52 protein-coding genes (2 of these 52 cut by a window edge) are annotated in these 57671 nt (G+C 53.2%); 40 read left to right on the forward strand and 12 right to left on the reverse strand.

The window, feature by feature from the left end:
• Both gabT and ATG98_RS07635 read left to right on the forward strand, forming a co-directional pair.
• On the forward strand, nucleotides 1-972 hold the 3' portion of the coding sequence (gene gabT / locus ATG98_RS07630) for a 4-aminobutyrate--2-oxoglutarate transaminase (protein ID WP_098422548.1). The gene continues 306 nt to the left of window position 1, outside the view; the window shows 972 of its 1278 coding nt (coding positions 307-1278); the start codon falls outside the window, past its left edge; its stop codon occupies nucleotides 970-972.
• A 198-nt stretch (nucleotides 973-1170) separates the two neighbouring features.
• A complete protein-coding gene (locus tag ATG98_RS07635; protein ID WP_098422549.1) occupies nucleotides 1171-1893 on the forward strand; it encodes a VC0807 family protein in 723 nt (240 codons plus the stop codon).
• A 75-nt stretch (nucleotides 1894-1968) separates the two neighbouring features.
• Here ATG98_RS07635 and gyrB read toward each other — a convergent pair whose 3' ends face one another.
• From gyrB to dnaA, 5 genes are all read right to left on the reverse strand, one after another.
• Nucleotides 1969-4383, reverse strand: coding sequence for a DNA topoisomerase (ATP-hydrolyzing) subunit B (gene gyrB, locus ATG98_RS07640; protein WP_098420397.1), 2415 nt, complete (start codon nucleotides 4381-4383; stop codon nucleotides 1969-1971).
• Between the two features lie 52 nt (nucleotides 4384-4435).
• On the reverse strand, nucleotides 4436-5611 hold the full coding sequence (gene recF, locus ATG98_RS07645) for a DNA replication/repair protein RecF (protein WP_098422550.1): 1176 nt from the start codon (nucleotides 5609-5611) through the stop codon (nucleotides 4436-4438).
• A 23-nt stretch (nucleotides 5612-5634) separates the two neighbouring features.
• Nucleotides 5635-6909: an ABC1 kinase family protein gene (locus tag ATG98_RS07650; protein WP_098420401.1), complete on the reverse strand. Its 1275-nt coding sequence runs from the start codon at nucleotides 6907-6909 to the stop codon at nucleotides 5635-5637.
• Nucleotides 6910-7020: 111 nt separating this feature from the next.
• Nucleotides 7021-8124: a DNA polymerase III subunit beta gene (gene dnaN, locus ATG98_RS07655; RefSeq protein ID WP_098420403.1), complete on the reverse strand. Its 1104-nt coding sequence runs from the start codon at nucleotides 8122-8124 to the stop codon at nucleotides 7021-7023.
• A 71-nt stretch (nucleotides 8125-8195) separates the two neighbouring features.
• Nucleotides 8196-9635 carry a chromosomal replication initiator protein DnaA gene (dnaA, locus tag ATG98_RS07660; RefSeq protein ID WP_098420405.1) on the reverse strand — a complete coding sequence of 480 codons (1440 nt, stop codon included), beginning with the start codon at nucleotides 9633-9635 and terminating at the stop codon, nucleotides 8196-8198.
• A gap of 712 nt (nucleotides 9636-10347) precedes the next feature.
• On the opposite strand from dnaA, the gene rpmH reads away from it, so the two are divergent.
• The 7 genes from rpmH to ATG98_RS07695 all read left to right on the forward strand — a co-directional run bounded on the left by rpmH (nucleotide 10348) and on the right by ATG98_RS07695 (nucleotide 16331).
• Nucleotides 10348-10482, forward strand: coding sequence for a 50S ribosomal protein L34 (gene rpmH / locus ATG98_RS07665; RefSeq protein WP_026224022.1), 135 nt, complete (start codon nucleotides 10348-10350; stop codon nucleotides 10480-10482).
• A gap of 15 nt (nucleotides 10483-10497) precedes the next feature.
• The gene (gene rnpA / locus ATG98_RS07670) at nucleotides 10498-10914 is read left to right on the forward strand and encodes a ribonuclease P protein component (RefSeq protein ID WP_098420407.1); all 417 of its coding nucleotides are present in this window, start codon (nucleotides 10498-10500) and stop codon (nucleotides 10912-10914) included.
• Nucleotides 10914-11177 carry a membrane protein insertion efficiency factor YidD gene (gene yidD, locus ATG98_RS07675; protein ID WP_218925847.1) on the forward strand — a complete coding sequence of 88 codons (264 nt, stop codon included), beginning with the start codon at nucleotides 10914-10916 and terminating at the stop codon, nucleotides 11175-11177. Before rnpA ends, yidD begins: the two co-directional genes overlap by 1 nt.
• 4 nt (nucleotides 11178-11181) lie before the next feature.
• Nucleotides 11182-12885 carry a membrane protein insertase YidC gene (yidC, locus tag ATG98_RS07680; protein ID WP_098420410.1) on the forward strand — a complete coding sequence of 568 codons (1704 nt, stop codon included), beginning with the start codon at nucleotides 11182-11184 and terminating at the stop codon, nucleotides 12883-12885.
• A gap of 123 nt (nucleotides 12886-13008) precedes the next feature.
• Nucleotides 13009-14379 (forward strand): tRNA uridine-5-carboxymethylaminomethyl(34) synthesis GTPase MnmE, encoded by a 1371-nt coding sequence (mnmE, locus tag ATG98_RS07685; protein WP_098422552.1) that lies wholly within the window; start codon nucleotides 13009-13011, stop codon nucleotides 14377-14379.
• A gap of 152 nt (nucleotides 14380-14531) precedes the next feature.
• A complete protein-coding gene (locus ATG98_RS07690; RefSeq protein ID WP_098420414.1) occupies nucleotides 14532-14765 on the forward strand; it encodes a DUF2789 domain-containing protein in 234 nt (77 codons plus the stop codon).
• Between the two features lie 99 nt (nucleotides 14766-14864).
• On the forward strand, nucleotides 14865-16331 hold the full coding sequence (locus tag ATG98_RS07695; protein ID WP_098420416.1) for an aldehyde dehydrogenase family protein: 1467 nt from the start codon (nucleotides 14865-14867) through the stop codon (nucleotides 16329-16331).
• Between the two features lie 6 nt (nucleotides 16332-16337).
• On the opposite strand, the gene ATG98_RS07700 is transcribed toward ATG98_RS07695, so the two are convergent.
• On the reverse strand, nucleotides 16338-16796 hold the full coding sequence (locus ATG98_RS07700) for a YchJ family protein (RefSeq protein WP_228706055.1): 459 nt from the start codon (nucleotides 16794-16796) through the stop codon (nucleotides 16338-16340).
• Nucleotides 16797-16910: 114 nt separating this feature from the next.
• Between ATG98_RS07700 and ATG98_RS07705 the strand changes: the two genes are divergently transcribed.
• The 25 genes from ATG98_RS07705 to ATG98_RS07825 all read left to right on the forward strand — a co-directional run bounded on the left by ATG98_RS07705 (nucleotide 16911) and on the right by ATG98_RS07825 (nucleotide 47424).
• Entirely contained in the window at nucleotides 16911-17576 is a 666-nt protein-coding gene (locus ATG98_RS07705; protein WP_098421780.1) for a DUF2959 domain-containing protein, read from the forward strand.
• A gap of 228 nt (nucleotides 17577-17804) precedes the next feature.
• Nucleotides 17805-19496 carry a dihydroxy-acid dehydratase gene (gene ilvD, locus ATG98_RS07710; protein ID WP_098420419.1) on the forward strand — a complete coding sequence of 564 codons (1692 nt, stop codon included), beginning with the start codon at nucleotides 17805-17807 and terminating at the stop codon, nucleotides 19494-19496.
• Nucleotides 19497-19697: 201 nt separating this feature from the next.
• A complete protein-coding gene (gene nhaD, locus ATG98_RS07715; RefSeq protein WP_228706056.1) occupies nucleotides 19698-21173 on the forward strand; it encodes a sodium:proton antiporter NhaD in 1476 nt (491 codons plus the stop codon).
• Between the two features lie 130 nt (nucleotides 21174-21303).
• A complete protein-coding gene (locus ATG98_RS07720; RefSeq protein ID WP_098422553.1) occupies nucleotides 21304-21864 on the forward strand; it encodes a DUF3833 domain-containing protein in 561 nt (186 codons plus the stop codon).
• Between the two features lie 57 nt (nucleotides 21865-21921).
• The gene (locus tag ATG98_RS07725; RefSeq protein WP_098422554.1) at nucleotides 21922-23034 is read left to right on the forward strand and encodes an efflux RND transporter periplasmic adaptor subunit; all 1113 of its coding nucleotides are present in this window, start codon (nucleotides 21922-21924) and stop codon (nucleotides 23032-23034) included.
• A gap of 3 nt (nucleotides 23035-23037) precedes the next feature.
• Complete coding sequence (locus tag ATG98_RS07730; RefSeq protein ID WP_098422555.1) at nucleotides 23038-26133, forward strand: efflux RND transporter permease subunit; 3096 nt, start codon at nucleotides 23038-23040, stop codon at nucleotides 26131-26133.
• A complete protein-coding gene (locus tag ATG98_RS07735; protein WP_098422556.1) occupies nucleotides 26120-27451 on the forward strand; it encodes an MFS transporter in 1332 nt (443 codons plus the stop codon). The genes ATG98_RS07730 and ATG98_RS07735 overlap by 14 nt, the downstream gene beginning before the upstream one ends.
• 313 nt (nucleotides 27452-27764) lie before the next feature.
• Nucleotides 27765-29651, forward strand: coding sequence for a tRNA uridine-5-carboxymethylaminomethyl(34) synthesis enzyme MnmG (mnmG, locus tag ATG98_RS07740; protein WP_098422557.1), 1887 nt, complete (start codon nucleotides 27765-27767; stop codon nucleotides 29649-29651).
• Nucleotides 29652-30299, forward strand: coding sequence for a 16S rRNA (guanine(527)-N(7))-methyltransferase RsmG (gene rsmG, locus ATG98_RS07745; RefSeq protein ID WP_098422558.1), 648 nt, complete (start codon nucleotides 29652-29654; stop codon nucleotides 30297-30299). It abuts the gene before it with no gap.
• A gap of 58 nt (nucleotides 30300-30357) precedes the next feature.
• On the forward strand, nucleotides 30358-31152 hold the full coding sequence (locus ATG98_RS07750) for a ParA family protein (protein WP_098420436.1): 795 nt from the start codon (nucleotides 30358-30360) through the stop codon (nucleotides 31150-31152).
• A gap of 58 nt (nucleotides 31153-31210) precedes the next feature.
• Complete coding sequence (locus tag ATG98_RS07755; RefSeq protein ID WP_098422559.1) at nucleotides 31211-32086, forward strand: ParB/RepB/Spo0J family partition protein; 876 nt, start codon at nucleotides 31211-31213, stop codon at nucleotides 32084-32086.
• 204 nt (nucleotides 32087-32290) lie between these two features.
• A complete protein-coding gene (locus ATG98_RS07760) occupies nucleotides 32291-32683 on the forward strand; it encodes an ATP synthase subunit I (protein ID WP_098420440.1) in 393 nt (130 codons plus the stop codon).
• A 15-nt stretch (nucleotides 32684-32698) separates the two neighbouring features.
• Nucleotides 32699-33565 carry a F0F1 ATP synthase subunit A gene (gene atpB / locus ATG98_RS07765; RefSeq protein WP_098420442.1) on the forward strand — a complete coding sequence of 289 codons (867 nt, stop codon included), beginning with the start codon at nucleotides 32699-32701 and terminating at the stop codon, nucleotides 33563-33565.
• Nucleotides 33566-33618: 53 nt separating this feature from the next.
• On the forward strand, nucleotides 33619-33846 hold the full coding sequence (atpE, locus tag ATG98_RS07770; protein WP_014873137.1) for a F0F1 ATP synthase subunit C: 228 nt from the start codon (nucleotides 33619-33621) through the stop codon (nucleotides 33844-33846).
• A 97-nt stretch (nucleotides 33847-33943) separates the two neighbouring features.
• Nucleotides 33944-34414 carry a F0F1 ATP synthase subunit B gene (locus tag ATG98_RS07775; protein ID WP_098420444.1) on the forward strand — a complete coding sequence of 157 codons (471 nt, stop codon included), beginning with the start codon at nucleotides 33944-33946 and terminating at the stop codon, nucleotides 34412-34414.
• An 11-nt stretch (nucleotides 34415-34425) separates the two neighbouring features.
• Nucleotides 34426-34962: a F0F1 ATP synthase subunit delta gene (locus ATG98_RS07780; RefSeq protein ID WP_098420446.1), complete on the forward strand. Its 537-nt coding sequence runs from the start codon at nucleotides 34426-34428 to the stop codon at nucleotides 34960-34962.
• A gap of 28 nt (nucleotides 34963-34990) precedes the next feature.
• Nucleotides 34991-36535 (forward strand): F0F1 ATP synthase subunit alpha, encoded by a 1545-nt coding sequence (gene atpA / locus ATG98_RS07785; RefSeq protein ID WP_098422560.1) that lies wholly within the window; start codon nucleotides 34991-34993, stop codon nucleotides 36533-36535.
• 67 nt (nucleotides 36536-36602) lie between these two features.
• Nucleotides 36603-37463, forward strand: coding sequence for a F0F1 ATP synthase subunit gamma (gene atpG / locus ATG98_RS07790; RefSeq protein WP_098422561.1), 861 nt, complete (start codon nucleotides 36603-36605; stop codon nucleotides 37461-37463).
• A gap of 53 nt (nucleotides 37464-37516) precedes the next feature.
• Nucleotides 37517-38911, forward strand: a complete 1395-nt coding sequence (atpD, locus tag ATG98_RS07795) for a F0F1 ATP synthase subunit beta (protein ID WP_098422562.1) — start codon at nucleotides 37517-37519, stop codon at nucleotides 38909-38911.
• Between the two features lie 35 nt (nucleotides 38912-38946).
• Nucleotides 38947-39369, forward strand: coding sequence for a F0F1 ATP synthase subunit epsilon (locus ATG98_RS07800; RefSeq protein WP_098422563.1), 423 nt, complete (start codon nucleotides 38947-38949; stop codon nucleotides 39367-39369).
• Nucleotides 39370-39537: 168 nt separating this feature from the next.
• Nucleotides 39538-40902 carry a bifunctional UDP-N-acetylglucosamine diphosphorylase/glucosamine-1-phosphate N-acetyltransferase GlmU gene (glmU, locus tag ATG98_RS07805; protein ID WP_098422564.1) on the forward strand — a complete coding sequence of 455 codons (1365 nt, stop codon included), beginning with the start codon at nucleotides 39538-39540 and terminating at the stop codon, nucleotides 40900-40902.
• 79 nt (nucleotides 40903-40981) lie between these two features.
• Nucleotides 40982-42814 carry a glutamine--fructose-6-phosphate transaminase (isomerizing) gene (glmS, locus tag ATG98_RS07810; protein WP_098422565.1) on the forward strand — a complete coding sequence of 611 codons (1833 nt, stop codon included), beginning with the start codon at nucleotides 40982-40984 and terminating at the stop codon, nucleotides 42812-42814.
• Between the two features lie 135 nt (nucleotides 42815-42949).
• Nucleotides 42950-43765 carry a TnsA endonuclease N-terminal domain-containing protein gene (locus ATG98_RS07815; protein WP_098420458.1) on the forward strand — a complete coding sequence of 272 codons (816 nt, stop codon included), beginning with the start codon at nucleotides 42950-42952 and terminating at the stop codon, nucleotides 43763-43765.
• Entirely contained in the window at nucleotides 43755-45836 is a 2082-nt protein-coding gene (locus ATG98_RS07820) for a Mu transposase C-terminal domain-containing protein (protein WP_098420460.1), read from the forward strand. The genes ATG98_RS07815 and ATG98_RS07820 overlap by 11 nt, the downstream gene beginning before the upstream one ends.
• Complete coding sequence (locus ATG98_RS07825) at nucleotides 45826-47424, forward strand: ATP-binding protein (RefSeq protein ID WP_228706057.1); 1599 nt, start codon at nucleotides 45826-45828, stop codon at nucleotides 47422-47424. Before ATG98_RS07820 ends, ATG98_RS07825 begins: the two co-directional genes overlap by 11 nt.
• A gap of 132 nt (nucleotides 47425-47556) precedes the next feature.
• Here ATG98_RS07825 and ATG98_RS07830 read toward each other — a convergent pair whose 3' ends face one another.
• Genes ATG98_RS07830 through ATG98_RS21820 form a run of 3 tightly spaced genes read right to left on the reverse strand, consistent with a single transcriptional unit; the run spans nucleotide 47557 to nucleotide 49769 of the window.
• The gene (locus ATG98_RS07830; RefSeq protein ID WP_098420462.1) at nucleotides 47557-49305 is read right to left on the reverse strand and encodes an isocitrate/isopropylmalate family dehydrogenase; all 1749 of its coding nucleotides are present in this window, start codon (nucleotides 49303-49305) and stop codon (nucleotides 47557-47559) included.
• Nucleotides 49295-49576, reverse strand: a complete 282-nt coding sequence (locus tag ATG98_RS21815) for a hypothetical protein (protein ID WP_155903126.1) — start codon at nucleotides 49574-49576, stop codon at nucleotides 49295-49297. Before ATG98_RS21815 ends, ATG98_RS07830 begins: the two co-directional genes overlap by 11 nt.
• Nucleotides 49560-49769 carry a hypothetical protein gene (locus ATG98_RS21820; protein ID WP_155903124.1) on the reverse strand — a complete coding sequence of 70 codons (210 nt, stop codon included), beginning with the start codon at nucleotides 49767-49769 and terminating at the stop codon, nucleotides 49560-49562. Before ATG98_RS21820 ends, ATG98_RS21815 begins: the two co-directional genes overlap by 17 nt.
• 152 nt (nucleotides 49770-49921) lie before the next feature.
• Between ATG98_RS21820 and ATG98_RS07840 the strand changes: the two genes are divergently transcribed.
• The 3 genes from ATG98_RS07840 to ATG98_RS07850 all read left to right on the forward strand — a co-directional run bounded on the left by ATG98_RS07840 (nucleotide 49922) and on the right by ATG98_RS07850 (nucleotide 51779).
• Entirely contained in the window at nucleotides 49922-51166 is a 1245-nt protein-coding gene (locus tag ATG98_RS07840; RefSeq protein WP_098420464.1) for a malic enzyme-like NAD(P)-binding protein, read from the forward strand.
• A gap of 127 nt (nucleotides 51167-51293) precedes the next feature.
• Nucleotides 51294-51479 carry a DUF2970 domain-containing protein gene (locus ATG98_RS22935; protein ID WP_416376592.1) on the forward strand — a complete coding sequence of 62 codons (186 nt, stop codon included), beginning with the start codon at nucleotides 51294-51296 and terminating at the stop codon, nucleotides 51477-51479.
• 105 nt (nucleotides 51480-51584) lie between these two features.
• Nucleotides 51585-51779: a ribbon-helix-helix protein, CopG family gene (locus ATG98_RS07850; protein ID WP_007350135.1), complete on the forward strand. Its 195-nt coding sequence runs from the start codon at nucleotides 51585-51587 to the stop codon at nucleotides 51777-51779.
• 28 nt (nucleotides 51780-51807) lie between these two features.
• Here the strand turns inward: ATG98_RS07850 and ATG98_RS07855 are convergent, their stop codons facing one another.
• Both ATG98_RS07855 and ATG98_RS07860 read right to left on the reverse strand, forming a co-directional pair.
• Nucleotides 51808-52617 carry a spermidine synthase gene (locus tag ATG98_RS07855; protein ID WP_098420468.1) on the reverse strand — a complete coding sequence of 270 codons (810 nt, stop codon included), beginning with the start codon at nucleotides 52615-52617 and terminating at the stop codon, nucleotides 51808-51810.
• A 62-nt stretch (nucleotides 52618-52679) separates the two neighbouring features.
• Complete coding sequence (locus ATG98_RS07860) at nucleotides 52680-52913, reverse strand: hypothetical protein (RefSeq protein ID WP_007350133.1); 234 nt, start codon at nucleotides 52911-52913, stop codon at nucleotides 52680-52682.
• A 154-nt stretch (nucleotides 52914-53067) separates the two neighbouring features.
• Between ATG98_RS07860 and pckA the strand changes: the two genes are divergently transcribed.
• Both pckA and dauA read left to right on the forward strand, forming a co-directional pair.
• Nucleotides 53068-54624 carry a phosphoenolpyruvate carboxykinase (ATP) gene (gene pckA, locus ATG98_RS07865; RefSeq protein ID WP_098420470.1) on the forward strand — a complete coding sequence of 519 codons (1557 nt, stop codon included), beginning with the start codon at nucleotides 53068-53070 and terminating at the stop codon, nucleotides 54622-54624.
• 86 nt (nucleotides 54625-54710) lie between these two features.
• A complete protein-coding gene (gene dauA, locus ATG98_RS07870) occupies nucleotides 54711-56459 on the forward strand; it encodes a C4-dicarboxylic acid transporter DauA (RefSeq protein ID WP_098420472.1) in 1749 nt (582 codons plus the stop codon).
• A gap of 382 nt (nucleotides 56460-56841) precedes the next feature.
• Here the strand turns inward: dauA and ATG98_RS07875 are convergent, their stop codons facing one another.
• Nucleotides 56842-57345 carry a hypothetical protein gene (locus ATG98_RS07875; RefSeq protein ID WP_143751168.1) on the reverse strand — a complete coding sequence of 168 codons (504 nt, stop codon included), beginning with the start codon at nucleotides 57343-57345 and terminating at the stop codon, nucleotides 56842-56844.
• Between the two features lie 47 nt (nucleotides 57346-57392).
• On the opposite strand from ATG98_RS07875, the gene ATG98_RS07880 reads away from it, so the two are divergent.
• Nucleotides 57393-57671, forward strand: partial view of a TnsD family Tn7-like transposition protein gene (locus ATG98_RS07880; RefSeq protein ID WP_098420476.1) — the 5' end (the start) only. 1287 nt of this gene lie beyond the right edge of the window; 279 of the gene's 1566 nt are visible here — the first part of the coding sequence; the start codon lies at nucleotides 57393-57395; its stop codon lies off the right edge, out of view.

Below are 57671 nucleotides of genomic sequence, written 5' to 3' on the forward strand. Positions count from 1 at the left end.
AAAGTTATGTTGGCCAATTCCGGAGCCGAAGCCCTGGAAAACGCGGTGAAGATCGCCCGCTCAGCCACCGGTCGCACCAACGTGATTTGTTTTGATGGCGGTTATCACGGCCGTACCTTTATGACCATGGCGATGAACGGCAAAGCGGCGCCTTACCAGACCGACTTTGGCCCCATGCCGGGCATGGTATATCGTGCTCCCTATCCGGTGGCTTATCACGGCGTCAGCGAAGACGAAGCCCTGCGTGGCCTGGCCATGACCATGAAAGCGGATTCACCGGCCCACAATACCGCCGCCATTGTTATTGAACCCGTATTGGGCGAGGGCGGCTTCTACCAGGCACCTACCAGCTTTATGAAAGCCCTGCGCAAAATCTGCGATGACAACGGCATCGTGTTGATTGTGGATGAGGTACAAAGCGGGTTTGGCCGTACCGGCAAGATGTTTGCAATTGAGCACACAGGCGTTGAACCCGACATGATGACCATGGCCAAGAGCATGGCCGACGGTATGCCGATTTCTGCCATTGTAGGAACCGACAAAATCATGGATTCGTGTGGCCCTAATTCTCTGGGCGGCACTTACACCGGCAGCCCGACTGCCTGCGCAGCTGCGCTAGCGGTGTTTGAAGTATTTGAGACCGAGGATATTCTGGGCAAAAGCCAGCGCTTGGGCGATAAGCTGAACCAACGTTTCAGCCAGTGGCAGGAGCAGTTTGCCCACGTTGACAACGTGCGTAGCCTGGGTTCCATGGCCGCGTTTGAATTGGTAGACAGTAAAGATACCCACAAACCCATGCCAGAGCTGGTCGGAGCCATTACCAAACTCGCCAAAGCCAAAGGGTTGATTGTGCTGGGTTGTGGTTTATACGGCAACACGCTGCGCTTCCTGATGCCGGTTACTATTGAAGACGAAGTACTGGAAGAAGGTTTGGCCATTTTGGAAGAGTGTTTGAAAGAAGCTGGCGCCTGATCAGGACTCGCTTGCTCTGATAAGCCGGGCCAAGTGCCCGGCTTTTTTGTGTCCGTTAGTCACCAAAATTTGAATCGACCGTGCCAGGCTTGGCGTACTTACCTAGGCGCCCGTATTTCTCGTATACTGCGCTCAGTGTCCCGTGAGGCTCGCGTAACTTTGCCCGCCTCGTCGCCGTTTCATCAACCAGGCAGAATCATGACGTTACCGAAGACTGCATCTGTATCCGATCACAAGCCCAGGCCCTGGATAGACCTGCTGGTCAGTATTATTATCCCCTCCGTTATTCTGATGAAGTTCAGTGGCGATGAATACCTGGGTAGCGTGAACGCCCTGATTATTGGACTGGCGTTTCCCTTGGGATGGGGTCTGTTTGAATTAATTCGCTATGGAAAAAAGAATTTTATCGCCCTGTTGGGGATAATCAGCGTGACCCTCACCGGCGGAATTGGCTTGCTGGAGCTAGACGCCGGCTGGCTTGCTATCAAAGAAGCGGCGGTGCCTGCGGTGATTGGCCTGGCGGTGCTTGTATCTACACGCACCCGTTACCCATTGGTGCGTACTTTGCTTTACAACCCCAACGTGCTGGATGTGAAAAAAATTCATCAAACATTGGCAGAGAAGGGCAAAGTGGCGGAATTTGAAGCCCGGTTGCTTAACGCCAGTTATTTTTTTGCGGCTACTTTTCTGTTCTCATCCATCATGAATTACGTACTTGCTCGCTGGATTGTGACCAGTGACGCCGGCACTCAAGCGTTCAACGAGGAACTGGGGAGAATGACGCTGGTCAGCTATCCGATGATTGCCATTCCTTCTATGGTGATGATGTTGCTGATTTTCTGGTATTTGTGGCGCACCATTAGCCGCCTGACCGGGTACAAACTGGAACAGGTAATGGCGCCTCACCTGGCTGATAAATAACGTAAATTCCAAGTATAAAAAAACGGCGAAGATTTACATCTTCGCCGTTTTTTTTGATCCCGAATTTTAGAAAAATCAGATATCCAGGTTGGTCACTTCCAAAGCATGTGTCTGAATGAAGTTACGACGCGGCTCGACATCGTCGCCCATCAGCGTGGTGAACATCTGGTCAGCGGCAAAAGCGTCTTCAATGTTCACTTTCATCATACGGCGGGATTCCGGGTCCATGGTGGTTTCCCACAGCTGTTCCGGGTTCATCTCACCGAGGCCCTTATAACGCTGGAGGGTCAAACCGCGCTGGGCTTCTTTCATCAGCCAGGCGAGGGCGCCTTCAAACGACAAAACAGCCTGCTTACGCTCACCACGCTGAACAAAGGCTCCTTCTTCAACCAAAGTGTCCAGGGTTTCACCCAGGCGGGCGATGGCTTTGTACGACGGCGCCTCGAAGAACGTATGGCTGAACACGTGCTCGTGAGCCATGCCGTGTAAATGCACAGTTACCATGGGCAGATACAGATTGCGCTCAGTGTCGTGGTGTACCGAGAACACATACTTGGTGCCGGTACGGGTATCCAGTTCCAGGTTATTACCCAGGTGGCCTACCCAAGCCGAAACGGCGTTTTCGTCTTTCAGTTGCTCAGATGTGAGGGTGTTGTTGTGCAACATCTGCTCCAGCACCTTAGACGGATAGGCCCGTGACAGTCGGTCAATCATGGCCATTACCGCCTGATAATCCTTCACCATGGTTTCCAAAGCAGAATCTTTGATGGCTGGCGCATCGGCGTTAACAAACAGCTGTGCGCCTTCCAATGCAGTCTGGGTCAGGTAGCTTTCGCGTGCGTTTTCATCCTTCAGATACTGCTCCTGCTTGCCACGCTTTACTTTGTAAAGCGGTGGCATGGCAATGAACACGTGGCCGCGCTCAATCACTTCGCGCATTTGACGGAACAGGAAGGTCAGCAGCAGGGTGCGGATATGCGAACCATCCACGTCAGCGTCAGTCATGATGATAATAGAATGATAACGCAGTTTTTCAACGTTAAACTCTTCGCGCCCAATACCACAGCCCAGAGCCGTAATCAAGTTACCGACTTCTGCAGATGACAGCATCTTGTCAAAGCGGGCTTTTTCAACGTTCAGGATTTTACCCTTCAGCGGTAGAATCGCCTGGTTTCGCCGCTCCCGCCCTTGCTTTGCACTACCACCCGCAGAATCACCCTCCACGATGAACAGTTCGGAAAGAGCGGGATCTTTTTCCTGACAGTCGGCCAGTTTGCCGGGCAGACCGGCAATATCCAGAGCGCCTTTACGGCGCGTCATATCACGGGCTTTACGCGCCGCTTCGCGGGCACGGGCGGCTTCAATCATCTTGTTGACGATCAGCCGCGCTTCATTGGGCTGCTCCTGAAGATAGGCCGCAAAGCTCTGATAGAGCTCCTGCTCAACAGCAGTCTTCACCTCAGAGGACACCAGCTTGTCTTTAGTCTGGGAAGAGAACTTCGGGTCTGGCACTTTCACACTGATGATGGCCGTCAGACCTTCACGAGCGTCGTCGCCGGAGGTGCTTACCTTGGCCTTCTTGCCCAGGCCTTCGTGCTCAATGTAGCTGTTCAACGAGCGAGTCAGTGCTGTGCGAAACCCAACCAGGTGCGTACCGCCGTCGCGCTGTGGGATATTATTGGTAAAACAGTAGATGTTTTCCTGGAACGCATCGTTCCACTGCATAGCCACTTCTACTTCGATACCGTCTTCACGCTGTTGGGTAAAATGGAACACCCGGTTGATGGGGGTTTTGTTAGTATTCAAGTGTTCTACAAACGCCCGCAAACCACCTTCGTATTCAAAGATTTCTTCTTTCCCGCTGCGCTCATCGGTCAGGCGAATGCGTACACCGTTGTTCAAAAATGCCAGTTCCCGTACCCGTTTGGCCAAAATCTCATAGTGAAACTTGATATTCGTGAACGTATCTTCTGACGGAATGAAGTGTACCTTGGTGCCACTGGCGTCAGTACTGCCGACCTCGTGCAGAGGTGCCGCCGGAACACCGTGGTTATAGGTCTGCTCGTAAACTTTGCCGTTGCGGCGAATGGTTAGCGTCAACACCGATGACAGGGCGTTAACAACCGACACGCCCACACCGTGAAGGCCACCCGACACTTTATAAGTGTTGTCGTCAAATTTACCGCCGGCGTGGAGTACGGTCATAATAACTTCGGCAGCAGAAACGCCTTCGCCTTCGTGCAGATCAACCGGAATACCGCGGCCATTGTCGTGCACGCTGACGGATTCGTCCGGATGGATACGAATTCCGATTTCTGTGCAGTGGCCTGCCAGCGCTTCGTCAATGGAGTTGTCTACCAGTTCGAACACCATGTGGTGCAGGCCGGTGCCGTCGTCCGTATCGCCAATGTACATGCCAGGCCGCTTACGCACGGCGTCCAGACCTTTCAGTACTTTGATACTGGAGGAATTGTAGGTTGATTCACTCATTAAAAAACTCCTGAAGGCTGATGACCGCAGCGTGATTAAAAAGTGCGGCCAGCTAATGTTCTTCCGTTACCTGACCATGTTCCACGTGGAACATTCTTAAATCCGGTGTTGTTGTACCCGGCCATAAGGCGTCGGGCGTCTGCTGTTCGATGGAGGTGATGAACACCTGACACTGCAGCGATCGTAATTTTTCGGCCAGCATTTGCCGATGTCGACTGTCCAGTTCGGCGTTTATGTCGTCCAACAAAAACGTGACCTGTTTACCCAACGGACGTAAAACCATGCCCTGGGCAATCTTCATTAAAATAACCAATGTCTTTTGCTGACCCCGGGACAGTATTTCCGCCACCGGCCGGCCTTGTATTTTTAAACGAATGTCGGCTCGGTTAGGGCCATACAGAGTGTGACCCATACGACGCTCCTGATCCCGATGGCTGACCAGCACTTCTGACAACGGTTGGGAGTGATCCCAGCCAGGATAAAACTCCAGTTTTAGTTGATTAGCCCAGGTTGCATCGGTTTCCCCGAGAAGCAACCAGAAGGCCTCTTTAAACAGGGCAAACGCCGCTAGACGGGCATCCGTCACTCGATTGCTTAACAGGTCGTACTGGGCATCCCAAGCCCGCATCAACGATTCATCTATTCTACCATTTCTCAGCGTTTGGTTCCGCTGTGATATTACTCGCTGACATTGCTGCCAGGCGCCGCCAAAAGAAGGTTCCACGTGGAACACTAACCAATCCAGGAACTGCCGTCGCTTACCCGGGCCGCCGGCCACGATGTCGAATACTCCCGGGTCAATCACCAATACCGGAAGATGTCGCGCTAACGACGACAAATTCCGCACGGCTTCACCGTCTACTCTGAGAACTGTCTCCTTAAGGCCTACATTTCTGGAAATACCCAAGCGATGCGCATAACTTGAAGCGCCTGCTTCAGGTGCTGTCTTTAATTCAGAATTCGGCATGCCAGAATTGGAACCACCACAATTAAGAGTGCCGGCATCCAAGCCGCCAAACACCGTAAATCGCTGCTGTTGATGTTGAACCACAGCCTGATGGCGACTGACGCGAAACGAACGGCCCAGGCCCAGGTAGCCGATGGCTTCCAGCAAACTGGTTTTACCACTGCCGTTGACGCCGTATATCAGATTAAACGCAGGGGAGAAGGTGACAGGCTTTGCCGCCAGGTTACGGAAGTGTTCGGTTTGCAGTGTAATCAGTGCCATAAAAAACTAGGGGCCTTAGGCCCCTAGTGCAACATCTTTAGGCGGTCGTCCATGAACATATCCATTTCCGGCGCCAATATATGAACGTAACGGTCAAAGTACAAAAATTGCTTCAACAACAGCGCAAATTCCCGTGGAAAGTGCAGTCCGTGGCTTTCGCCCACTTTGACCATATCCATCAGCAGATGATTTACGTCGTCTTCGGCCTGGTCCGCCGTATAGGCAACGGTATCCGGCACCATCTGGTCCATTTTCGAGTATAGCTTACGTAAATCATTAGCAAGCAAACTGGCTTCTACCGTGTGTCGGGTAATCCCAATACGGATCATCGCATCGGCCATACCGTCGAAATTACCCACCATCACAGTCTGAATAAAATCGTTCACCGCCTGCCAGGTGTCGGGCGCAATACGCCCAACTATCCCAAAGTCGATAAACCCGACCCGACCATCGCGCAGCACCATCAGGTTACCGGCGTGTACGTCCGCGTGAAAAAACTCGCATTGAGTCAGGCTGGAAAACCAGGTGTTCATGGCCGTAATCAGGGTTCCTTCCGGATCGTCCGTGTATCCGCGAATACTGTCCAGATCGGTCAAAGGAACACCGTGAAAACGTTCCATTACCAAAATGCGGCGGGAACTGCACTGCTCATACACCTTTGGCACGGCGGCACCGGTGTTATGAGTGTCGTGTAAAAACTGCCTGAAAACCTCAAGGTTATTGGCTTCCTTGATAAAATCGCACTCTTCCATCATGGTTCGTTGAATTTCATCAACAATATCGGATAGCGATGTCCACGACAGTTTTGGAGCCAGAGTTTCAAGGATTCGGGCAGATACGTACAAAAAGTTCAAATCCGTGAGTAGAATATTGCGCACGCCGGGTTTTTGCACCTTGATAACCACTTCTTCACCGCTGATCAACCGCGCCACATGCACTTGGGCGATAGAGGCCGATGCCAGGGCTACAGGGTCTATGTCGGTAAACACTTCTTCCACCGGGCGGCCTAACTCGTCTTCAATGATTTTGCGAATCACCCGATACGGCAAATTTGGTGTGCTATCCAGGCAGCCCTGAAACTCTTCCACATACTCTTTCGGGAAAAATGTCGGTGAACTGGCAATGAACTGTCCCAACTTTATATAGGTGGCACCGAGGGATTCAAAGGTCTGCCGCAACAAACGCGGAGCAGGGGGGCGGTCGCCGCGCACCCAGTTAAACCCGGTACGCCCGAGCACGCTCATGGTCTGGCCGATACGAAACGCACCTTTTATACCGTCCTTTAAACGTGTCACCATGCCCCGGAACTCCTGTTATTAAAACCTTGCAGAATTTCTTATCCGTGAGTTGCCTACACCGACTACGCGCGAAGTGCTCACGCCGGCTGTTTGTGGGGTGCCTGCGGCAACCTACAAACGCATTGGCATAACCACATAGAGGCAACGAGCGTCCGTCTGGGATTCGATTAACGCGCTGCTGTTAGGATTCGACAGAGTAACCTTTACCTGGTCATCATCCAACGCGTTCATGACGTCTATCAGGTAGCCGACGTTGAAGCCGATTTGCAGAGTTTCACCCTGATAATCTACCGGCAACGCGTCTTCCGCCTGTTCCTGGTCCGGGTTATTGGCAAACACCTGGAGTTCATTGGGGGCCAGATTCAAACGCACACCGCGAATGTTTTCATGAGACAGAATACCTGCCCGCTGCAGAGTATTCTTCAGGGTAATGCGATCAGCCAACACCACTTTGTCGCCACCGCGGGGAATAACCCGGTTGTAATCGGGGAATTTGCCCTCAATCAGCTTGGACGTGAACGTATAACTGCCCACGGTTGCGCGCAAGTGGTTATCGCCAATTACCAGGGTGACCGGTGTGTCCACGTCATCCAGCAAGCGCGCAAGCTCTAGAACACCTTTACGCGGCACAATCACTTGACGCGCCTCTGGACAACCGGTTTCAACATCCTGATGGGCCATCGCCAAGCGGTGACCATCGGTGGCTACGGTACGAACGTGATCTGCCGCAACTTCCAGCAGCAAACCGTTCAAATAATAACGAACATCCTGCTGAGCCATTGCAAACGCGGTGCTGTCGAACATACGTCGCAGCTCTTTTTGCGGCAGCTCCAAACGGAAACTCTCGGCTTCGTCTTCCACATTGGGAAAATGCTCGGCGGGCAAGGTCGCCAACGTAAAGTGACTTTTGCCACAGCGCAAGTGCAGGCGGTCGCCCTGCTGATCCAGCTCGATGGGCGATTCTTCACCCAAAGCGCGGCAAATGTCCGCAAGCTTGCGTGCCGGCACGGTTATGCGCCCGGGCTGATCTATGTGCACCGGGGTGATGCGCGCCACCAGCTCCACTTCCATATTGGTGCCGGTCAGGGTCAGGGTGTTGTCCTCGGCCACCAGCAACACGTTGGAAAGCACGGGCATGGTCTGTTTCTTTTCCACCACGCCGGCAATGCTTTGCAGCGGGGTGAGCAGGGATTCACGGCTGATCGTCAGTTTCATGGCACTCAACATTCTTGTGGTGAAATTTATCAGGGTTCAAAGCCGGCAAACAGAGCGCAATAGCGCAGCTGTCAGCTGGTCAATAATCGCATAAAGTTCTGGTAGTCTTCCCGTATACCCGGGTCACTCTCCTGCAACTCTATGATTTTCTTGCAGGCGTGAAGCACTGTGGTGTGGTCTCTGCCACCAAAAGCACCACCAATCTCCGGCAAACTGTGATTTGTCAGCTCTTTCGACAGCGACATAGCCACCTGACGCGGACGGGTCACATTACGTGTGCGACGCTTGGAATGCAGGTCCGACACTTTGATTTTGTAATATTCCGCCACCGTGCGTTGAATATTATCAATACTGACCTGTTTTTCATGCAGTGCCAGTAAATCTTTCAAGCTCTCGCGAATGAACGGCGGCGTAATTTCCGAGCCGGTAAAGTGAGCGTTAGCGATTACCAGGCGCAAAGCTCCTTCCAGTTCGCGCACGTTGGACCGAATTTTCTGAGCAATAAAAAACGCCGCTTCGCTGCTGAGCTTCACGTTCACCTGCTCGGCTTTTTTCATCAGGATAGCCACCCGGGTTTCCAGCTCCGGCGGCTCAACCATCACCGTCAAACCCCAGCCAAAGCGGGACTTCAGTCGTTCTTCCAGATCCACAATTTCTTTCGGGAATCGGTCGCTGGTCACAATGACTTGCTGGCCGCCCTCGAGCAGCGCGTTAAACGTGTGGAAAAATTCTTCCTGGGAGCGCTCTTTACGGGCAAAAAACTGAATGTCATCGATCAGTAGTGCATCGACCGAGCGGTAATAACGTTTAAATTCGTTGATGGCGTTCAACTGCAGCGCTTTAACCATATCTGCCACAAAACGTTCTGAACGAAGATAGGCGACCTTTGCGTTCGGATTGCGACGCACAATTTCATTGCCCACCGCGTGCATCAGGTGGGTTTTACCCAAGCCAACGCCACCGTATAAAAACAGTGGGTTGTAGGCACCGCCGGGGTTTTCCGCAACCTGCATAGATGCAGCACGGGCCAACTGGTTGGACTTACCCTCAACAAACGTCTGAAATGTGAATGTCTCGTTCAAAAAGCTCTGGTGCTTTACATCGCCTTCAACCTGCGCGCCGGGCCGGGTACCGGATGTTCTTGGGCGCGAAGCTGCTGGCGCGGTTACAGGCGCGGCCGGCCTGGTCTGCTGGCTTGCCGGTTCACCGCGATCGTCTTTTGCCAAGGGCCTGTTATTGGCTACTGTTGGCTCAAGACGGTCTGAATCACCGGCTTTGGGCGCAGAACCCACCTTCATACCCACTCTGGGGGCGTGGCCACCGTTCAAATCTTTCAGTATTTCTTCGATACGGCGAAGGTATTTTTCATTCACCCAGTCCATTACAAACCGGTTCGGAGCAAAAAGAACCAACTGGCCATCACGCAAATCTGGCTGCAAAGGTCGCAACCAGGTATTGAACTGCTGTGCCGGAAACTCGTCCCGGAGTACTTCAAGACATTGCTGCCACATACCGTATCGGCACCACCTGATAACAAAACACCGCGTTTTTCTGAGGCCTTGCGATTTTTTAACCACCGGCCTTTGAAGAGAACTCGCGATTCTACCCTGCCGAGGCCATCAGTAAAAGCGCTCCAAGCAATTCATAAACAGCCTGTGGAAAAAAATAATCATATATTTTAATATCTTAGAGACTTACTGACAGCCTTGTGTACAGAAAATAAAAACATAAAAGTTACCCACAGAGGTGTGTGCACATCCACCGCTGGCCCCTGTGGAAAACCTGAGTACACAAGGTGCATAACTAATCCGATATTCCCAATCTTAAGTTATCCACAATTCACATTGCCCTTATCCACAACCCCCACCGGCACTTGTCATCACCTTCGCCAACTGGATAATTATATGATTTAGATCGTTTTAAACTGCTTATCCACAGAAAAACGCCTGTGTAATAACAGTAGTATTCAATCTTTAAAGAGAATTATAAAAGAACAATTACTACAGTTAGCGGAGCCTGTTTTCAGTTTTTTTGCTTGGACGAAGCACCAGCTGAAAAAGAAGATTTGCTGAGTCAATTGAGCTTATTCCAGCATCTGTAAAAACAACCCGTTTATTAGCGTTGAATTCCCGCTCGGATTTGCATAGAATGCCGCTCCTGTTTTGGTTGTTCATTTTCCAACCACAGACTGAATTCCTAATCCAGAATTGTGAGATCATTCCCATGAAAAGAACGTTTCAACCAAGCGTACTGAAGCGTAAGCGCGTACACGGCTTTCGTGCTCGTATGGCCACCGCAAACGGCCGTAAAGTCCTGGCTCGCCGTCGTGCAAAAGGTCGCGCACGTCTGTCTGCGTAATTTTTGGTCTGCCTCATGAAGGCTTTGAACTTCCCGAAATCGCATCGCCTGCTCAAACCAGCTGATTACGGCAAAGTCTTCGATGACGTGCAACTGAAAGTTCCGCACCGGAATTTTCTGATTCTGGCAACGCCCAATTCTCTGGGACATGCCAGGATCGGTCTCATATTTGCCAAAAAGAACCTGAAGCTGGCTGTACAGCGCAACCGTATTAAACGCCGAATTCGTGAAACGTTCAGGTTGAAGCAGCAGCTCCCGGCACTGGATATTATCGTTCTTGGCCGCCAGGGTTTAGCTCAGTTAGACAATAATCAGGTTAATCTCGCCCTGCTGGATCTCTGGCAGCGACTGGAACGCAAATACAGCAAACTGCAATCTACTCCGGTATCCGTAGCCTCTGTCCTATCTGGCGAAGCAAAAGGAACGGACTAATGCGCCAACTTCTGCTACTGCCCATTCGTTTTTATCAGTATTGTCTCAGCCCGATGTTGCCCAGCCGTTGCCGTTATTATCCCACTTGTTCAGATTATGCTGCCCAAGCTATCACCCAGCACGGCGCCGCTAAAGGTTCTTTGCTAGCGCTAAAACGATTGCTGCGGTGTCATCCATGGGGGAGTTCCGGTTATGATCCGGTTCCGGGCGCCTGTTCTGCCAAGCACCCTCAAGTTCCAACAACTCACGAAACCAGACAGTAAATCTATGGATATTAAACGCATCGTACTTTTTGCCGGCCTGGCAGTTGTCAGTTATTTGATGGTACTCGCCTGGAACGAGGACTATCACCAGCCTACGCCAGTAGCTCAAACCAGCGAACCAGTGGACTTTTCTGCCACTGGCGACAGCGACAACATGACGCTGCCCGAAGCAGGCGGCGTCACCACCGATAGCTCCGATGAGTTCACTACGCCGGAAAGCGGAACATCGCTAAGTAGTACAAATAACGCCGGCAACGTCAGCAATCAGTACGTTCACGTTATAACCGATGTGTTTGATATCACCATAGACCGAGTCAGCGGTAATCTTGTCAGTAGCTCACTGCTGCAGTATGACAAAGAACTGAACGGCGACGAGCCGCTAAAACTGCTGTCGAATACGCAAAACCGGCTGTACGTGCTGGAAAGTGGATTGATAGGTCGTGACGGTCCAGATAACAGCCGCAATGGCAGCGCACCGGTGTACAGCTCAACCCAGAATAGCTACCAGATGGCGGAAGGCGAAAACCAGCTTGCAGTGGACTTAAACTACACCACTGACAGCGGTGTAAGTATCATCAAACGCTTCACTTTCAATCGCGATGATTACCAGATTGGTATCCGCTACGTAATCGATAACCAGTCAGAAAGTGAGTGGCAAGCGAACTTTACCGGCAAAATTGTGCGTGACCAGGCCGGTGATCAAACGTCACAGAACAGCATGGGTATCAAAGCTTTTTTAGGATTAGTCGTCAGCACGCCTGAGGATCGTTATGAAAAATATGACTTTGACGATCTTAAAGACAAACCGATCAATAAGTCTGTCACCAACGGCTGGATGGCGTTTCTACAGCATTATTTCCTGACAGCCTGGATACCAGAGCCAGACCAACAGGCCCAGTTCCAGACCACCAGCCGCGGCGTTTTGGCCGTTATGGGTTTTGTCTATCCAGCAACTAACGTACCTGCTGGCGAAACCGTTGAGGTAGGCGCATCGGCCTACGTTGGTCCAAAAATTATTGACCGGCTGGAAGCGGTAGCTCCAAATCTGGACCGTACCGTGGACTTTGGCTGGCTGTTCTTCATCTCCCTACCGTTGTTTGTTGTGCTCAATTGGTTCCACGGCATCATCGGTAACTGGGGTGTCTCGATAATACTGCTGACTGTGTGCGTTAAAGCCCTGTTCTTCCATCTGTCGGCAACCAGCTACCGCTCTATGGCACGAATGCGCGCCGTCGCACCGAAGTTAGCCCGTATGAAAGAATTGTACGGTGATGACCGCCAGCGTATGTCGACGGAAATGATGGCGCTGTACAAGCGTGAAAAAATCAACCCGTTGGGCGGTTGCCTGCCCATATTGGTGCAAATGCCCGTGTTTATTTCCCTATACTGGGTTTTGTTTGAAAGCGTACAACTGCGCCACGCACCTTTCGCGCTGTGGATTCACGATTTGTCGGTGATGGACCCGTACTTCATTCTGCCGATTATCATGGGTGCCAGCATGATGTTGCAGATGCACCTGAACCCCACACCGCCAGACCCCATGCAGGCGAAAATCATGAAGTTGATGCCGGTTGTATTCACCATCTTCTTCCTCTGGTTCCCGGCAGGCTTGGTACTGTACTGGGTAGTCAACAACATTCTGTCCATCAGTCAGCAGTGGTACATTACTCGCAAGATTGAAGCCCAAATGGCAGAAAAAAAGCACTGATCATTTAATCAGTCAGATTATCCAGCAAAGGCTCCGTTTCGGGGCCTTTGCTGTTTCAGTACTCTGGAAAAACCAGGCGTTATAACCCAACTTATCTCTTTCACGTTACCCGGAGTCGCGGCCATGAATTATCCCACAGAAACCATTGCAGCCATCGCCACTGCACCCGGCCAGGCCGGCGTTGGCATAGTGCGGGTTTCTGGCCCTCAGGCGACTGCTATTGCCCATAGCCTGCTGGGTTACGCGCCCAAGCCACGAAATGCCCACTACGGCCCGTTTAAGGACCGCCAGGGCGAACTGATCGACGAAGGTATTGGGCTGTTTTTCCCAAACCCCCACTCGTTCACCGGCGAAGACGTGTTCGAACTCCAGGGCCATGGCGGAACCGTGATTCTGGACCTGCTGCTACGGGAGGTATGTGCTCTGGGCGCAAGACTGGCGAGGCCTGGAGAATTCTCCGAGCGGGCCTTTCTTAATGACAAGCTCGACCTGGCCCAGGCAGAAGCCATTGCTGATCTGATTGAAAGCAGCTCGGAACAGGCTGCCAGATGCGCGGTGCGCTCTATGCAAGGCGTGTTCTCGCGGCGCATTGAAACGCTGGTGGAAGCTGTTACCCATCTGCGCATTTATGTGGAAGCCGCTATCGACTTTCCAGAAGAAGAAATCGATTTTCTAGCCGATGGCAAAGTCGCCACCGATCTTCAGAGTCTGCGAGACCAGCTTCGGGGCATCATGCTGGAAGCCCAGCAAGGCACTATTTTGCGGGATGGCATGAAAGTGGTGATTGCCGGCAGGCCCAACGCCGGTAAATCCAGTCTGTTAAACGCTCTTGCTGGCCGTGAGGCGGCTATTGTGACCGCCGTTGAAGGCACTACCCGCGACGTTTTGCGGGAACACATTCACATTGACGGCATGCCGTTGCACATTATTGATACCGCCGGCCTGCGCGATAGCCCAGACGAAGTCGAACAGATTGGCATTGCTCGCGCCTGGGATGAAATCCGCCAAGCCGACCGCATACTGCTCATGGTGGATGCCACCACCACTGATAAAACCAGCCCCTATGAAATCTGGCCAGACTTTATTGATAAGCTGCCAGCCGCCGCACCGATTACGGTCATCCGCAATAAGGTGGATTTATCGGGTGAAAGTGTTGGTTTGTCTGAATTATCATCGCAGCAGGCCCCGGTGGTGCGCTTGGCGGCCAAGTCCAGCGCGGGTTTGGACACACTGAGGGAGCATCTTAAGCAATGTATGGGCTTCGCCAGCACCACTGAGGGCGGTTTCCTGGCTCGTCGCCGCCATTTGGACGCCTTGGAGCGCGCTGCGGACTTTCTGGTTCAGGGCCAGGCTCAACTGGAAGGCTACGGCGCCGGTGAACTGCTGGCGGAAGATCTTCGCGCAGCGCAGGATGCATTGGGAGAAATCACCGGACAGATAACGCCGGATGAGCTTTTGGGTAAGATTTTTGGCTCGTTTTGTATTGGAAAGTAATATATAAATCGAAAATTACCTTTCAGTAAGCTGCTTTCAGATGCGTTATTAGCCAGATAAAGTAATGGCCCAAGCACCATCGCCACTGGATAGATTCAGAAATTCGGCTAAAGTCTGGTGTAAATCTGATTTTTTTAGGGAAGCGAGCGCTTATGGATACCAGCAAACACACCCTTTCCACCCTTTTTCAGCAGTTGGGCCTGGCAGCCGACGATGCCAGCATGGAACAGTTTGTACGCCAGCATTCCCCACTGCCACCTGAAGTTGTGCTGGCAGACGCAGATTTCTGGAGCCTGGGCCAGTCTCAGTTTTTACGGGAAGGTCTGGAAGACGACAGTGACTGGGCCGAAGCCATTGATGAGCTCAACGCTCTGTTACGACACTGATTTTTCGGATCGACTGTTTCGGTAGTAAGCTTTTTACGAATAGCTACACTGTAGCCGGGTGCTCACAAAATTCTTATTGCTAAACGTGAGGACGAATTCATGACTGAACGTTATCGAGATTTTCATTTACAACTGCTAGCAGGAGAGTGGCGCGAAGGCTGCGGCGAAGAATCGCGCCCTGTTCAAAACCCATACTCTGGCGAGACTCTGACTACAATTCGCTCTGCCACTTCCGCCGATCTGGATGCGGCTTATCAAAAGGCCGCAGAGGCACAGATAGCATGGGCAGACACGCCGCCGGCGGAGCGGTCAGCACTGATGCTAGGGGTTTTGTCGATCTTCGACGAGCGCAAAGACGAAATCATTGACTGGCTAATTTACGAGTCTGGTAGCACGCGCTTAAAAGCCAATATTGAGTGGGGCAGCGCCCGCGCCATTACCCAGGAAGCCGCCAGTATGCCGGCCCGCGCTCACGGCGCGACCATGGCCAGCAACATTCCGGGTAAAGATAACCTGGTGTTTCGCCGGCCACTGGGTGTAGTGGGTGTAATCAGCCCCTGGAACTTCCCGCTGCATTTGTCGCAGCGTTCCGTGGCACCGGCGTTGGCTTTGGGTAACGCGGTGGTGATCAAGCCCGCTAGCGATACACCCATCACTGGCGGCTTATTGCTGGCCCACATCTTCGCCGAGGCCGGCTTACCTGCGGGTTTGCTTAGCGTGGTGGTTGGCCCGGGTTCTGAAATTGGTGATGATTTTGTTGCCCACCCCATACCCGCTCTGATTTCCTTCACCGGCTCCACCCCTGTGGGCAAGAACATCGGCAAACTAGCCACGGGCGGTTCTTACCTGAAAAAAGTGGCTCTGGAACTGGGCGGCAACAGCCCGTTTGTGGTGTTGGAAGATGCAGACGTCGGGCAGGCTGTAAAAGCAGCGATTTTTGGCAAGTTTTTGCACCAAGGCCAGATCTGCATGGCCATTAACCGGATTATTGTGGACCAGCGGGTGTATGACCGTTTTGTGGAAGAATTCGTGGCCCATGCCGGGGCGTTGAACGTGGGTGACCCATCGGCCATGGACACCGCTATTGGTCCCGTCATTAACAAATCTCAGCTTGAAGGGTTACAGCAAAAAATTGCCAAAGCCAAAGAGCAGGGCGCCAAGGTGCTCCTCGAGGGTGACATTCACGGGCAGATGGTACCGCCACACGTGTTTGGCGATGTAACCCCTGATATGGAAATCAGCCGCGAGGAAATTTTCGGCCCCTTGATTGGTATTCAGAAAGCCAGGAACGAAGAGCACGCCCTGGAACTGGCTAACAACACGGAGTTCGGCCTGTCCAGCGCGGTATTCTGTGGCGATTTGTACCGGGGCCTGCAATTTGCCCGCAAGGTCAGGGCCGGCATGACCCACGTCAACGATATGCCCGTAAACGACGAAGCGCACACGCCTTTTGGTGGCGATAAAAACTCGGGACTGGGCCGCTTTAATGGCGATTGGGCCATTGATGAGTTCACCAGCGTGCAATGGGTGAGCGTGCAGCGAGAACCAAGGCAGTATCCGTTCTGATTCCGTTTATTGGCAACAAACCTTGAATTTCCTGCCGCTGCCACAGGGGCAAGGTTCATTACGACCGGGTTTCAGAACGCCTTCATGGAGCTTACCCTGCAGGTAATACCAGCGGCCATCTTCCCGCACAAACTGGGAGTGTTCCTGTAAATAGCCCCAACCCGAGTGTAGGCGGTAAATGGCCTGAAAATGTACTTGGCCCGTGTCGCCGGTTTGGCTGCTGTTTAGAATGCGCAGAGCCGTCCAGTCTGTTGTATCGTCCAGATTCAGCGTTGGAGGACGGGTGCTTGGGTGCCAGCTTGCACGCATATAGTCGCCAAGCTTGAGCGAAAACCCACTAAAACGTGAGCGCATCAAGGCTTCAGGCGTGGGGGCAGGAGTGCCCTGGTGGTAGCGCTGACAGCATTCGGCGTAGGTGTTCTGGCCGTCACAGGGGCAGTGTGGAATAGTAGGCGAATCAGTCATTTTGATGGCGTGTTTACCAGAGTGATTAGGCTACAAAGTACAAAGAGTATAACAGCCCGTTAAACACAAGCGCGTTAACCAATGTATTCAGCGATTAAAGGACCCATTTACAGCATGTTTATACTCATAAAGCGTTTTTCCGCACTTACCCGCGTAACCGGCCTGTTGTGTCTGCTGCTGCTATTCAGCGGCTGCAGCTCCGTGTATTACAGCGCCATGGAACAAATAGGCGTAGAAAAACGCGATATTCTGGTGGATAGGGTTGGGGAAGCCCGTGATGCCCAAAGCGACGCCCGTGAAACCTTCCGCTCATCACTGGAGCGGTTCCAGAGCGTGGTAGACACGCCTAATACCAGCTTGCAGAAAAAATACGACGCAATCAGCGACGCTTATAACAACAGCGAGAACGCAGCAAAACGTGTTCGCGACCGCATTGACTCGGTAGAGAACGTATCGGTCGCATTGTTTGATGAGTGGGAAGACGAGCTGAAGCTGTATAAGAGTGCGGCTTTGCGCGAGAACAGCGAGCGGCAGCTGGATGAAACCCGCGAACGTTACAGCAGCCTGATGAGCAGTATGCGTCAGGTCGAAAAACGAATGAACCCGGTGCTGCAAGCATTTGAAGATCAGGTATTGTTCCTGAAACACAATTTGAATGCCCAGGCGATTGGCGCTCTGGAAGGCGAGCTAGGGCAGATTCGCCAGAATGTAGACAGCCTGATTCGCGATATGGAAGCGTCCATTGCTGAATCTGAGGCGTTTATAAAACAGTTTCGCTAAGGCGCCCGTTAATCGGGAGCAATGCGCGGTGCGGCTGAGTTCAGCCTGCGCCGGGCAAGAAGCCAGAAACGGCACTTGGATGATTGATAAAAGTGTGACCCATTTTGTGCCGTCAGCCGCGGTAATATTTCAGCGCTGTGAAGTCCTGGTGTAAACTTGCGGCCCAACCCTCTTTAAGCCGCCTGTTACCCGCAAACGACAGGACGACAAAAATAAGGATATAGCGCCATGAGTGATACCCCCCAAGACCCTCGCCGCCGTTTCTCCGCTCCGGTTGTGGACGGTGTAGCTAAATCCGCCAGCCGCTCTATGCTGAGGGCCGTCGGTTTTAACGACGAGGATTTTAGCAAACCGCAGATCGGCATTGCCTCCACCTGGAGCATGGTTACCCCGTGTAACAGCCACATTAACGAGCTGGCTGACATTGCTTGTAAGGGTGCGGACCAGGCCGGTGGCAAAGGCGTTATTTTCAACACCATTACGATCTCTGATGGCATCGCCAACGGCACCGAAGGCATGAAGTATTCCCTGGTGTCGCGGGAAGTGATCGCGGACTCCATTGAAACCGTGGCCGGCTGTGAAGGTTTTGACGGCCTGGTAGCCATTGGCGGCTGTGACAAAAACATGCCCGGCTGCATCATGGGCCTGGCGCGGCTTAACCGGCCCAGCGTGTTTGTTTACGGCGGTACTATTTTGCCCGGCGAAGGCCACACCGACATTATTTCCGTGTTTGAAGCCGTGGGTGCCCATGCCAAGGGCGAACTGTCGCTGATTGAAGTGAAGCAGATTGAAGAAACCGCCATTCCCGGCCCCGGTTCCTGTGGCGGTATGTACACCGCCAACACCATGGCCTCGGCCATTGAAGCGCTGGGCATGAGCCTGCCCGGCAGTTCGGCGCAGAATGCGGTGTCGAATGACAAAAAAGCCGACTGCGAAGCCGCCGGCGCCGCGGTTATGAATCTGTTGGATCGGGATATCAAACCCTCCGACATCATGACCCAACCCGCCTTTGAAAACGCCATCACTGTGATCATCACCCTGGGCGGTTCCACCAACGCCGTACTGCACCTGATTGGCATGGCCAACACGGTCGGCGTAGAGCTAACCCTGGATGACTTCACCCGCATTGGTAAAAAAGTGCCATTGCTGGCAGACCTGCGCCCTAGCGGCCACTACATGATGAGCGAATTGGTGGCCATTGGCGGCATTCAGCCACTGATGAAAATGTTGCTAGACGCCGGCATGCTGCACGGCGATTGTATGACCGTAACCGGCAAAACTTTGGCTGAAAACCTCGCCATGGTAGAGCCTTACGCCGACGGCCAGAAAATCATTATGCCTCTGGACCAGCCCATCAAAGCGGAAAGTCACCTGCGCATTCTGTTTGGTAATCTGGCGCCGGAAGGCTCTGTGGCAAAAATCACCGGTAAGGAAGGCACCCACTTTAAAGGTCGGGCGCGGGTGTTTGGTTCGGAAGAAGAAGCCCAGGCGCGAATTCTGGATGGCACCGTGGTGGCTGGCGACGTGCTGGTCATCCGTTACGAAGGCCCCCGTGGCGGCCCTGGAATGCGCGAAATGCTGTCACCCACCTCGGCGATTATGGGCCGTGGGTTGGGCAACGATGTGGCTTTGATAACCGACGGTCGCTTCTCCGGCGGCAGCCACGGCTTCGTAGTGGGCCACGTTACCCCGGAAGCGTTTGATGGCGGCCCTATTGCCTTGGTTCAGGACGGCGACGAAATCGTGATTGATGCGGTGGCCGACAGTATTGAACTGAGCGTTAATGAAGACGAACTGCAGCGCCGCCGCGAAGCCTGGCAGCGTCCGCAACCGCGTTACACCCGCGGTGTGCTGGCCAAGTACGCGCGCACCGTGAGTTCAGCGTCCACCGGTGCGGTCACCGACCTTCCCGAGCCCTGAGGGATAAGCCCGGCGCCGTTACCGCAGACAGCGGTAAGGCGCCGAGTTTAAATTGTCGACATCTTCACTCTGCAAATTAATGGGTAGTTAACGAAAAAGCGGCTTTAAACGACATCAGTCAAGCTCTTTGCAACCGCTTTGCGCTCTAATAGAGCCTACCTTAAATTACCGAAACTCAAGAACACGTTCAGGTGCCTAACAATGTCACTCTCAATGTCACTCTCCCTAGCTGTGGCTGCCCGGCGCTGGCCGGTATTCCTTCTCAGTGTATTTTTTGCCCTATTTGCGTTTAGTAGTTCTGCTTTGGCTGCACCGGCCGAGAGCATGGACCTGACCAACCATCCGGTAGGCTACATCGCCATTCTGCTGTTTGTGATTGCCTATATTTTCGTCATGATGGAAGAAAAGCTGCATCTGCGAAAATCCAAGCCGGTGTTGATAGCCGCGGGTTTAATCTGGTTTTCGATAGCCGCGGTTTACGTTGCCAATGGTGATACCGAAAGCACTGCGGTGGCACTACGCCACAACTTGCTGGAATTTTCCGAGCTAATGCTGTTTTTGTTGGTCGCGATGACCTACATAAACGCTATGGAAGAGCGCCAGCTGTTTGATGCCTTGCGGGCCTGGTTGGTGAGCAAAGGTTTCAGTTACCGGAGCCTGTTCTGGATTACCGGCGTGTTGGCATTTTGTATATCGCCGGTGGCCGACAACCTTACCACCGCGTTGCTGATGTGCGCGGTATTGCTAAAAGTGGGCGAAAACAGCCCGAAATTTATCAGTCTGGGCTGTATTAACATCGTTGTTGCGGCCAACGCCGGTGGTGCATTTTCGCCGTTTGGCGACATCACCACGCTGATGGTGTGGCAAAAAGGTGTGGTTAATTTCGCCGAGTTTTTTGACTTATTTATACCAGCGCTTGTCAGTTTCACGGTGCCGGCGATTATCATGAGTTTCTTCATTCCCAATGACATGCCAAACCCGGCAACGGAAGCGGTTATTATGAAACGCGGTGCTCGCCGCTGCGTTGCCCTGTTTCTATTGACCATTATCACCGCTGTTTGCGGCAGCAACTTCCTGCACTTGCCGCCAGTGGTGGGCATGATGATGGGTCTAGGATACCTTCAGATATTTGGCTATTACCTGGGTCGGACGTTCAAACAACACGTGGAAAACGAACGCAAACGGGCCGAAGTGCACCAAGATTTCCGCCTGCTGAACCGCCTGGACAAGGCGTTGCCGTTTAACGTGTTTAACCCGATTGCCCGTGCTGAATGGGACACCCTGTTGTTCTTCTACGGTGTGGTTTTGGCGGTGGGTGGTCTTGGTTATATCGGTTACCTGAGCGAAATTTCCACCATTATTTACACCGGCTGGAACCACACCCTGGCGAACGCTGCGGTGGGTATTTTATCGGCGGTGGTTGATAACATACCGGTGATGTTCGCGGTGCTGTCGATGAATCCTGACATGTCCCATGGCCAGTGGCTGCTGGTTACCCTGACAGCGGGTGTGGGCGGTTCCATGCTGTCTATTGGCTCTGCCGCTGGTGTCGCACTCATGGGCCAGGCCCGCGGCCACTACACCTTTATGAGTCACCTGCGTTGGACGCCGGCTATTGCCCTGGGCTACGTATTGGCCATATTGTCCCACCTTTGGCTTAACGCCGGTCTGTTCTGAAACTCTGGCGCCCACCGAAATCTGATCGGAACCTCAGGCGCCAGCGTAGTCTCCCCAACCAAGCGCTATTCTTGCGGCGGTCGCTATATTGCTGCCGCCGCACCACGCCATAGTCTCAGGGAGAGTAAAAATGATGAAAATTTTGAGTGTCAGCCGTGTATGGGGCTGGAATCGACTGTGGATACTGCTACCGTTCTTTTTACTTGGCGGCTGTGCCGGCCCGTCGTTGGATGATTATAAAGATCGCTCACCGGTGCTGGTGCCCGACCAATTCTTCGCTGGCAATCTGTCTGCACGCGGTGTGGTCAAAGACTGGTCTGGCGCTGTTATTCGTACCTTTGATGCGGACATAAAGGCATCATGGACCGAGCAGGGCGTGGGCACGTTAGACGAGGTGTTCCGTTTTGACGATGGCGAAGTACAAACCCGGGTATGGACTTTAACGCCAGACGGCGAGAGTTATCGCGCCACCGCCGGTGACGTTACCGAAGCCGGCACCATGCGCTGGTCGGGCAATGCCATACACATGAATTATATGCTTGAGGTGGCTTATGGCGATGGCACCCTTGAGGTACGTATGGATGACTGGATGTACCTGGTAACGCCGGATACGCTGATCAATCAAACCACCATGAGTAAGTGGGGAATTGATGTGGGCGAAATCGTTCTGGTTATACAAAAACAACCTTGATTGTTAACGCAGCGTGAATGACTGCGAGCGGATTGAAAAGACAGAGGCTGAACACTTATGAAGCAATGGCTGATTGCGGCAGTGCTACTGGTAGCTGCTCTGGCGGCAACGTGGCTGGTGCAGTATTACAACAGTAACGCTGATGCGGGTGCCGCGAGTGCTCGCGAGCGGGCGCCCACATCGGTGGCCGTGGCTTTTCCGGAACGCACCACCGTGAGCGACCGAGTAAACGCGGTGGGTAATTTACAAGCCGAAGACTCCATTGCCTTGACCACGGAACTCAGCGGCCGGGTGGTGCAACTGAACCTTGAACCCGGGCAGCGGGTGGCCAAAGGCGATTTGCTGTTGCGCCTTGATGATCGCCAGGCTCAGGCCGATCTGCAGGTTATTGAAGCACGCTTGGTTGACGCCAAACGCCAATATGATCGTGCCCGCCAGTTAAGCGCCAGTAACAGCATCGCTATTGCCCAGATGGACGAGCTACGCACCGCCGCCGACGTGCTTCAGGCACAGCGCGTTGCGGCCAAAGTCAATTTGGAAAACCATAGAATTACTGCACCGTTTGCCGGCGTTACTGGCCTCAGTGATATCAGCCTGGGCGCTTACGTCACCGCAGGCACCCGCCTTGCGACACTCGACAGTACCCGCCGTATGGAATTGAACTTTTCAGTGCCGGAACGTTACCTGGGCCAGCTTAAAGCGGGCCTAACGGTGCAGGGTGAGTCTCCGGCCTACCCGGGGCAGGCATTTAGCGGCGAACTGGTGGCGCTGGATTCGCGGGTGAGTGAGCTCAATCGTTCCCTGGCGGTGCGTGCGCTGATTGACAACGCCGATGGTCGCCTGCGCCCGGGCCAGTTCATGTCGGCCAGCCTGACTCTGCAGCAGCGCCAGTCTTTGGTTATTCCTGAACAAGCGGTGATCGTGCGCGGCGATAACAGCTACGTGTTTGTGGCTGAAGATGGCATCGCCCGGCGTTTGACTGTGAGCCTGGGCGCGCGTCTGCCGGGCCAGGTAGAAGTGACTGAGGGCCTGGAGGAAGGCGCCGAGGTTATCGTAACCGGTCAGGATCGTTTGAGTAGTGGCGAACGGGTGTCGCCAAACCCTGACGCGCAGCTGCCTGCTAACCGCTTTATTTCCGGCGCAGGCGCAGACAACGGCGGGGAGTCTTAAGCCATGGTGCTGTCTGATGTGTCGATCAAACGACCGGTGTTTGCCACGGTATTAAGCCTGTTGATTGTGGTGTTCGGCCTGACCGCGTTAATGGGGTTACCGGTGCGCGAATACCCGGATATCGACCCGCCGGTGGTGTCCATCAGCACCGATTACACCGGCGCCGCCGCCGAAGTGGTGGATACTCAGATTACCGAATTGATTGAAGGCGCCATCAGCGGTATCGAAGGCATACGCTCTATTGAATCGTCCACCGAACAGGGCGAATCCCGCACCAGCATTGAATTCAACACTAGCCGCGATATCGACATTGCCGCCAACGACGTGCGCGATGCGGTATCGCGCATCAGCAACCAGCTGCCGGAAGAAGCCGACGCGCCGGTGGTAAGTAAAGCCGATTCCGACGCCCGCCCAATGATGTGGATCACCCTGCGCAGTGACGTGTGGGACAGCGCAGAATTGAGCGATTACGCCGACCGTGTTCTGGCAGACCGCTTCTCGGTGTTGGATGGTGTGGCGGATGTGCGTGTTGGTGGCGAACGGCGCTACGCTATACGTGTATGGCTAGACCGGGAAAAGCTGGCCGCGCGGGACGTTACCGTCGCCGAGGTAGAACAGGCGTTGCGGGCCAATAACGTGGAACTGCCTGCCGGTTCGATAGAATCGTCTACCCGCAACTTTACAGTGCGCGCCGAGGGCCGACTGACCACCGTTGATGAGTTCCGCAATCTGGTGGTGCGCCGCTCCGGCAACGATCTGCTGCGTCTGGGTGAAGTGGCCAATGTGCAAATGGGCGTTGAAAATGACTCCGGTACCCTGCGTGCTAGCGGTCAGACATCCATAGGCCTGGGCATTATTCGCCAGTCAAAAGCCAACACAGTGGCGGTGTCGGACGCAGTACAGGCGGAGCTGGCGCAGATTCGCGAATCTCTGCCGCCAGAAGTGTCGATTGCTGAAAGCTACGACGAATCGGTGTTTATTCGCGCATCGATCAAAGAGGTTATAACAACCCTGGCCATTTCTGTGGCCTTGGTCATTCTGGTCATCTTTCTGTTTTTGCGCTCCTGGCGTGCCACCCTGATCCCGGCGGTGACCATTCCAGTGGCGGTGATTGGTGCTTTCATCGGCCTCGGTTTTCTTGGTTTTTCGGTGAACGTGCTGACGTTGCTGGCAGTAATACTGGCCATTGGCCTGGTGGTGGATGACGCCATTGTGATGCTGGAAAACATTCAGCGCCGCATTGATGACGGTGAGGCGCCGCTGCTAGCGGCCTATCACGGTGCGCGCCAGGTGGCGTTTGCGGTGATTGCCACCACCGTTACCCTGGTGGCAGTGTTTGTGCCCATTTCCTTTATGGGTGGCAACGTGGGCCGGCTGTTTGCCGAATTCGGTTTTACCTTGGCCGCAGCGGTGGTGTTTTCCAGTTTCGTGGCGCTCACCTTGGCGCCCATGCTGTGTTCAAAATGGCTGCGTCCTAGCCCCAAGGCCGGGCAGACCAAGGGCTTTTGGGCGATCATTGAGAAAAGTCTCGATGGCCTTGCCCGTGGTTATCGCCGCGCTCTGGAGTTTGCCCTGCGCCAGCCGGGTTTGTGGTTGGGGTTAGGGTTGGTGGGGCTGGTGGCCGCCGGTGCTATATACCCCCAGTTGCCACAAGAGCTGTCGCCAACCGAAGACCGCGGCACCATCATCATGCCGGTCAGTGCCCCCCGCGGCTCCACCGTAGAGTTCACCGATCACTATGTACGCCAGGCCGAAGCGCAGCTGTTGCCTTATCTGGAAAACGGCGTAGCCAGCCGGATGCTGTCTATCGTGGGCTTTCGCGGTGAGGAAGACCGCGGGTTTATGATCATGGGCCTGGTGCCCTGGAACGAGCGCGACATCAGGCAGCAGGATGTAACGAATGAGATCCGCCAGAAAATGAGCCGGATTTCGGGGGCGCGGGTTATTCCCATCAACCCACCGGGCTTGGGCCAGCGCGGTTTCAGCCAGCCGGTGGAATTTGTGGTGGCGGGGCCGGATTACGAATCGGTGCAAGCCTGGAGTGAGGAACTGGTCGAACGGGCGAAACAGAACCCCAACCTTCTCAGTCTTGAAACCGATTTTGAACTGACCCGACCGGAATTGCGGGTAAACGTAGATCGCGAGCGCGCTGCCGACCTGGACATAACCGTGCAGGATGTAGGTTTAACCCTGCAAACCATGCTGGCTTCGCGCCAAGTGACCACCTACGTTGACCGTGGCCGCGAATACGATGTGATTTTGCAGGCCGCAGACGCTGACCGTGCCACTCCGGAAGACCTGGGCCAGATTTTCCTGCGCCCGCGGGAAGGCGGGCAGATGGTGCCTTTGCAGGCTTTGGTGAGCTGGGAAGAAATCGGCGCCAATCCGGATTTGCGCCGTATCGACCGGCTGCCGGCGGTGGTGATCAGTGGCTCCCTGGCCGACGGTTATGACCTGGCCTCGGCGCTGGATTACCTGAACACCCTGGCGATGGACACCTTGCCACCGGAAGCGCGGGTGAGCTATCGCGGCTTGTCGCGGGAGTTCCAGGAATCTTCATCGGCCATTTTTATCACCTTTGGCCTGGCGTTTTTGATTGTATTTCTGGTGTTGGCTGCGCAGTTTGAAAGCTGGATTCATCCGCTAATCATCATGTTGTCGGTGCCGCTGTCGATTACCGGCGCACTTATGGCCCTGTGGTGGACCGGTATCAGCCTGAATATTTACAGTCAGATTGGCATTATTATGCTGCTGGGGCTGATGGCGAAAAACGGAATATTGATTGTCGAATTTGCCAATCAGCTGCGGGATCAGGGCTATTCGGTACGCGACGCCATTGTGGAAGGCTCCGTGTTGCGTTTCCGCCCGGTACTGATGACCACCATCTCGACGGTTTTTGGTGCTGTTCCTCTGGTACTGGCCACCGGTGCAGGCGCCGAGAGCCGTGCTGCGATTGGCGTGGTCATATTGGGGGGGCTGGTGTTTGCCACCAGCATGACGCTGTTTATTGTGCCCGTGCTATACAATCTGCTGGCGCGCTTTGCCAGCTCTGCCAACGCCGTTGAGCAAAAACTGGACGCGCTCAGTGAACAACGTTAATTCCAGCCCGAGCCAGTTCCGGTTACTGCGCCAGCGGCGATTTTTACCGTTTTATCTGACCCAGTTCAGTGGCGCTTTTAACGACAACCTGTACAAAAATGCGCTCTTGCTGCTGATCACCTTTACCACCGTAGGCTGGGCCGGCCTGCCGGTGGACCTGGTGGTTAATCTGGCTGCGTTTTTGTTCATTGTGCCCTATTTTCTGTTTTCCGGGCTGGCTGGCCAGTTGGCTGACCGTCACGAAAAAGCCCGTATTATTCGCTGGGTGAAAGCCGCAGAAATCGTCATCATGACCTTGGCGGCGTCAGCGTTGTGGCAAGGTTGGTACGGCGTATTGCTGTGTCTGCTGTTCCTGATGGGCACCCAGTCCGCTTTTTTTGGCCCAGTCAAATATTCCATTTTGCCCCAGGTGCTGGAGCCCAGCGAGCTGGTGGGTGGTAATGGTCTGGTGAGTGGCGGCACATTCGTGGCCATTTTGCTGGGCACCATTGCCGCCGGCGTACTGGCCAGTTTGCCCCTGGCAACTCCGCTGATAGCCTTCGCCGTGGTCATCATGGCGCTATTGGGCTACCTGAGCGCGCGCCAAATACCCGCTACGGCTGCGCCGGAATTACCGAAATCCATGAGCCCCATGCGCTGGCAGCCCCTGCGTGAAAGTTGGCGTCTGATGGAAGTGGCCGCCGAACAGCGCCCGGTGTTGCTGGCGATATTGGCGATCTCTTGGTTCTGGTTTTTGGGCGCAGCCTATCTAACCCAATTCCCCAATTTTGCCCGGCTGCATCTGCAGGGCGATGAAACCGTTGTTACCTTGTTGCTGTCACTGTTTATTGTCGGCATTGCCAGTGGTTCGGTGTTGTGTGAGCGGCTAACTCACCACAGTGTCAGCCTGGCGCCCGTGGCCTGGGGCGCCCTGGGTTTAACCTTACCGGGTATCGATCTATTTTTTGCACTGCCGGCCAGCGCCGTGCCAACCACTTGGTGGTTGTTACTGAGCCAACCTGAATACTGGAGGTTGCTGGTCGATCTGGTGTTGATTGGCGCCGCCGGCGGGCTCTTTATTGTGCCTTTGTACGCTTATATTCAGAGTGCCACTGAGGCCCATAAACGCGCCCGCATTATCGCTGCGCTGAACGTCATCAATTCGTTGTTTATGCTGGTCAGTGCGCTGGCGGGTATGTTGCTGCTAGGAATTGCCGGTTTGAGTATTCCATTGTTTCTGTTGATCTTGTCTGTGGTGAATCTGCTGGTGCTGCCGCTGGTGTTACGGATTCGCCGCCACAAAAGGCAGGAATCAACCGTCAATCCTGTGGATAAATAAGTGAATAAGCTGCGGGCGACAATTAAATTTGATTTTTAAAAAATATACAAAACAGGTTGTTATGCTGTTAATAAGGGCAATTAACGAATGTGCCAATCTGTGGATAACTTTATAGTGTCGGACTTGAACAAGGCCTGACAAGCGGTTGAAATCTAGCCAGTTTCACGGCCATTTTTGAGGCCGTTTAGGAATTTTGTTAAGGCGTACCGTAACTGGTTAAAATTTGCACATCCCGACTGCAATTTAGCAGCCGAAGCGTTATACTCGCCGCCTTGTTTTTACTCGATTCTGTTCCCGTTGTTTGAGGTGATTTGTGGATTTTCCGACCCGTTTCGATGTAATTGTTATTGGTGGTGGCCACGCGGGCACCGAAGCCGCGTTGGCAGCGGCGCGTATGGGCTCACACACCCTGTTGCTGACCCACAACATTGAGACTCTGGGGCAGATGTCCTGCAACCCGGCCATTGGCGGTATTGGCAAAAGCCATCTGGTAAAAGAAATTGACGCGTTAGGCGGAGCCATGGCCCGTGCCACGGACAGGGCCGGCATCCAGTTTCGCGTGTTGAATGGCCGCAAGGGTCCCGCCGTGCGCGCTACCCGCGCCCAGACCGATCGCATTCTGTACAAAGCGGCCATCCGCGAAATACTGGAAAACCAGCCCAATTTAACCCTGTTTCAGCAGTCTGCCGATGACCTGATTGTGGAAAACGAGCGGGTAACCGGCGTAGTTACCCAGACCGGCATCCGTTTCCTGGGAAAAACAGTGGTACTAACCACCGGCACTTTTTTGGGCGGCATAATACACATCGGCATGACGAATCACGCCGGTGGCCGTGCCGGCGATGCCCCGGCCAATGCGTTGGCCCAGCGTCTGCGAGAATTGCCGTTTAATGTTGGCCGGCTGAAAACCGGCACGCCACCTCGCATTGATGCCCGCAGCGTCGACTTTTCAGTGATGCAGCAACAATGGGGCGATGACCCGGCACCGGTTATGTCATTTATGGGTTCCCGCGACGAACACCCACGGCAGGTTTGCTGCCACATCACCCGTACCACCGAGGAAACCCACGACATCATCCGCAGCGGCTTTGACCGCTCACCGATGTTCACCGGGAATATTGGCGGTGTTGGCCCGCGCTACTGCCCGTCTTTAGAAGACAAGGTAAGCCGGTTTGCCGACAAAAACTCGCACCAGATTTTTGTCGAGCCGGAAGGCCTGACCACGCACGAACTTTATCCCAACGGTATTTCCACCAGCTTGCCGTTTGATATCCAGATCAGAGCGGTGCAGTCGATTCCGGGTTTTGAAAAGGCCCACATCATGCGTCCGGGCTACGCCATCGAATACGATTATTTGAACCCGCAGGATTTACGCCACACCCTGGAAACCAAGTTCATCCAGGGCCTGTATTTCGCCGGCCAAATTAACGGTACTACCGGTTACGAAGAAGCGGCAGCCCAGGGCTTGCTTGCGGGCATCAACGCTGCGCGGCAGGCGCAGGAAAAAGACGCCTGGTATCCGCGCCGTGATGAGGCCTACATTGGCGTACTGGTGGATGACTTGATCACCATGGGTACCTCCGAGCCTTACCGCATGTTCACCAGCCGCGCCGAATATCGACTTATTTTGCGCGAAGACAACGCCGACCTGCGCCTGACCGACAGTGGCCGCGAATTGGGCCTGGTAGACGACGAGCGTTGGAGTAAATTCAACATCAAGCGCGATGCCATAGGCACCGAACGCAGTCGTTTGGAAGGCACGCGTGTACATCCGAACACCGCCGCGGGTGAGCGCGCCAATCAGTATTTGAAACAGCCTTTAGGCCGCGACCACACGTTGGCCGAGCTGCTGCGGCGCCCGGAAATCGTGTACGCTCACATTGCCGATATCGCGGAATATCGGGCCGATGACGCCATAGTGGCTGATCAGGTTGAAATCGAAATTAAGTACGAAGGCTATATTTCGCGCCAGGCCAATGAAATCGAGCGCCTGCGCAAAAATGAGAACACCGCGCTGCCAGTCGATCTGGATTATGGCATAATTGGCGGGTTATCCAACGAAATCAAGCAGAAGCTAGGAGCCGTGCGACCCGAGACCGTCGCCCAAGCTTCCCGAGTCCAAGGCGTTACACCAGCCGCCATAAGCCAGATTTTGGTGCATATGAAAAAGCGCGACTTGTTGCGCAAGCAGAGCGCGTAAATGGCACAGAATCCAGTATGGCAGCGTCAGCTTGACGAAGGTCTGGCGCAAATGGAGCTCAAGCTCGACGCCAGCCAACAGCGACAGTTGTTGGCATTTTTGGCGTTGCTAGCCAAATGGAACAAGGCCTTTAACCTGACTGCCGTGCGTGACGAGCGCGAGATGGTGTCGCGACAACTGCTGGACAGTCTTAGCATCCTGCCGTTTGTGACCACCCACCACTTACTGGATGCTGGTGCTGGTGGCGGTTTGCCGGGAATTCCGCTGGCCATTGCTTTGCCAGGCACACACTTTACTCTGCTGGACAGTAACGGTAAGAAAACCCGCTTCCTTAAGCAGTGTGTGCTGGAGTTGGGATTGCGCAACCTGGACGTTATTCACAGTCGCGCCGAGGCGTACCAGCCCCGTGAGCTGTTTACCCAGATCAGCAGCCGTGCGTTTACCGCGCTGGACAACCAAGTGAGCTGGTGCGACCACCTGCTGGCAGGTAACGGTGAGTTTATTGCCATGAAAGGCCAGTATCCCGATGATGAAGTGGCTGCCCTTGGCCGTGGCTGGCAGGTAAACTCTAGTCATAGGCTGGCAGTGCCTGGCGTAGAGGGTGAACGTAACCTGCTGATTATTCGCCGTAACGGACACCCACACTGAGGAATCCAGCAGCGCTGATCCTCTGACAGACAACCCATTCAGACACAGGAGGCAAGCGATGGCGCGCGTGATTGCGGTGACCAATCAGAAAGGCGGTGTGGGTAAAACCACCACCTGCGTCAACCTTGCCGCCTCTCTGGCAGCGACCAAACGCCGGGTGCTGCTGGTAGACATGGACCCTCAGGGCAATGCCACCATGGGCAGTGGCATTGATAAAAACGCTTTGCAACTCTCTGGTTATGATTTGCTCACCAAGCGTGCCAGCGCCAGTGAGATCATCATTTATAACGAAATAGGCGGCTACGACATCATGCCGGGTAACGGTGATTTGACCGCAGCTGAAGTGGAGCTGATGGCGGAAATCGGCCGCGAGCATCGTCTGCGTCAAGCCCTGAACCCGCTTCGTGACAACTACGATTACGTGTTGATTGATTGCCCCCCATCGCTGAACCTGCTGACGGTGAACGCGCTGTCGTTCGCCGATTCCATTCTGATTCCGATGCAATGTGAGTATTACGCGTTGGAAGGCCTGGCAGCGCTAATGAACACGGTGCAGCAGATTCAGGAAACGGTAAATCCTAATCTGCAGGTTGAGGGTATTCTGCGTACCATGTACGACCCCCGCAGCAGTTTGACGCGGGATGTGTCTGGCCAGCTCACCGAATTTTTTGGCGATAAAGTGTACCGCGTTGTCATTCCCCGTAACGTGCGCCTGGCCGAAGCACCCAGCCACGGCATGCCCGCCTTGAAGTACGACAAAGCCTCGAAAGGCGCTATTGCCTATCTGGCTCTGGCGGGTGAAATGGTTCGCCGGCACGGAGCAAAGAAAGCATCTGACGCGGTTGCGGTGTAAGATGCCGCCAACGCAAAACGCAATCTGATGGACATTAACGGAAACACTGGCTGACACCATGGCGGCGAAAAAACGAGGACTTGGGGAGCGCGGGCTAGGAGCCCTATTAGCGAATTCCCGCGTAAATCTGGAGCAGACACCGGCCAGCCAAGACGGCGAGCTGCGGGATATTGCTTTGGATTTGATTCAGCGTGGCCGCTATCAGCCACGCCGTGACATGGACCCGGCAGCCCTGCAAGAGCTGGCAGATTCCATTCGCCAACAAGGCGTGATGCAGCCCGTTGTGGTGCGCCCTCTAGCTGCTGAGCGTTTTGAGCTGATCGCTGGTGAGCGCCGCTGGCGCGCCGCCCAGATGGCTGGCCTGGAGTCAATACCGGCTATTATCCGGGACGTATCAGACGAAGCGGCCATCGCTATGGCCCTGATCGAGAACATTCAGCGCGAAAACCTGAACCCCATCGAAGAAGCGTTTGCCTTGCAACGCTTACAGGACGAGTTCGGGCTGACTCAGGCTCAAGTGGCCGAAGCGGTCGGCAAGTCACGTACCACCATCACCAACTTGCTGCGCCTGATTGGCTTGACTGAAGATGTGCGGCTGATGCTGGAACACGGCGATCTGGAAATGGGCCATGGCCGCGCCATGCTGACTCTGGCGCCAGAGCAGCAAATGCAGGTGGCTCGGCAGGTTGTGGCGCGTTCATTGTCGGTGCGCCAAACCGAAGCTCTGGTGCGCCAGTTGCAGCAAGAGAAAGCCGATAGCGGCAAAGTGGCCAAGCCCAGGGTGGATCCAAATATTCGGGCTTTGCAGGACGATCTGGCCGAGCGTCTGGGCGCACGGGTGGCGATTAATCACGGTCAGCGTGGCAAGGGGAAGCTGGTTATCGAATACAGCTCATTGGACGAATTAGACGGAATTTTAGGCCATATCAAGTAGATTGAAAATAAAAAAAAGCTTTGGCTAAATGGCTAAGAAACACCAGATGTCGTGACTTTTTCCAGAAACAGCCACACATTGTGTGATAAATGCGGGTTTCCGATGGTGCTCCGATGAATTTTTAGCCAGATTTCGCTCAGAGTCTGGTTGAACAACAACTGCTAAAATCATATACTTTTGCGCGTTTGGGATAATGGCAGTGATATGAAATCTCGGCAATCTCGAATCACCTATGTTCCATTAGCTCGTTGGCTGGCCATAGAGTTTACAGGTCTGATTATAATCAGCCTATTGTGGTCACTACACAGCGTTTTGGCCGGTTATTCTGCCTTCATCGGCGGTCTTATTTTCATAGTGCCAAATGCCTGGTTTGTTCATCGGGTGTATCGTTATCAGGGCGCCCGTCACGCGCGCCTAATGGTGGGGAATTTGTTCCGGGCGGAATCCACCAAAATCGCCCTTACCGCTGTTTCTTTTGCGGCTATTTTCACTTTAATGGAGCCGGTATACGTGCCGGCTTTATTATTAACTTTTGCTGTGATGGTTGTAGCGGGCGGCGCATTGCGCTGGCTGATACGGCCGCAACCACGGCGATGACTGGACGAGAGCAGAATGGCTGATACCCCAGTAGAGTATATTAAGCACCACCTACAGAATCTGACTTACGGTAAGCTTGAACCGCAGGATGGTGCCATTGAATATATGCGTGCAGACGGCACCGCACTTACCGACGCCACTTGGACCTTTGCACGTACGGCGCAAGAAGCCTCCGACATGGGTTTCATCGCTGTCCATGTAGACACCATGGGCTGGTCTATTGCCATGGGCGTGTTGTTCCTGGGTCTGTTCCGCTTTGTCGCTAGCCGCGCAACGACGGGCGTGCCGGGTGGTCTGCAGAATCTGGTTGAAGCCACCGTTGAGTTTATAGAAGGTCTGGTTCGCGACGGCTTCCACGCCCGCAACCCGATAATTGCTCCACTTGCGATGACGATTTTCGTGTGGATTCTGCTGATGAACGCGCTCAAGCTGATCCCGGTTGACTACATTCCGATGTTGGCCCAGTTTATGGGTCTCGAATACTTCAAAATTGTGCCGACGACGGATCCCAACGCCACCTTTGGTATATCCATTGGCGTGTTCATACTGATCATCTTCTACAGCTTGAAGGTCAAAGGTATAACGGGCTTCGCCAAAGAACTGGGCATGACGCCGTTCAATCACTGGGCGCTGATTCCGGTGAACCTGGTACTGGAAATCCTGGTATTGATTGTGAAGCCCATCAGTCTGGCGTTACGTTTGTTCGGTAACATGTATGCTGGTGACATTGTATTTATTCTGATTGCGCTGCTGCCATTTTGGGCGCAGTGGACACTGAGCGTGCCCTGGGCCATTTTCCATATATTGGTTGTTCCGCTGCAGGCGTTTATTTTCACGATGTTGACCATAGTTTATCTTGCATCAGCACACGAAGATCACTGATTTACCCGTTAAAAAGCAAACCCTTAACTATCTTAAAAACTGAGGAGTTCTCAATGGAAATGGTATTTATTGCAGCAGCGATTATCATCGGTATGGGCGCACTGGCCACCGGTATCGGCTTTGGTATTCTGGGCGGAAAATTGCTTGAAGCTACAGCTCGTCAGCCAGAAATGGCTAACCAACTGCAAGTTAAAACCTTCATCATGGCTGGTCTGCTGGACGCCGTTCCAATGATCGGTGTTGGTATCGCGATGTACCTGATCTTCGTTGTTGCTGGCTAAACACAGCCTGAAGATGCGGGCGTTGTTCTGAGTTTCAGAGCTAAGCGCCCGGTTTTTTGGTTACTAGCATGCAACGAATAGCAAGAGGTATATTGCCGTGAATATAAACCTTACGTTAATAGGGCAATCGATTGCCTTCGCTATTTTCGTCTGGTTCTGCGTGAAGTATGTATGGCCGCCGATCACGGCAGCCATGGCAGCGCGCCAGAAGAAGATTGCTGATGGTCTTTCTGCTGCTGACCGGGCTTCGCTGGATCTTGAGCTTGCTCAGGAAAAAGCAGCCCAGCAAATGCATCAAGCCAAAGAAGAAGCCGCTGTTCTTATCGACCAGGCCAATAAGCGCGCCGCCCAGATTGTGGAAGCATCCAAAGGTGATGCTCGCAAAGAGGGTGAAAAGCTGATTGAGCAAGCCCGGGCGGAAATTCAACAGGAGCGTGTTCAGACTCGTGATGCACTGAGGGCAGAAGTGGCAACACTCGCCATTGCCGGTGCCGAGAAAATTCTGGAAACGTCTGTCGATGCTAAAGCGCACAGCGAAATGCTGAACAAGCTGGCCGCACAACTCTAAGCGAGGGACCCATGGCAGAACCGATAACGTTAGCCCGGCCCTACGCGAAAGCCGTTTTTGAAGCCGCTAAAGAACATGACGCCGTCGATTCCTGGGATCAGGCGCTGGCGTTCGTGGGCATTTTGGCGGCCAACAAAGCTGTGAAGAACATTCTGGCCAATCCTGGCCTGTCTGAGCAACGCAAGGCAGAGCTGTTTTTCGAAACCGCTGAAGAACAGATGCCTGAAGCACTCAGAAACTTCCTGTTGATTCTTGCTGAAAACAAGCGCTTGGCGCTACTGCCGGAAATTTCGACCATGTTTGCTTTTTACCGCGCAGAACTTGAGCGCACGGTGACTATGAAGGTAAGCACGGCGTACGAAATGACACCCGAAGAGCAGCAACATTTGGCAGAAGCATTGTCTAGAAAGCTGGAGCGTAAAGTCGCCTTGGAAACCGCTGTTGATCGCTCATTGATTGGCGGTGTGGTGGTAAATTCTGGCGATTTGGTTATTGACGCTTCAGTCCGTGGCAAGCTGGCAAAAATGGCTAAAGCACTGGGCTCCTGATTTCAGCAAAAGGTTTGAGGACAAAGGCATGAAGCAACTGAATCCATCCGAGATCAGTGACATCATTAAAAAGAGAATCGACAAGCTCGATATCTCTTCTGAAGCAAAAAACGAAGGCACCATTCTGTCTGTTGCAGACGGCATTGTGCTGATTCACGGCCTGGCCGATGTTATGTCGGGCGAGATGATTGAATTCGCCAATGGCACTTTCGGCATGGCTCTGAACCTTGAGCGCGACTCTGTTGGCGCTGTGGTTCTGGGTGACTACGAAGACCTGGCCGAAGGCCAGAAGGTTCGTTGTACCGGCCGTGTTCTTGAGGTTCCAGTTGGCCGCGAACTGCTGGGCCGTGTTGTTAATGGTCTGGGCGTCCCGATTGATGGCAAAGGCGAGCTGGGTACCAGCCTGACCGATTCGATTGAAAAGGTAGCGCCTGGCGTTATTGAACGTCAGTCTGTTGATCAGCCGATTCAAACCGGTATGAAAGCGATCGATACCATGGTTCCGGTTGGCCGTGGCCAGCGTGAGCTGATCATCGGTGACCGTCAGATTGGTAAGACCGCTGTTGCCATCGACGCGATCATCAACCAGAAGAATTCCGGCATCAAGTGTATCTACGTTGCCATCGGTCAGAAGCAGTCGTCGATCGCTGCGATTGTGCGCAAGCTGGAAGAGCACGGTTCGATGGATCACACCATCGTGGTTGCCGCAGGCGCGGCAGATCCGGCAGCCATGCAGTTTTTGGCACCGTATTCCGGTACCACCATGGGTGAATACTTCCGTGACCGCGGCGAAGATGCTCTGATCGTGTACGACGACCTGTCAAAACAGGCCGTTGCGTACCGCCAGATCTCTTTGCTGCTGCGTCGTCCGCCAGGCCGTGAAGCTTATCCGGGTGACGTTTTCTACTTGCACTCCCGTCTGCTGGAGCGCTCCTCCCGCGTGAATGCCGACTACGTTGAAAAGTTCACCAATGGTGAAGTGAAAGGTAAAACCGGTTCCTTGACCGCGCTGCCAATCATCGAGACCCAGGCCGGTGACGTGTCGGCCTTCGTACCGACCAACGTAATCTCTATCACGGATGGCCAGATCTTCCTCGAGACCAACCTGTTTAACTCTGGTATTCGCCCGGCGATGAACGCGGGTATATCGGTATCGCGGGTAGGTGGTGCAGCTCAGACCAAGATCATGAAGAAACTGGGTGGTAACATCCGTCTGGCTCTGGCTCAGTACCGTGAGCTGGCGGCTTTTGCCCAGTTCGCCTCGGATCTGGATGAAGCGACACGCAAGCAGCTTGAGCACGGTCAACGCGTTACCGAGCTGATGAAGCAGGACCAGTACAGCCCGATGTCGGTGGCTGAAATGGGTACCGTTCTGTATGCCGCCAACGAAGGCTTCCTTGATGACATAGACGTCACCAAAGTGGTTGAGTTCGAAGCACAATTGCTGGATTGGATGCGCTCCGAGCAAAAAGATCTGCTCGAAAAAATCGGTGCTGCGGGCAACTATAACGACGATGTTGCCGCTGGCCTGAAAGCTGCGCTGGAGAAATTCAAGACCACTCAAACCTGGTAGCATCGCCGGCCCGCTGCGGCGGGCCTGTTGGTCCAAATGAGTGTTTAACTTGAAAGGGCAGTGATCTATGGCCATCGGAAAAGAAATACGTAACCAGATTGGCAGCATCAAGAGCACGCAAAAAATCACCAGCGCCATGGAAATGGTGGCGGCGAGTAAAATGCGCAGAGCTCAGGAGCGTATGCGGGCTACCCGGCCTTATGCAGAAAAGATGCGCCAGGTAATTGGACACATTGCCAAGTCCAACAAAGATTACCGGCATCCGTTTATGCTTGAGCGAGAGGTGAAGCGTGTAGGCTACATCGTTATCTCCTCTGATCGCGGCCTGTGCGGTGGTTTGAACAGCAACGCGTTCAAACTGCTGGTGCGTGAAATGCGTGACTGGAAAAATAAAGACGTTGCCATTGACCTCTGCGCGATTGGCCAAAAGGGCGCTTCGTTTTTCCGCAGCTACGGCGGTAACGTGGTCGCGGCGCTAACGCACATTGGTGACGACCCCAGCGCCGAAGCTCTGATCGGGAACGTTAAGGTAATGCTGGACTCTTTCCGGGACGGAAAAATCGACCGGTTGTACCTGGTTAGCAACGAATTCGTCAACACCATGACCCAAATGCCGAAAGCCGAGCAATTACTGCCGCTTCCGGAAGGTGAAGAAGACGACATCGGTCACCAGTGGGATTACCTCTATGAGCCGGATTCGCGTCCGATTCTGGACGGGCTGCTGCCACGTTACATTGAGTCCCAAGTATATCAGGGTGTGGTAGAGAATCTGGCCTGCGAACAGGCTGCCCGGATGATTGCCATGAAGAGTGCTACCGATAACGCCGGTGACATTATCAAAGACCTGCAGTTGGTATACAACAAAGCTCGTCAGGCAGCCATTACGCAAGAGATTTCGGAAATTGTGAGCGGCGCGGCATCGGTCTGATCCGCCACAATCCTACTGGTATTATTGACTATGAAGATAGCGAGGAACCGAGCATGAGTAGCGGACACATCGTTCAGATCATTGGCGCGGTTATCGACGTGGAATTTCCACGTGATGCCGTGCCCGGCATTTACGACGCACTGCTGCTTGAAGGTGGCGAAACAACCCTGGAAGTTCAGCAACAGCTGGGCGACGGCGTTGTACGTACCATCGCGATGGGCAGCACCGAAGGCTTGAGGCGTGGCCTGAAAGCAGAAAACACTCACAAGCCGATTTCAGTACCTGTGGGCACCAAGACTCTTGGCCGCATCATGGACGTTCTGGGTCGCCCTATCGACGAGGCGGGCCCGATTGGCGAAGAAGAGCGTTGGGCGATTCACCGAAAAGCGCCTGGCTATGCAGATCAGGCCGCATCTGCCGACCTTCTGGAAACCGGCATCAAGGTTATTGACCTGGTTTGCCCGTTTGCCAAAGGTGGCAAAATCGGCCTGTTCGGCGGCGCCGGCGTAGGCAAGACCGTTAACATGATGGAGTTGATCAACAACATCGCCAAAGAACACTCGGGTTTGTCCGTGTTCGCCGGTGTGGGTGAGCGGACTCGTGAAGGTAACGACTTCTACTACGAAATGAAGGATTCCAACGTACTCGACAAAGTGGCCATGGTTTACGGCCAGATGAACGAGCCCCCCGGAAACCGTTTGCGTGTAGCCCTGACCGGCCTGACCGTCGCTGAGAAATTTCGTGAAGAAGGTCGTGACGTGTTGTTCTTTATCGACAACATATATCGTTACACTTTGGCGGGTACAGAAGTGTCTGCACTGCTGGGCCGTATGCCTTCCGCTGTAGGCTACCAGCCCACGCTGGCTCAAGAGATGGGGGAGTTGCAGGAACGTATTACGTCCACTAAAAGCGGTTCCATCACGTCTATCCAGGCGGTATACGTACCGGCGGATGACTTGACCGATCCGTCACCAGCCACCACCTTCTCCCACCTTGACGCCACCGTGGTATTGAGCCGGGACATTGCTTCCAAGGGTATTTATCCTGCGATCGATCCGCTTGACTCGACTTCGCGTCAGCTAGATCCGCTGGTGATTGGCGAGCAGCATTATACGGTTGCCCGTGGTGTGCAGAACGTTCTGCAGCGTTACAAGGAACTGAAAGATATTATCGCTATCCTGGGCATGGACGAGCTGTCTGAAGACGACAAGCAGACCGTATCCCGCGCCCGTAAGATTGAGCGATTTTTGTCCCAGCCGTTCCACGTTGCCGAAGTATTTACCGGTTCGCCCGGCAAGTATGTGTCTCTGAAAGAGACCATCAGCAGCTTCGAAGGCATCCTCAATGGCGACTATGACGATATGCCTGAGCAGGCGTTCTATATGGTCGGCACCATAGACGAAGCCATCGAGAAAGCGAAGGCCATGAAAGCGAAAGAAAGTAAGTAAATTTCTTTCAATTTCTGACCCAAGAGGCTTAGATAATGGCTATGACTGTACATTGCGACGTCGTAAGCGCTGAAAAAAAGATTTACTCCGGCTTGGTAGAGATGTTGATCGCTACTGGCACCGAGGGTGAGTTGGGCATTCAGTTAGGCCATGCTCCGCTGCTGTCTGCGCTCAAACCGGGCGCTGTGCGGATCATCAAGCAAGGTGGTGAAGAAGAAATTCTGTATGTGTCCGGGGGCTACCTCGAAGTACAGCCGAATCTTGTCACCCTGATGGCCGACACCGCGGTGCGCGCGAAAGACGTCGACGAGGCCGCAGCATTGCAGGCCCAGAAAGACGCCGAAGCGACACTGGCGAATAAAACCGGCGAGTTTGAGTATTATCGTGCTGCCGCCGAGCTGGCAGAAGCCGCCGCTCAGCTACGCACATTGCAAAAACTGCGTAAGAACGTTCGTTAACAGCGTTCGGCAGGGCTCGCCCTGAACAAGCCGTATTCCAGCGTGGGTAGCGGGTGTTGTGTCACCATATTTGGTGAGTGCAATGCTGGCACCCACTGCAAGGATGCGGCTTTTTTATTATCTGCATCACCGTTAAACAGAGTCTGACCACAAAGGATGAGTTACCTCATGTCACTGCTGCACGTTGTTATTCTGGCCGCAGGCCAGGGCTCCCGGATGAAATCATCGCTGCCAAAGGTGCTGCACAAGGTTGCCGGGCGATCCATGCTGCACCACGTGATAGTGACTGCCAAAACCTTGGGCGCGGCGGGGATTCACGGGGTAGTTGGCCATGGTGCCGATCAGGTAAAAGCCGCCTCTGCGGGCCATAACGTCAGCTGGGTTATGCAGGAGCAACAGCTAGGCACCGGACATGCCGTTGCCCAAGCATTGCCAGGCTTGCCGGATGATGCGCGAGTGCTGGTGCTTTACGGCGATGTACCGCTGACTACGGCGGACACGTTGCAAGGGTTGGTTCAGAATCTGGATGAAAAATCCCTCGGACTGCTAACGGTCACTCTGGATAACCCCCAGGGCTACGGCCGTATTCTGCGCAACAGTGCAGGCCAGGTAACGGCCATCGTGGAACAAAAAGACGCCAGTGCGGAACAGCTGGCGATTTGCGAAGTGAACACAGGCATCCTTGCCGTCAGTGCTCGCCATCTGAAAACCTGGTTGCCACAGCTTTCTAGTAGCAACGCCCAGGGTGAATACTACCTGACCGATATCATCGCCATGGCGGTGCAGGCGGGCATGACGGTCAACGTTGCTCAACCGAGCAACGCGTTTGAAGTACAAGGCGTGAATAACCGTGTGCAGCTGGCTGAGCTTGAGCGCTGGTATCAAAGCCGCGAAGCCGAACGCCTGATGACAGAAGGAGCCACTTTGGCAGACCCGGCGCGGGTAGACGTGCGCGGTGAGCTTAGCATTGGTAACGACGTGCTGATTGATGTCAATGTGGTGTTTATTGGTAAGGTGACCCTGGGTAGCCATGTGTCTATTGGTCCTGGCTGCGTGATCACCGATGCGACCATAGCTGACGGCGCGCAGATTCACGCTCACAGCGTGATCGAGCAAGCCAGCGTGGGTGAAAACGCCCAAGTTGGACCATTTGCGCGCTTGCGGCCGGGTACACAGTTGGCGGCCAACACCAAAGTGGGTAATTTTGTTGAGACCAAGAAAACCATCCTGGGTGAAGGCAGCAAAATTAACCACCTGAGCTACATCGGCGATGCTACGCTGGGTGCCGGCGTGAACGTGGGTGCAGGTACCATCACCTGCAACTATGATGGTGTTAACAAGTTTCAGACGGTGTTGGGTGATGGCGTGTTTATCGGCTCCAACAGTGCGTTGGTCGCACCGGTCACTATTGGCGCTGGTGCCACTGTTGGCGCAGGCTCGACCATCACCAAAGATGTCGCAGAGCAAGAACTGGCAGTTGCCCGCGGGCGCCAGCGCAATATACCCGGCTGGCAACAGCCAAAAAAACACTGAGCACGATTACTTTTTACTGTTTTCCAGAACTTTTTTCACCGTTTTCACGACAATTTTTACTACAAACAGGACAAACAGCATGTGTGGTATTGTAGGTGCGGTTTCAGAACGGGACGTTCACGGCATACTTCTTGAGGGACTGCGTCGCCTTGAATACCGCGGGTACGATTCAGCAGGTATGGCCGTGATTGACTCCGCAGCACAGGTGCATCGCGCCCGCGAAGTGGGCAAAGTGGCTGCTTTGGCTGAAGCCATTGCTGCCAATCCGCCGGCGGGTCCTGTTGGCATCGCCCACACCCGCTGGGCCACCCACGGTGCGCCCTCGCAGATGAACGCCCACCCACACATGTCTGGCGACCGACTTGCCATCGTTCACAACGGCATTATCGAAAACTATCAGGAACTGCGTGAGGAACTGAAAGCTGAAGGCTTCGAATTTACCTCGCAAACCGACACCGAAGTGATCGCCCACCTGATCGAGAAAAAATACCGCATTAACGGTGATCTGTATCAAGCGGTTAGCCAGGCGATCAGCCATCTGCGCGGCGCTTACGCCCTGGCGGTAATACACGCCGATGAACCCGATCACATGGTCGTGTGTCGCGAAGGCAGTCCGCTGGTGATTGGCGTAGGCATCGGCGAGAACTTCATCGCATCTGACCAACTTGCGCTGCTGCCGGTAACAGACCGCTTCATGTTTTTAGAAGAAGGCGATATGGCAGACATTCGCCGCGACCGCATGGAGATTCGCGACCGCGAGGGGCAAGTGGTAGAACGCACAGTGAGTCGCTTTGAACACGGCAGCGATTCCGCTGACAAGGGCGAATATCGCCACTTCATGCTGAAGGAAATCTTTGAGCAGCCGCGTGTAATCAAAGCCACAATGGAAGGCCGAGTCATAGCCAAAAAAGTATTGGAACAAGCGCTGGGAACGTCCGCTGGAGACCTGCTCAAGAACGTGCGCCACGTGCAGATTATTGCCTGTGGCACCAGTTACCACGCCGGCATGGTGGCCCGTTACTGGATTGAAGACCTGGCCGGTGTGCCCTGCTCGGTCGAAGTGGCGTCCGAATTCCGCTATCGCAAGCACGTAATTCAGCCCGACACCCTGTTTCTGTGTATTTCCCAATCCGGTGAAACCGCCGATACTCTGGCAGCCTTGCGCCAGGCCAAAAAAGCCGGCTTCCGCGCCGCTTTGGCCATTTGTAACGTGCCAGGCAGCTCGCTGGTACGTGAATCTGATTTGGTGATGATGACCCAGGCCGGCCCGGAAATTGGTGTGGCCTCCACCAAAGCCTTCACCACCCAGCTCACCGCGCTGCTGATTTTCACCCTGGCGTTGGCGCGCCACAACGGCCTGACCGAAGAGCGCGAAGCCGAAATCGTCGAGGCGCTTCATAAAGTGCCGGGACAGGTCGAGCAGGTGTTGGCTTTAGACAGCGCCATCGCCGAGCTGTCTGGCGCCTTTTTGGACAAAGTCCACAGCTTGTTCTTGGGCCGTGGCTCTTTGTTCCCGGTGGCTCTGGAAGGTGCTCTGAAACTGAAAGAAATTTCTTACATACACGCCGAAGCCTATCCGGCCGGCGAGCTCAAGCACGGCCCGTTGGCGCTGGTAGACAGTGACATGCCGGTGGTAACGGTAGCGCCGAACAACGCGATGCTGGAAAAGCTCAAGTCCAACCTTGAGGAAGTCCGCGCCCGCGGCGGTGAGCTGTTTGTGTTTGCAGACTCTCAAGCCAACGTGAAGGCGGAAGAAGGCCTGCATGTTTTATCACTGCCCTCGGTACACGAGATTACCGCGCCTATCGTGTACACGGTGCCGCTACAGCTTTTGTCTTATCACGTGGCCGTGTTGAAAGGCACGGATGTGGATCAGCCGCGTAATCTGGCGAAGAGTGTTACGGTGGAATAAGACCCGTAGGACTCTGGTAGAGTTTTGTCAGAGGACATTATAGTTTGATAAATCCTAATAAAGTCTGATAATTTACATTAAAGTTTGATAAAAGTAAGCCTCCTGCTATTCTAAGTTTAGCAGGAGGCTTTTTTTATGGCAGATACTAATAAACCCATCGATCCGAAACACGAAAGGCTGCTCAAAACCCGTGGCCGGGGAGCAGGAAAAGACTATGAGCCATTCATCAAGGTTCATGAGCTCAGCAGTCAGGGTGAAAGTGTTCGAATTCGAAGTGCTTCGGTCGGTCGAGTGCATCACCTGCTATCTGGTATAGAACTTTATGCCTTCTTGATTTTCGATCAATTTGAGAAAACCATTGATATTCGTGAACAATATCCCCTGCCAATCGAGGATACTCTCGATATCTGTGCTCGCTTGGGTATTCGTCATCCTCAGGTCCGTGGACTTCTGACCGTCGTTTCAACCGATCTTTTGATCGACCTGTCTTCGGGTAAGCAACTGGCGATTGCCGTCAAACCCTCATCAGAACTATCAAAGCTAAGAGTTATGGAAAAACTCCAAATTGAAAAAACATTCTGGGAAGCTCACGGAATCGAGTGGAGGATTTTCACACAGAGGGAAGTAACTGATGGTATGCGAGAAAATCTGCTCTGGATCCAGCCTTACCTAAATCCGGACATGACCAATCACCAAGAGCTGGGCGTTTCAGACGTGCAGGATCTTTTGTACCGGCTGGAGCTGTACCCCCAAGCCAAGGTGACACGACTGTGCGCAAAGCTCGATGACCAATATGAACTAGACCCCGGGTTTCATTTGAGCATCCTCCGGCATGCGGTGGCCTATCGATTCATACGGGCTCCTTTAGATAAAGCGTTCTACAGCTGGACCTATGGAGACCTCGCACTCAGAGAAACAGTGCCAGTCGCCGGGGTGAATAATGCTTCTTAATCAAGTTTTCAGCGATCCCGATACAAATAGACGTCACAGAGTCGTTCTTGAGCATCTAAGTAACTTAATGCTGATCGATATAGATAGCGAGAAAGCCTGGCCTTTCCCAATCTCAGAAGAAGAATTCCACGCAGCTGGATATGAATCTATCTCTGACCCATACCCTTTGGTCAGTATCGAAGAGGGCAGCGTTGGCGCTGCAAGACGGGACGACGCGTGGAGTACCATCAGCCCTTTACTTGGCGATTACGCGCTGATGTTCATCAAGAGTGAGCGTAATCGGCTGATAGGCCAGCTCCTAATATCTACTGATAAGCCGAGGCTTTACATCACTCGCCAACTTCGGCGTTATTGGCAGAGGGGAATGGCACCAAATGCTTTAGCGCCGGACTACTATAAATGCGGAGCCGCTGGGCAGCCAAGGCGCGAAATTGAAAACAAAGTTGGGCGAAAGCGAACGGTTTCCCTAGGGGTAGGTGTACCAGTAACAGAGGAGGTAGCGGAGCTGTTTCGCATGGTGCTCGATGGCTTTTATCTGACCAATGAAAAGGTGCCGCTGACCGCGGCGAAGGATAAAGCTGTTGGCCTCTTTAAAGCACGATATCCCACTGCCACAGAATCGGCGGTGCCCACACTGAAGCAGTTTCGGTATTTCTTTCAGACTAATTATCAGAATAGCGTAGTCATGCGGAAGCGAACTCCTGCACGAATTTACGAAAAAGATATACGAGCGTTGACAAGCACGTCAGCGAATCTGAATTTTGGCCCCGGAGCACGATACGAGATCGATGCGACGATCGGCGATCTTTATCTCGTGGCCGAAGATGATCCTAACGTCATCATCGGTCGACCCGTTTTGTACTTCGTCAAAGACGTGTTTAGTCGAATGGTGGTTGGCATGTACGTGGGCCTGGAAAACCCCTCTTGGGTGGCCGCAATGCTGGCGTTGAGTAATTCCTTTAGTGACAAAACGGCCTATTGCCGGGAATACGGAGTGAATATCCGAACGGAAGATTGGCCCAGTATCGGCATTCCTGCGGGGATGATGGCCGATAGGGGCGAACTTCTATACCGCCAAGCCGATGTGCTGGTTAACAGGTTCGGCGTGCAACTGAGTAACTCACGGGCCTACCGAGGTGATGATAAAGCGATCTGCGAGCGGTTCTTCAACACAATTCAGAGTCAGTTCCGGCCTTACGTGGGGGGTGTAGTGGAGCCGGTGAATGGTAAGAAACGCATCGGTAAGCGCTATGAATTGGATGCAGTGCTGAACCTTTCTGAGTTCACAAAAATGCTGATCAACCTGGTTGTTGTCTATAACACCCAGCATGTTATTGAAGGCTATGACCTTGCGCCCGATATGCCAGTAGACCTGCCATCAATACCGTTGGATCTATGGAATTGGGGAATCCAGAACCGCACCGGCAAGCTCCGGTTATGTGACGAGAGTTTAGCTCGAATTAACCTTTTGCCCTATGAAAATGGAACAGTGTCTCAGGTGGGCATTACCCTCAAAGGTCTTGTTTATACCTGTCGGGAAGCAATTACAGCAGGTTGGTTTGATCGCATCCGCCAGAACCGGCCATCAAAAGTTGAAGTTGCCTTCGATCCCAGGCGAACCAATACGGTCTATCTGAGACCCGACAAAACGTTTGAGAATTATTGGGTGTGCGAACTTTCGGACAGAAGTCGCAAATTTCGCGATATGAGTTTTATGGAAGCCGCTGGCGTGCTCAAAGCTATGGGCCGTACGAAAGCGACCGCTCGACAAGCTGAGGAGTATCGAAAGCCGGATTCACTGGCCGACGTTGAACAAATTGTTGCGACTGCCAAGAAACGACAAAAAATCAATAAGTCATCAGCCAGCGATTCAGCGCGGCTCCGTGGAATACGGGACAATCGCGTGACAGAAAAAGAGACCGAAAGAGACCAAAGTGCTATTAGAAATAATAATCAGGTCAAGCGAGACCGCCCAGCCGATGTAGTGCCTTTCCGCTCTCAAAAAACGCCCTCAAATGAGGGCATAGACTACCCCGATTTGGATGCTTTCTTGGAGGACGATGATGATTAAGTTGCCACTCGCCGAGTACCGAGAAGCAGAAATTCGGGAATATGAAGGGCATCCACTGATTAATGCTTTGCCTCCTATTAACTCACCGCAGGCTACTGCGAAAATGCTAGACCGCTTCCCGAGCGTGGACGAAGCTGAAAAGTTGCTGCCAGCCCACATTCGACGTCATGCAATGATGCGAATTCTGGATCAATTTCTGTATCCAACCAAATCTCATCTACAGTTGGAGCAAATGATTTCGGGCATGATTCGCCGTGGGTATCTGAGCCGGAATATTGCTGCGTCTGATTACCACCGTAATCTTGATGATGTGGCACATACTGACTTCACAGCAATCTTACGAAACGCTGGTAATGAGGCGTTGGTCAGTTCTGTCATCGGATGCTCTGGTACCGGCAAGACAACGGCGGTAGAGGCTATCTTAAGGAGTTATCCGCAAGCGATTTACCATCCTGACTACCAACATTGCCAGCTTGTTTGGTTAAAAGTGGAATGCCCCCATGATGGCTCGGTGAAGAGTTTATGTACTCATTTTTTCCGAGCTATTGACGATGCGCTGGGTACGGATTACCAAGCGCTTTATGTGAAAAGTAGATCTTCTGCAGAGTCTATGCTGGGAGACGTTGCTCGTGTGTCTGCGCTGCATTCAGTCGGCGTGCTCGTCATTGATGAGATTCAGCACTTGGAGAAATCTCGGTCGGGAGGTGCGGCCAAGATGCTTAACTTCTTTGTCACTCTGACTAACGAGATCAAAGTACCAGTCCTTTTTATCGGGACGCCCAAAGCCCTAGAGCTTTTTCAGCCGACTATGCGGTCGGCGCGAAGGGCGGCTCAGTTTGGCAGTCTGGACTGGGGGCGGTTTGCACGCACCGAGAATACTGGCAGTGATGAAGAGTGGGAAAGATTCTTCAAGCGACTATGGAAGCTGCAGTGGTTTGAGCACGCAACTCCTTTCACTGATGAAATGATGGACTTGTTCTGGGAGTACACTCAGGGTATTGCGCACATAGCCGTTGCCCTTTTCTATCTCAGCCAGGTAAGAGCAGCTGTGTCGGGTCGGGAGTCAATAGATCGAGCGATCGTAACCAAGGTCTACCAAGAAGAGCTTGCGATGATGCATCCGATGATTGCCGCTTTACGAAGTGGCCGAGAAGCAACGATTCTTCAATTCGCTGACCTTGATATACCCAGGGAGGCGCTGCGTGTTCACAGTGCTTTGCAGAAAGCTTCGTATATGCCTGTTGATCAAAAAACACAGACTGATGCTCAGAGCTCCAAACTGGAGCGTCTGATTGCGATATTAGGTCAGACGGGTATTGGGGAAGATATTGCGCCCATTGTTGTTGAGCAGGCTCTGGAGGAGCGGCCAGATGAGGATTTATTCTCGTTAGTAGCTCATATTAAAAAGCTGGAGGAGAAGACTTCGGCGCAGCCTGAACCCAAAGCCAATCCTCAGAAAAAAGAGAAGTTGCGCCCGGTTTACTTGGAAGATGACCTTCGGTTGACCCGGGATGACGATCCTGAGGAGACATACCGAAGCCTGAAAAAAAGAGGTGTGATTATTGAACTGTCAGCTTATCTCAGATGATACGACGTGAACTCCATACGTTGAACCAATACACGGGTTCAACGTGGTCCAAATCGGTTGCCACTAAAGAGCCACCTCTCAGTATCAGATGGACAAACCTCACCCTGGGCAAAAGCCCCAATCCAATTTTGGTCACATCGTAAAGCTGCCCAGCCGTTTCTCAATGGAATCAAGAAACCCCATCATATCAACCAGTGTTTCGCTCTCAGGAGTTGTCGTCTTATCCTTCAAGTCAGCCGTAACAATGCCATCCCCTACGGTATCTTTTAATGCTGCTTTGAGTCGGGCAGAATAATCAAGCAAGGCTTCATTGCGCTCCCGGCGGCCCAGGGTTTCCAGGGCATTCGCGAGGGCGTAGATCAGCGCTGAGGGGTTGAAATGCGCGTCTTTTCCATTGCTTTCCAGGTATTTGAGGTATAGATCGTGGGCTGTTCCATGCGGTGCCTCAAAGAGCATCGTGCTGCTCTTGCTTTCGATGATGGAGCTTGCGGTGGCGAGGCTACCGCCGAGAGCAGCAGAAATATCAGAAAATATATCCCCGTCCAGGTTCTGGGCAGGGTAAAGCGCACTCCGGGGAGGATCAGTTATCATTTTTATCAGCTGGCTCGAAGGTCGCATGATCATGAAAGCGGGCGGCGAGGTGTGATCCGCGGCCAGTTCGCGGCGCACATCGTTGATGACGGTGCTAAATACCTCGTCGTATTCCATGTATTCTCGTTTGAGACCAAAATATACTTCTTTGTGCTTGCTTGAGGCATCCCTAAAAACTTGGCTGACCCAGTCCTTGATTGCCTCATGGTCATTGGACATGAGCAGGATTGGGTCGCCCTGACTGACACGACGAGCGTGCTTTTCTACTCCATCGACGACAACCTTGAGGATGCCGTCTTCCTGAGCAGGCATGTTGAAACTGCCGTATTGATCACCACCGCCGGCACTCATGCGCGAGATCGAAACATGAGCGCTTCGGACGGGTATGCCGTAGCGTTTTAGCTGCTTGACAAGCTTATACAGTTTTCGACCGGTGGTGTTGTCCGGCACGCCCCACAGTGCGCGCTCTGGCGGGTTGGCAACAATACGGGCGGCCTGCGCATCGACCAGTTCGTAGTAGTAGTTGATACCCACCGCTTCAAATTGCTTTTTGTATTCCGGTTTGTAAATAGCTTCTATAGCGGCGCGCATTACGCCATCGTAGCCAGTAATCACGGTATCTTTCAGGCCGAGGTAAGCATCTCGTTTTTCGTCAATTGCGCGCTTGAAAAACCGGTGAGCCCAGGCTTTAACATCGGCGATGTCATTAGTAGCCAGTAGCCAGGGGTCGCCTTTTTTCACATCACGGCGGTGCAGCTCGACCGGGTTCCCGCTTTTTCCGACGAAGAGCAGTTTGACCACGCCCGTTGATGAGGACAATTCATTGTAACTGTCCTTAATGCCCCCGTTGTCCATGGTGTCGACATCAATATCACGATCAATCCAGTCGGGTTTCCGCACCCTGAGATTCTGGAATTGAATATCCTCCCGGGTGATGTTGCCCCCGATCCCTTTGCGTATTGCGCCATTAGGTGACTTGGTCGCGAGCGGATCAAGCCTGGACTGACTGAGCTCTGGGTGCTTTTCAAGCATCGCATCCAATTGCTCTCTGTTCACGGTCATGCCGGCGTTCTTGACGCCAACACCGTATTTTTTGAGTGCCTCGATGGCTTCGAAAATAACCTGGCCGTTCGTCAGAAACCGATGTTCGGCCGATAAATCGATTTCTATCAGCTCAATAGCCAGACGGGTTGTGACAAACTTTTTCAGGATTTCTTCAAAAGCCACCTGAGCCATCTCATCGCCGTGCAGAATGACCAGCGGTGATTCCACCTGAATTTTATTGACCATTGCTTCCTCCAGTTTTCGGTTGGCTCAAACGCACGGTCAATGAACGTGTGAGACGTTCATTGATAATTGGTGTCGATGCGGTGCGTCCATTTAAGCCTTGAGAACGTTGCGGGGACAACCCCCCAACCAGGATGCGAGTTGACTGTCCGGAATGCGGAGCACGCTCAAGCAAGTCCGGATGCTCTTCCACCATCAATTGGTAACGCTCCTGTACAGGCAAGCTATGATGGCGAAACTCACGTTCACTGATGGTTTCAGCCAACTCTTCCACTAAAACCAGTGCTCAGATCATCCAGAAATTGCCTTCTAGAACAGGTCGTTTCCTTCACCGAGTTGATACCAAACAGACGGCTAAGGTCGCCTCTTAAAATCTCATGTTTAGGCAAGCTTGACTGATTACCCGTGATCCGGGTAGCCCGCATTTCTGGAGACGCCGGGAATGGCGCGTTGGAAAGTTTATTCATCGGTCACCTCCTGTCATCACAGGTATGGGCATCGAGTAGATCAGAGGCGAGCGGTTATTAAGGCTCACCTCAACGATGCCCAGCACATGGACTAGCTTACATGATAATGATATTATAATTAAGGTATAACCTAATTATCATAAGGTGCCATGATGACTAAAAACTTTAAGCAGGCCGCGCTGGACTATCACTCGAAGCCCGTCCCCGGGAAGATTTCCACTGGCCTGACCAAGCCTGCAAGTACGGTGGGCGACCTCTCACTTGCCTACAGTCCGGGTGTCGCGGAGCCAGTGCGCGAAATAGCCCGCGATCCGGATAATGCTTACCTGTATACCGGGAAAGGCAATCTGGTCGCAGTGATCACCAATGGCACCGCGATTCTCGGGCTCGGAAATCTGGGGCCGCTGGCCAGCAAACCAGTAATGGAAGGCAAGGCCCTGCTATTCAAGCGTTTCGCAGGCATTGACTCCGTTGATATCGAGGTCAAGGCAGATACCGCCCAGGCGTTTATCGATACCGTCATTCCCATCTCAGATACCTTTGGCGGCATTAACCTGGAAGACATCAAGGCACCTGAGTGTTTCGAAATTGAGCGAGTTTTGATTGATCGCTGCGATGTTCCAGTATTCCATGACGATCAGCATGGCACCGCCATTGTAACGGCGGCAGGTATGCTGAATGCATTGGAAATCCAGGGTAAGACGCTGGGCACCGCAAAAATTGTCTGCTTGGGAGCGGGTGCAGCGGCCGTTGCCTGCATGCGAATGCTGTTAAGTCTCGGTGCGAAACGAGAAAATCTGTATATGGTTGATCGCAGAGGTGTGATCCGCTCCGGCAGGGAGGGTTTGAATAGCTTTAAGGAAAAATTTATTAATGATGGCGGAGCAAAAACACTGGACGATGCCATTGATAGCGCAGACGTTTTTGTTGGATTATCCGGGCCGGATTTGCTCAATGCTGAACAGCTCAAACAAATGGCACCCCGGCCGATAGTTTTTGCGTGTTCGAACCCTGACCCTGAGATTTCACCCGAACTGGCAATGTCGGTTCGGGACGACCTGATTATGGCTACAGGTCGATCAGACTACCCTAATCAGGTTAACAACGTACTTGGTTTTCCGTTCATTTTTAGGGGCGCGCTGGATGTACGCGCTAAACGAATTAACGAAGCCATGAAGGTTGCAGCTGTTTATGCAATTCGAGATCTGGCGAAAAAGGAAATACCGCAAGATGTCCTAGCCGCCCATCAACTGAGAGAACTGTCTTTTGGGCCCCACTACATTATTCCTAAAGCCATGGACTATCGGTTACTGACGGAAGTGTCAGACGCAGTTGCCAAAGCGGCCATCGAATCGGGTGTTGCACGTTTGCCCTATCCTTCACACTATCCGTTATAGGGAGCCCCAACGTGCCACAATATATTGAGGACAAGTGTTCGGCGACAATTAATATGACCGGTCGGACAGGATAGTTGACGCCGAACAGACAAGCATTCATCGAAGATGATCCTCTTTCTTGCAGGTCGTGAAAAGTTTTCTGACGGCTACTCTGGGTGTGCAAAGTCAGAAAAATTTGGAACGCGACGGTCAGCAAAACGGTGTGTGCACCCTACGTCGTCGTCGGAGTGTTGGTGGTGGTATTGTTTGTACTCACGCTAATTGGAGTGGTTGCCCTGGTTGTTCGCTATGCAAGTTAGAATCAAGCGCTTAAACAGTCGCCACTATCTTAAGGAGGCGAGCGGAAATCTGGAAAGACAGTGACGTGTTGAATTATAATGAAGTTAACATATTATGCTACGTGCTCAGGTAATTTCTTATGGAAACGAAAACGGCCCGGTTAACGATTCTCATCGACCCGATTAAAAAGAAGGCCCTCGAAGACTTATGCGCCTCCCAAGACATTACGACTTCGCAGGTAGTCCGACAGTTGATTCGTGACTATCTGGAGCGGAATGGCACTGAATATGCCACCAAGCCCAAGCCCCTTTCATCAAACGCTACAAATAGATAGTCTAACAACGATAAACAGGGTGCCGATTTTAATAAAAAGGGCTGTTTTCTCCGCTTCCATTGTGATTACCGCCGCGAAATAGCGTTAATCGCAGAAAATGGTTCAGTATGGGAAATCCCAAGTGCTTCTCAAGGGAGAGTGCGCGTGATTTGAACTCTGCACGAGCTTGCCCCGGACGTACCTTCGAGGCAAGCACAATCAGATTGCCGGTGAACAAGTGGCATGTGAATACAGCCTCGAATTTTTTATCAAGCAAACGCAGAGCATTCCCGGTTTCACTCTGGTAGTTGAAAAAGTTGAAAACGGCCCAGCCTCCTTCATCCAGAACATCATGACAGCGGCTCAGGAAGTCTGCTCTGCACTGTTGTGGGTCCATACCGTAGGCATTGTATATATCGCAAAAAAGCAGGTCGGTTGAGCGTTTCTCACTGCGCGCGAGGTAATGTCCCGCATCCTCACAGAAAATTGATAACCTTGGATCTGTAGGCACCTGGAAGAAGTCGTGTGCAACGTCGATAACGGATTGACGGAGTTCAACGGCCGTTAGCTCCATGTCCGGAAAGCGATGGAAAAGGCAGTTCACCAGGCTACCCCCTCCCAGCCCCAGAACGGTCGCGCGACGGGGCAAATCAAATATCAGAGGCAGCAGCATGGCTCGGGTGTGCTCATGCATGAGAAAGCCGGGGTCGTCTTTTCTTTGACAGCTCTGCTCATACACGGAGCCGAAGGTGAAATAGCGCTCATAGCTGTTATCAAATACCTCAACACAGTCGCTCCCGTCATGGAACTCGGCAATCTTGTTTCCCAAACAGAAACCATCCCAAAGCGTATCCGGCATTTAACTGCTTCCTTTTTTGCGCGTTCGTTGAAGTGGGTGTCTGGCGATAGCAGTAGTCCTGGCTAAAACATAATCTCTGCCCGCTTGAATCCCAGAGTCCGGAGCGCCTCAATCGCAGCATCAACGGATGAATAACTGCAGACCTTCTCATCATCTGTCACCAGAAAATGGCTATACCCCTGGCGTTCCTTAAAGAGCAAAATCCATTCTTTTCGTTTAGCGGACGGGGCCTGAACGATGTGCACTTCGGCAATCTCGCCCTTCCGTTGCGATTCTACTATTTCGCTTTTCTTCACTTTTAGATCCTTGAGCCTGGGAGGCGAACGAGGCAGACGCTGGGTGTTAGACGTTACTGTTACCGAATCCCGTTGAATGTGCATTGGATTACCATTACATTATAATGATATTATAACAATATTATAACCACATTATTAAATGAGGACTGACTGGATGAACCTGCTTTCTACTCAGTTGATGGATCTGGAGCCAACGGAGCTGATTGAACACACGCTGTTCCGGAAGGAAGGTTTTTTCGCCAATAATGGCGCACTCTCGATAACCACAGGAAAGCGGACCGGCCGATCACCGGCTGATCGCTTCATCGTTGAGGACGAGCTGACCAAACAGACAGTGGACTGGGGGAAGGTAAATCAGCCCTTTTCCCAACAGAAGTTTGAAGAACTCTGGATGCGGGTCCAGGATACCCTGGCGACGGAAGAGCATTTTTTGTCGCATCTCTCGGTGGGGGCCGATCCGAGATTTGCGATTCCCGTGTCGGTCTATACTGATACTGCGTGGCAAAGCCTGTTCGCCTACAACATGTTTGTACGAACCAGTCCGTTCGAGACAGGTGACATGAAGCGGTGGACATTAATGAGCTGCACGCGATTCACCTGCGATCCGGTGAGAGATGGTACTCATTCCGAATCTGCACTGATTATTGATTTTTCGAGCCGGCGCGTTTTGATTGCTGGCCTGTGCTACGCCGGCGAAATCAAGAAGGCGATGTTCTCTGTGCAAAACTTCCTTCTGCCACAAAATAACGTACTGCCTATGCACTGTTCCGCAAACGTCGGAGAAGACGGGGAGACCTGCCTTTTCTTCGGGCTGTCGGGTACGGGCAAAACCACGCTCTCGGCGGATCCTGACCGTTTTCTGATCGGTGACGATGAACATGGTTGGGCGAAGCATTCGGTGTTCAATATCGAGGGTGGCTGCTACGCAAAGACGATCGATCTTTCGAGGAAGAACGAGCCGATCATCTGGGATGCCATTCGGTTCGGCGCCATTATTGAAAACGTGCAGGTTGATCCTGTGTCCAGGCGTCCGGATTATGCTGATACCGAACTCACGGAGAACGGGCGTTGCAGCTATCCGTTGGAGCACGTGGACAAGCGGGTTGAAGAGAATCAGGCTGGGGAACCGGCCACCGTCATCTTCCTGACATGCGACCTCTTTGGCGTTTTGCCTCCGGTGTCGATACTGACTCCGGAGGCGGCCGCCTATCATTTTTTGAGTGGCTATACTGCCAGGGTCGGCTCCACGGAAGTTGACGGAAACAAGGGTATTGCGCCAACCTTTTCAGCTTGTTTTGGCGCTCCCTTTATGCCACTACCTCCCCAGGTGTATGCCGAGCTTCTGATGAAACGGCTCTCTGAGTTCGGCTCAAGAGTGTATCTGGTGAACACCGGATGGACTGGTGGTTCAGGCACCGCGGATGGGGGCGGCCAAAGGTTCCCGATTCCAGTCACCCGCGCCATTGTCTCGGCTTGTCAGTCAGGCCAGCTTTCAGATGCTGAAACTGAACGCTTGTCTATCCTGAATCTGGCTATCCCCAAAAAAGTACCGGGTGTCGACGAGCATTATCTTAACCCGCGTAAGGCCTGGCAGAATCCGTCGGATTATGACGCAGCTGCACGAACACTGGCAGATTTGTTTAACGCAAATATTCGCCGGTACAACGTGCCGGAGTCGATTCTGAAAGCTGGTCCAGGCCAGGTTGAGTAATCACACCCTGGCCAGCGTGGGTATAACGCCACGAACGCTGAAAAATCAGGAAATCCAGCAAATACGACACAGCAGGGAGTTAACCAATGGCAATGCCTAAGATGTTACGAAATTTGCCAGGAATTGCGACCGGGTTGCGGTCCGCTTTTAAAGAAGGCTACGGCCTAGCCGATCTTCGCAAGGACGTAATGGCAGGGCTGACCATTGGTACCGTGGCGGTACCGCTTTCCATGGCTCTGGCGATTGCAACCGGCGTTCCTCCCCAGCACGGGCTTTATACCGCCATTGTTGCAGGGGTAATCATTGCACTGACTGGTGGCTCCCGCTTTAACGTTTCAGGACCCACGGCTGCATTCGTCGTGATCCTATTTCCCATTGTGCAGCAATACGGACTCGGTGGTTTGCTGATCGCTTCCATGATGGCCGGTTTGATTTTGGTGGCATTAGGCCTCGCGCGAATGGGCCAACTGATTCAGTTCGTGCCCTACCCGGTCGTGCTGGGATTCACCGCCGGCATTGCGGTCGTGATCGCAGTGCTTCAGATCCCTGATTTTCTGGGGCTGGAAGTGGGTCAGATGGGCGAACACTTTGTGGAGAATCTAGGCAGGATAGGGGCCTCATTGCCTTCTATTAATCCGTTTGAGCTGGGAATCGGCTTTTTCTCACTAGCAGTTTTTATCCTCTGGCCTCGCCTGAAGCTACCTTTACCAGCACCCCTGATGGGCTTGGTTGCAGGAGCCATAGGCGCTTACCTGATCAACAGTTTGATGGGGGGTGACGGAACGACGGTCGAAACTATCGCCTCTCGGTTCACGTGGGAGCATCAAGGAGACGTAGGTAGCGGTATTCCACCGATCGCCCCCACTTTTATGGTGCCCTGGTCGTTACCCGGCGCTAATGGAGAACCACTAAAGCTGAACTTTGAGCTCATCCGCTCGTTGATGGGCCCCGCGTTCGCAATCGCCATTCTGGGGGCGATTGAGTCTCTACTTTGCGCAGTGGTTTCGGACGGCATGACCAAAACCCGGCACGACCCCAACGCTGAACTTATTGGCCAGGGCCTTGGAAATATAGTGGCGCCTCTTTTTGGTGGGGTCACGGCCACAGCGGCGATCGCACGGACTGCGACCAGTATCCGAAGTGGTGCTCGCTCCCCCATTGCTGCAGTGGTGCACTCGCTGGTTGTATTGCTTTCCGTCGTGGCGCTTGCGGGGTTGTTGGGGCTTGTCCCAATGGCAGCCTTGGCAGCCCTCCTACTCGTCGTCGCCTGGAACATGAGTGAGGCCCGCCATTTCATGCACACCTTGCGATCAGCTCCCGCTGGGGACGTGAGCGTTCTTTTGGTGTGCTTTGGTCTGACTGTAATCTTCGACATGGTGCTGGCCGTTGCAGTTGGAATTGGTTTGGCGGCTGCCTTGTTTATTCGGCGAATGGCACTGCTCACCCGCACCGACAAGATAGACACAGAAACCCACTCAACGGTTAACGGACTGCCGCCCGAGGTTGCCGTTTATGGTGTCAACGGACCGATGTTCTTCGGTGCTGCAGAGAAAGCACTCACGTCCCTGCGCCTGGTCGATCCTCAGGTCAAAATTATTATCCTCGACATGCAAGGCGTGCCGAGTATGGACGGCACCGCCATAGTAAATCTTCAGACCCTGGTTGAAGACATGCTGCAGGATAATGTCTCGCTGATTCTGACCGGACTACCGACTCGCATCATCGTCAAATTGCGTCGGGCTCATGTGCGGAAAGTCATTGGCAGACTTACCTACGCTGGCAGTCTGACACAAGCCAAAGCTATTGCGCTTCGCTGGCTGGCCTCACAACGGTAAAACGAGGCAGGCCGTTGGATATTTTTCGTGGGTAGGACAACTTTCGATTTTTGCATGGCTCGTGCACCGGCTCAGACATTTAGCTGCAGGCGTACTCCAATGCTTGCGGCATAACCCAGTGCAATGGCGGGGCTACACCTAATTTGAAATGGAATGCGATTGCAGCAGCATTAGGAATGAGGTTTTGATCTGCCCGCTGCAATGTTGCTCTGATCAAGGAGCTGTTAGCTATCCCGTTGAGGACCGGTAGGTCAAAACATCATGTTTTATGCGGCGTCAACTATCTTGTACGGACCGGCCAAGGTAATTGTCGCGCTATAATGTTTACAGAATAACTGACTCCTTTTACACATTAAGCGCACCAAGAAGGCCTGGGCGTCGTTCAGTCAGCTTGGGGGCGAGTATCAGTTGCCAGGATAAATCGTAGTTCTGGTTGGTGGATGTCTAATGCGGTTTTCAGCCACGCTGAAGCTGGAAAGTCATTCAGAGCATTTGCGTTGTCGATGATCCAATTACCGTTCCTGTCAGGTAGCGCCGGAGTCTGCTGTTGAATAGGATCAACGAAGCACTCGATGCCTTCTTCTTCCGACAAAAGTGTCTGAAGTGCTTCAGCGGATTGTTTACTTTCCAGAGTGTCGGACCGATAGACTACGCAACGCCCGAAGCCGCTCCGATAGGCTTTGGAAGCCCTGTTCGCTGTGGTTTTGAGCCACTCCAGTTCTTCTGCTTCAGCGTCATTCCTGATCGGCATGTGGCTCTCCCCGCCGCAGATATCTGGTGTTAAAACATCCGGTACTGTTGCGAGCAGTGAAGTGCATTGTATTGTTGTTGATTGGCGCCGCTCAGAATCGAGGCGTGCGACGTTACCCGATGTGATCAGCCACATCGCTTGTTTGACTATTATTTAATCGAATACACTCTGGTTGAGCAGATATGTTAATGCAATTTCCCAGGGCCCATGACGATGAACTGCTCGGTAGCGTTATAGCGAGATTCGTTCAACGGCAGGGCCTGGGCGACGACAAGGTCGCCTTGGATGAGCTTTTTGCTTCTCAGAAAATTGTGCCGTCGTCGGTCCTTCAGGGCCATGCAAGTCAATTGCTCGCGAATATCGGGCATCTATGGGCTATCTCACCCCGCGAACTGTTAGAGAAACATACCCTTCTCCCGGTGTTTCGTCCCTTCGTAGCTTCCAAGGCCTACGATCACTTT

The sequence above is a fragment of the Marinobacter sp. LV10R520-4 genome (assembly GCF_002563815.1).
Lineage (GTDB): Bacteria > Pseudomonadota > Gammaproteobacteria > Pseudomonadales > Oleiphilaceae > Marinobacter.

Coding starts and splice junctions, on each gene's coding strand:
- ATG98_RS07635 (WP_098422549.1), top strand. CDS start 1,171: ATGACGTTACCGAAGACTGCATCTGTATCCGATCACAAGCCCAGGCCC.
- gyrB (WP_098420397.1), bottom strand. CDS start 4,383: ATGAGTGAATCAACCTACAATTCCTCCAGTATCAAAGTACTGAAAGGT.
- recF (WP_098422550.1), bottom strand. CDS start 5,611: ATGGCACTGATTACACTGCAAACCGAACACTTCCGTAACCTGGCGGCA.
- ATG98_RS07650 (WP_098420401.1), bottom strand. CDS start 6,909: ATGGTGACACGTTTAAAGGACGGTATAAAAGGTGCGTTTCGTATCGGC.
- dnaN (WP_098420403.1), bottom strand. CDS start 8,124: ATGAAACTGACGATCAGCCGTGAATCCCTGCTCACCCCGCTGCAAAGC.
- dnaA (WP_098420405.1), bottom strand. CDS start 9,635: ATGTGGCAGCAATGTCTTGAAGTACTCCGGGACGAGTTTCCGGCACAG.
- rpmH (WP_026224022.1), top strand. CDS start 10,348: ATGAAAAGAACGTTTCAACCAAGCGTACTGAAGCGTAAGCGCGTACAC.
- rnpA (WP_098420407.1), top strand. CDS start 10,498: ATGAAGGCTTTGAACTTCCCGAAATCGCATCGCCTGCTCAAACCAGCT.
- yidD (WP_218925847.1), top strand. CDS start 10,914: ATGCGCCAACTTCTGCTACTGCCCATTCGTTTTTATCAGTATTGTCTC.
- yidC (WP_098420410.1), top strand. CDS start 11,182: ATGGATATTAAACGCATCGTACTTTTTGCCGGCCTGGCAGTTGTCAGT.
- mnmE (WP_098422552.1), top strand. CDS start 13,009: ATGAATTATCCCACAGAAACCATTGCAGCCATCGCCACTGCACCCGGC.
- ATG98_RS07690 (WP_098420414.1), top strand. CDS start 14,532: ATGGATACCAGCAAACACACCCTTTCCACCCTTTTTCAGCAGTTGGGC.
- ATG98_RS07695 (WP_098420416.1), top strand. CDS start 14,865: ATGACTGAACGTTATCGAGATTTTCATTTACAACTGCTAGCAGGAGAG.
- ATG98_RS07700 (WP_228706055.1), bottom strand. CDS start 16,796: ATGACTGATTCGCCTACTATTCCACACTGCCCCTGTGACGGCCAGAAC.
- ATG98_RS07705 (WP_098421780.1), top strand. CDS start 16,911: ATGTTTATACTCATAAAGCGTTTTTCCGCACTTACCCGCGTAACCGGC.
- ilvD (WP_098420419.1), top strand. CDS start 17,805: ATGAGTGATACCCCCCAAGACCCTCGCCGCCGTTTCTCCGCTCCGGTT.
- nhaD (WP_228706056.1), top strand. CDS start 19,698: ATGTCACTCTCAATGTCACTCTCCCTAGCTGTGGCTGCCCGGCGCTGG.
- ATG98_RS07720 (WP_098422553.1), top strand. CDS start 21,304: ATGATGAAAATTTTGAGTGTCAGCCGTGTATGGGGCTGGAATCGACTG.
- ATG98_RS07725 (WP_098422554.1), top strand. CDS start 21,922: ATGAAGCAATGGCTGATTGCGGCAGTGCTACTGGTAGCTGCTCTGGCG.
- ATG98_RS07730 (WP_098422555.1), top strand. CDS start 23,038: ATGGTGCTGTCTGATGTGTCGATCAAACGACCGGTGTTTGCCACGGTA.
- rsmG (WP_098422558.1), top strand. CDS start 29,652: ATGGCACAGAATCCAGTATGGCAGCGTCAGCTTGACGAAGGTCTGGCG.
- ATG98_RS07750 (WP_098420436.1), top strand. CDS start 30,358: ATGGCGCGCGTGATTGCGGTGACCAATCAGAAAGGCGGTGTGGGTAAA.
- ATG98_RS07755 (WP_098422559.1), top strand. CDS start 31,211: ATGGCGGCGAAAAAACGAGGACTTGGGGAGCGCGGGCTAGGAGCCCTA.
- ATG98_RS07760 (WP_098420440.1), top strand. CDS start 32,291: ATGAAATCTCGGCAATCTCGAATCACCTATGTTCCATTAGCTCGTTGG.
- atpB (WP_098420442.1), top strand. CDS start 32,699: ATGGCTGATACCCCAGTAGAGTATATTAAGCACCACCTACAGAATCTG.
- atpE (WP_014873137.1), top strand. CDS start 33,619: ATGGAAATGGTATTTATTGCAGCAGCGATTATCATCGGTATGGGCGCA.
- ATG98_RS07780 (WP_098420446.1), top strand. CDS start 34,426: ATGGCAGAACCGATAACGTTAGCCCGGCCCTACGCGAAAGCCGTTTTT.
- atpA (WP_098422560.1), top strand. CDS start 34,991: ATGAAGCAACTGAATCCATCCGAGATCAGTGACATCATTAAAAAGAGA.
- atpG (WP_098422561.1), top strand. CDS start 36,603: ATGGCCATCGGAAAAGAAATACGTAACCAGATTGGCAGCATCAAGAGC.
- atpD (WP_098422562.1), top strand. CDS start 37,517: ATGAGTAGCGGACACATCGTTCAGATCATTGGCGCGGTTATCGACGTG.
- ATG98_RS07800 (WP_098422563.1), top strand. CDS start 38,947: ATGGCTATGACTGTACATTGCGACGTCGTAAGCGCTGAAAAAAAGATT.
- glmU (WP_098422564.1), top strand. CDS start 39,538: ATGTCACTGCTGCACGTTGTTATTCTGGCCGCAGGCCAGGGCTCCCGG.
- glmS (WP_098422565.1), top strand. CDS start 40,982: ATGTGTGGTATTGTAGGTGCGGTTTCAGAACGGGACGTTCACGGCATA.
- ATG98_RS07815 (WP_098420458.1), top strand. CDS start 42,950: ATGGCAGATACTAATAAACCCATCGATCCGAAACACGAAAGGCTGCTC.
- ATG98_RS07820 (WP_098420460.1), top strand. CDS start 43,755: ATGCTTCTTAATCAAGTTTTCAGCGATCCCGATACAAATAGACGTCAC.
- ATG98_RS07825 (WP_228706057.1), top strand. CDS start 45,826: ATGATGATTAAGTTGCCACTCGCCGAGTACCGAGAAGCAGAAATTCGG.
- ATG98_RS07830 (WP_098420462.1), bottom strand. CDS start 49,305: ATGGTCAATAAAATTCAGGTGGAATCACCGCTGGTCATTCTGCACGGC.
- ATG98_RS21820 (WP_155903124.1), bottom strand. CDS start 49,769: ATGAATAAACTTTCCAACGCGCCATTCCCGGCGTCTCCAGAAATGCGG.
- ATG98_RS07840 (WP_098420464.1), top strand. CDS start 49,922: ATGACTAAAAACTTTAAGCAGGCCGCGCTGGACTATCACTCGAAGCCC.
- ATG98_RS07850 (WP_007350135.1), top strand. CDS start 51,585: ATGGAAACGAAAACGGCCCGGTTAACGATTCTCATCGACCCGATTAAA.
- ATG98_RS07855 (WP_098420468.1), bottom strand. CDS start 52,617: ATGCCGGATACGCTTTGGGATGGTTTCTGTTTGGGAAACAAGATTGCC.
- pckA (WP_098420470.1), top strand. CDS start 53,068: ATGAACCTGCTTTCTACTCAGTTGATGGATCTGGAGCCAACGGAGCTG.
- dauA (WP_098420472.1), top strand. CDS start 54,711: ATGGCAATGCCTAAGATGTTACGAAATTTGCCAGGAATTGCGACCGGG.
- ATG98_RS07875 (WP_143751168.1), bottom strand. CDS start 57,345: ATGTGGCTGATCACATCGGGTAACGTCGCACGCCTCGATTCTGAGCGG.